The following is a 54754-nucleotide window of genomic DNA, read 5'->3' as shown; positions in this document are numbered from 1 at the left end:
AGGAGATCCGCGCCGTCGCCACCGCCGCGCGCATGCAGTACGTGGTCGACTCCCTGCCCGGGCCGCTGCGTGAGACCATCGCCGTGACGTACTACGACGGCCGCACCTACCAGGAGACGGCCCGGCTGCTCGGCATCAGCGAGCAGGCCGCCAAGCAGCGGATGCGGCTCGGACTGGACCTGCTGGCCACCGAACTGGCCGAGGAGCGCGCCCGCCAGGGCGGCGGCCCGGCAGGCGGCGCGCAGGGGGACGGCACGCCGGGGGAAGGAAGCGGCGGCGACGCGACGACGGGGGCCGGGGGCACGTGACGAGCACCGAAGAGCAGCACGACGCCCTGCGCTCACTGCTCGGCGCCTGGGCCCTGGGCGCCTGCCCTCCGCACGAGGCCGCCGAGTTGGAGCGGCACCTGCGCGGCTGCGCGGAGTGCGCCGCCGACGCGGCCCGGCTGCGGGAGGCGGCCGGCTGGCTCTCCCTGGAGGAGCCGCTGGACCAGCCCGGCTCCCTGCGCCAGCAGGTCCTCGACTGGTGCCTGGCCCGCCGCCCGGCCCAACTGCCCGTCCCCGCCTGGGGCGTGCCGTACACGGCGGAGACCGCCAAGCTGGACGCGCTGCTGCGCGACCTCGGCCCGCAGGAGTGGCAGGAGGTCGCCGAACTGCCCTGGCACGGCGGCGCCGAGCAACTGCGCCCGGCCGAGGTGCTGTGCCACCTGAGCGCGGTGGACGGGTACCTCGCGCTGGCGCTCGGCCTGCCCGACCCCGTGCCCGCCGTGCCGGGCGCCCCCTGCGCACCCGCCGCGCCGCCCCGGGTCCCGCCGCAGGACGGCGCCGCGCCCGCCGCGTTCGCCGCGCCCCGGGTGCCGCCGCAGGGCGGGCCGTACGCCGGGATCGCCGCCCGTACGGCGCGGATGATCGCCGAGCAGGCCGGGCAGCCGCCGCAGGCGGTGCGCGCCCGGTGGCGCCGGCTCACCCACGACCTGGTGCGCAGCGCCGCACTCGCCCCGCGGGGCAACACCCCGGTCGACCTCGGCTTCGCGGTGCTGCCGCTGCGCGACGCCTTCGTGGACCGGGCCCTCGAGTGCTACGTGCACGGCGAGGACGTGGCCCGCGCCGTCGCGTACCCGTACGCCCCGCCGGCGCCGCAGCACCTGCGGCAGATGGTGGACCTGACCGTACGGATGCTGCCCTCGGCGCTGTCCGGCCTGCGGGCGCAGCACCCCGAGCACGCCGGAGCGCCGGCGGCGCCGGACGGTCAGGACGGACAGGGCGCCCCGGACCGGCGGGGTCGGGCCGGTCGGCAGCTGCGGCTGCTGGTCGACGGCCCGGCGGCCGGCGAGTGGCTGGTCCCGCTGGACGGCCCGCAGGCGCGGCCGTCGGCCGGGGAGCCGGTGGCGACGATGGTGCTGGACGCCCTGGAGCTGTGCCAGCTGGCCGCCGCCCACCGCGACCCGGACCGGCTGCCGGTGGGCGCGCACGGGGACCGGGCCGTGATCCGCGAGGTGCTGCACGCCCTCCCGCTGCTGTCCCGCCCGTAGTCCCCGGCTTACGCGAAGACGACGGTGCGCGTCCCGTCGAGCAGCACCCGGTGCTCGCTGTGCCACTTGACGGCCCGGGCGAGCGCCTGGCACTCGACGTCCCGGCCGAGCGCGACGAGCTGGTCGGGGCTGACGTCGTGGGTGACGCGGGCCACCTCCTGCTCGATGATCGGGCCCTCGTCGAGGTCGGCGGTGACGTAGTGCGCGGTGGCGCCGATCAGCTTCACGCCCCGGGCGTGCGCCTGGTGGTAGGGCTTGGCGCCCTTGAAGCTCGGCAGGAAGGAGTGGTGGATGTTGATCACCCGGCCGGACAGCGCGGTGCAGAGCTGGTCGGAGAGGACCTGCATGTAGCGGGCCAGCACGACCAGTTCGACGTCCTCCTTGGCCACCAGGTCGAGGAGGCGCTGCTCCGCCTCGGCCTTGGTGTCCCGGGTGACCGGGATGTGGTGGAAGGGGACGCCGTAGCTCTCGGTCAGGTCGCGCAGGTCGGTGTGGTTGGAGACCACCGCGGCGATCTCCACCGGCAGGGCGCCGATCCGGGTGCGGTAGAGCAGATCGTTCAGGCAGTGCCCGAACTTGCTGACCATGAGGACGATCCGCATCCGCTGCTCGGTCGGGTGGATCTGCCAGTCCATCGCGAAGGAGGCGCCGATGGCCGCGAAGCTGGCGCGCAGCTTGTCGGCGGTGACGGCCTCCTCGGCGGAGAAGTGCACCCGCATGAAGAACAGCCCGCTGTCCCCGTCCCCGAACTGCTGGCTGTCGATGATGTTGCAGCCGGTCATGAAGAGGTAGCTGGAGACAGCGTGGACGATGCCCTGCTTGTCGGGGCAGGACAGCGTGAGGACGTACTGGGCGCTGGCCGGCTGCTGTTCCACTGGGGGTGTCCCGTCCTGAGGTCGTGGCGGATGCGGTCGTGGCGAATGCGGTCGTGGTGCACGGGGTGGTGCGAAGGCGCTCCAGCCTGTCACACCCGGGGCGGCCCGCGGGCGCGCTGCCCGGAGTGCGGGACGAGCCCGGCTGGGCCCCCGAGGGAGAGGCGCCTAGACCGAGGTCAGGATGCGCAGCACGTCCAGGGACTTGGGCGCGGCGTCCGGGTCGTCCCCGTCGCCGAGGGCCAGGGCGACGTGGGCGTCCCGGGCGGCGCGCACCGTCTCGGGCCAGCCGGGGTGGCCGAGGTAGGCGGCGGCCGGGGCGTCCGCGCCGACCTCGTGGAGGGTCTGGACGGCCCGCAGCACGGCGACGTCGACGAGGGCGGCCTCGGTGGAGTCGCGGAAGATCGAGCCGACGTACTTCTCGGCGGACCAGCGGTCGAGCCAGGTGTCCTCGACGAGCCGGTAGACGGCGTCGGTGACGTCCCCGTACCCGTCGCGGCCGGTCAGCCAGGCCTCCTGCTGGAAGCCGGGGTCGGAGAGCATGTGCAGCGCCGAGCGCATTCGGGCTCGCCAGCGCCACCAGGGCAGGTCGTTGAGCGGCATGCCGCCCATCGTGCTGGAGCGGTGGCCCGCGCGAGAAGGGTTTCGGGCAGACCGGTACGAAGATTCTGTGCCGACGGACATGGTGGACGATCGTACGTTCCCGTCCGTTCGTGCTCCACTCGCGATCTACACGCGTACCGACCGGGAGTTCGGCTTCCGTTTCCCAACCGTTCGGACTTCGGCCCTCTCGGCGTGTGACGCCGGGGCTTGGGTGGTTCCGGCGCGCCGAAGGGCGCTCCAGAGAGGGAAACACCGATGACCAGCCGAAGGGACTCCCCCCAGGAACGTCCCCCGATCGCGAGGCGCCAGCGGCGCCGCCCGATCGCCGCCGCCGCGACCGCCGCGGTGCTGTTCCCCACCCTCTTCTCGGCCTCCGCGTGCGGCGGACCGGCCGATGCCTCCACCAGCGGCGACCTGACGGTGATGACCTGGGCACCGTCGGGCACCGGCACCGACCGGCCCGGAATGACGGAACTCGCCGAGGCCATCGGCAAGGACGTCAACCTCAAGGGCGGGCTGAACGGCCACCGCCTGCGGGTGCTCACCTGCAACGAGCACAACAGCGCCGAGGGCGCCAAGGCCTGCGCCCAGCAGGCCGCGGACGCCAAGGCCGTCGCCGTGATCGGCTCCTACAGCCAGTACGGCGACGACTTCATGCCGGTGCTGGAGCGCGCGGGCATCCCGCTGATCGGCGGCTACGGGCTCTCGCAGCCGGAGTTCTCCAGCCCCCTGTCGTACCCGGTGGACGGCGGCATGCCCGCCCTGATCGGCGGCAGCGGGCGCCAGCTGGTCGAGGCCGGCTGCAAGGCGATCTCGCTGGTGCGCCCGGACACCCCGTCCGGCGACAACCTGCTCGGCTACCTGGCCACCGCGCTCAAGCCGGCCGGGATCAAGCTGCTGGACGTCAAGGCGCCCGAGCAGTCCACCGACTACGCGCAGGTCGCCCGCAAGGCGATCGGCAAGGACGAGCCGGGCAACTGCGTCACCAGCGCGCTGGCCGCCCAGCCGACCGGGAACCTGCTGGACTCCTACCGCCGGCTCGCGCCGAAGAACACCCGGATCGCCTCGGTGATCGGCAGCGTGCAGCAGTCGGTGGTCGACGCCACCGGCGGCGACAGCGGCCCGCTGGCCGGCGCCATGGTCACCAGCTGGTACCCGCCGGAGTCCGCGAAGACCTGGGACGGGCTGCGCGCCGTGGTCCGCGCCGACACCACCGGCGGGCGCACCATCGACGTCTCCGACCCGGGCGTGCAGACCACCTGGGTCTCGTACGAGGTGTTCCGGGTCCTCGCCGAGAAGCTGACGGCGGCCGGCAAGGAGATCACCTCCAAGTCGGTGGCCGCGCTGCTGGACAGCGGGGAGAGCATCGACGTCGGGCTCGTCCCGCCGCTGAACTGGGGCCCCACCAACATGCTGCCCAGCACCGAGTCCCCCCGGCTGGTGAACACCTGGATCACCTACCAGGTGGTCAAGGGCGGGCGGATGACCCAGCAGCAGAACGGCTTCGTGGACATCCGCTGGGTGCTCACCAAGGGCCGCCCGCCGGCCTGACGGACGGGCGCAAAAGGACCGGAGGAGCGGGGGTCGGCGAGGGCCCCCGCTCCTTCACCACGTCCGCTACAGGTCGCCGTCGCTGCGGGCCGGCAGGCCGGTCTGGCCGGCGACGGTGCCCCACAGGCCGGACGCCTGCTTCTTCGCGGTGGTCGCCGTGCCGCTGGAGGCCACCGCGTTCTTGTAGTGCTGGTTGTCCGTCTTCTTGCCGTCGCAGCCGCCCTGCATGTCGCCCGCCCAGGCCGCGTACTCGTCGTCGGCGGAGGCCGAGGCCGTCCAGGCCGCGTTCAGCTGGTCGACCAGCTGCTGGCCGCCGGGCAGCTTGTCGGTCTTGAGCGTGCCGAGCTTGGTCTGCAGCTCGCGCCGCTTGCCCGCCGCCGCGGTGAGCGCCTGCTGCGACTCGGGCAGCTTGTCGCACTTCTGCACCGAGGCCACGGCGGAGACCACCGAGCTGCGGCTGTCGCTCGCCGTGCCCAGCAGGTCGGAGAGGGCCTGCGCCTGCGCCTTCACCGCCGGGTCGACGGGGGCGCCCGAGCCGCTGCCGGTCGCGGGGCCGGCCGCGCCGCTGCTGGTGGCGGCGACCGGGGTGGTCTTCTTGCCGCTCGCCGGGTCCTCCCCGCCGCCCATCAGGACGGCGACCAGGATGCCCGCGGCCGCGCAGCCGGCCACCACGCCTCCGGCGATCAGCCTGCCGGACGGGCGGTTGCGGCGGCCCGGCTCCTCGCCCGCGCCGACGCCGGCGCCGTACGTGTCGTAGGAGCCGCCCTGGTGGGCCGGCTCGGGCTGGTACGCGGGCTCGGGCTGGTAGACGGGCTCCGGCTGGTACGGCTGCGCCTGCGGGTACCCGGGCTGCGGGGCATAGCCGCCCTGCTGCAGGTGCGGGTCCCCGGTCGGGTACGGCGGCAGGTGCTGGGTCTCCGGCGCCGGGTCGACCTGCGGCCCGGCCCCGTAGGCGGCCTGCGGCGCCCAGCCGCCCTGCTGGCCCGGGACGGCCTGGATCGCCTGGGTGGGCGGGAGGTACCCGCCCTCGCCGAAGTACTCGGGCTGCCCCGAGGGCTGCCCGTGGGGCTGGACCGGCTGACCCGGCTGGACCTGCGGCTGGCCGGGCTGGACCGGCCCGCCCGGCTGCTGCCCGTACGGGCCCGGCTGGGGCTGCGGCGCGACGCCGTGCGGCGGGGTGGGCTGGGCCTGCGGCTGGCCCGGCTCGGGGCGGAACAGGTCGTCCAGGTTGAAGTCACCCGAGTTGGGGTACGAGCGGCGCTGGCTCAACGCGATTCCTCACCTGGGCCGGACCGCGCGCTGACGGCGGACCACATCTCGTCGGTTCTTGGGAGCATCACAGTTCCTTGGACGTCGCGCCCACGCTACCGGTTCGCCTCACCGGGTGACCACGTGGGCGGGACGTTCCCACACGCTCCCTGCACGGACGGTGTCGAGCCCCACACCGTCCGCACACCGCTCCGGGCCGCCCTCAGGCCGCCTCGGCGTCCGCCCTGGCGTGGAACTCGCGCACCACCCGCTGCTCCCGGTACGGCTCCAGCCGGCGGCGGAACTCGTCCAGGTACTCCACGCCCCGGTTGGAGCGCAGCCCGCTCAGCAGCCGCACCGCCTGGGCGCCGGTCTCGCAGGCGCGCTCCAGGTCGCGCTGCTGGAGCTGGGCGGTGGCGAGCAGCACGAGGTCGACCGCGCGGCGGCGCACCCGGGTCGGCGGGTGCAGGTCGAGCGCCCGGCGGGCGTAGTGCTCGGCCTGGCCGGCCTGCTCCAGGTCCCGGTGGCAGTGGGCGAGTTCGTCGGCGAGGTAGGCGTCGTCGAAGTGGGCGATCCAGTCCGGGTCGTCCTCGGGGCGGCGCTTCTCCATCGCCTCCAGGGCCTTGGCCGAGACCGCCTCGCAGGAGCGGGCGTCGCCGAGCAGGGCGTGGCCGCGGGCCTCGGCGGCGTAGAACATGGCCATCGCGGTGGGGGTGGCGACGCTGCGGGCGCCCTCCTGGGCGGCGCGGGCGAGTTGGGCGATCTCGCGGGGGTTGCCGAGGGTCGCGGCGAGGTGGCTCATGGAGGCGGCGAGGACGTAGCCGCCGTAGCCGCGGTCGTCGGCGGCCTGGGCCAGGCGCAGGGCCTGGATGTAGTAGCGCTGGGCGAGGCCGGGCTGGCCGGTGTCGACCGCCATGTAGCCGGCGAGTTCGGTCAACCGGGCGACGGCGGCGAAGAGTTGGCGGCCGGTCTCCTCGCGGTAGGCGCCGCCGAGCAGGCCGGAGACCACGGAGTTGAGGTAGTGGACGACGACCGGGCGGACGTGGCCGCTGCCGAAGCGGTGGTCGAGGTCGACGAGCATGTCGGTGGTGGCCTTGATCGCGGCCACGTCGGTCGGGCCGACCCGGGGGCCGCCGGCGCGGGCCACCATCGGGTCGGGCGGGGTGATCAGCCAGTCCCGGCTGGGCTCGACGAGGGCGGAGGCGGCGACCGTCGCGCCGGTGAGGAAGTCGCGGCGGCCGACGTCGCTGCGCCACAGTTCGCAGACCTGCTCCAGGGCGGCGCCCAGCGTCGGCGCGAACTGCAGCCCTATGCCCGAGCTGAGGTTCTTGCCGTCGGCCATGCCGATCTCCTCGACCGACACGCTGCGGCCGAGCTTGCGTCCGAGGGCCTCGGCGATGACGGCCGGGGCCTGCCCGCGCGGCTGCTGGCCGCGCAGCCAGCGGGCGACGGAGGTCTTGTCGTAGCGCAGGTCCAGGCCGTGTTCGGCGCCGCAGAGGTTGACCCTCCGGGCGAGACCGGCGTTGGAGCAACTGGCCTCCTGGATCAGTTGCTGCAGACGCTCGTTGGGCTGTCGTGCGACGAGTGGTCTCGCGGCCATCTGGACTTCGCCTCCCCACACCCTCCGGCAGGGCCGGTGGGCGACGATTCTGCTGATCTGTTGCCGACTGTCCGACCGTCAAAGGAATCTGACACCAGGTTAGCGATCAGCAACGCCAGCGGGATACCCACGGTGACGGACCGCACCCCCCACGCGCCCTGGTAAATGCCCCTGTGCGCCCCCACTGCGCCCGCCCTCCGCCCGCGCCGACGCGGAGGGGTAACCGGATCGGGTGACATTGGCGGGATGCGGCCGGCCGGGCGCCGCCGGGCCGTAACCAGCCTCACACACGGTAGTTGAGCAGCGCGTGGACGACACCCCCGACTCCCCCGCCCGACGCGAGAACGCCGGCCCGCCCCCTCTGCTGACCGAAGCCGTCGGCTACGCCGAGAACCGCCACTGGGAGGTCACCCCGGGCTCCTGGCTCGTCGAGGGGGACGGGCCCGCCCGCTGCTCCTGCGGCGACGCCGGCTGCGCGATGCCGGGCGCGCACCCGCTGGACGCGGACTGGGCCCGGAAGGCGAGCGCCGGCCCCGGCGCGGTGCGGCGCTGGTGGACGGAGCGGCCCCGGGCCTCGATCCTGCTGCCCACCGGCCGGTCCTTCGACGTCCTGGACGTGCCGGAGACGGCCGGCTGCCTCGCGCTGGCGCGGATGGAGCGGATGGACCTCCAGCTCGGGCCGGTCGTCGTGCTGCCCGCATCCCCGGGCCGGGCCGGGCGGCGGCTGCACTTCCTGGTGCTGCCCGGGGTGGCCGCGAAGCTGCCGGAGATGCTGCGCAGGCTCGGCTGGCCGTCCGGCCGGCTGGACCTGGTCGCCCGCGGCGAGGGGGACTGGACGGTCGCCCCGCCCTCGCGGATCGGCTCCACCGGGTACGCGCAGTGGGCGCGCTCGCCCTCCGAGTCCAACCGCTGGCTGCCGGACGCCGCCGAGCTGATCAGCCCCCTGGCGTACGCCTGCGGCCGCGAGGCGCCCGCGCAGCGCCCGCAGGCCGCGCAGCCGGCCGGGGTCTGAGCGCTCCCCCGAGCGGACGTCCTGCGCCTATCCGGGTGAGGGCGTGCCCGGTGCGACACCACGCGCCGCGACTGACGGGCCCCGCCTCCCACCGGAGGCGGGGCCCGTCACACGTATGTGCGGATAAGGCCGGGAGATACCCGCTGGTCAGAGGGGTGAAGCCGCCCGTACGAGTGACAGCGCTCAAGGATTGCCATGATCGGCCGAGGGGAGGAATGGCGGTGTGTGGGGACGCCGAAGGGGCGCTCGGACGGGGAAGCCGGGCGCGGCGCTGGAGGGGCTGGGAGGGACTGGGAGGGGCGGAGGGGACGGGAGGGAGAAAAGGGGAGGACGGAAGGGCCCGCCGCACGGAGAGCGGCGGGCCTCTTCGTTGCCCCGGTCAGGCGGTCAGGCAGTCCGGCAGTAGGCGGTCAGGCCTGGGCGACGAACACGTGCTGGGCGATGTCCTTGCCCAGCTCCGCCGCGTCGTCCCCGGTGCCGACCAGCACCCCGCCGACCCCGGCGCTGACCCGCACCGTGGAGCCCGGCCGCACGCCCGCGCGGCGCAGCGTGCTCATCAGCTCGGCGTCCGTCTGGATCGGCTCCCCGATCCGGCGGACCACCACGCTGGCGCCCGCGTCGCCCGGCCGGACGGTGTCCAGCGTGACGAGCGCGGCGTCGAAGCCTTCGCCCTCGGCCTTGGTGTCGCCCAGCTCGTCCAGGCCCGGGATCGGGTTGCCGTACGGGGACTGGGTGGGGTGGCCGAGCATGGCGAGCACCTTGCGCTCGACCGTCTCGCTCATCACGTGCTCCCAGCGGCAGGCCTCCTCGTGGACCTGCTCCCACTCCAGCCCGATCACGTCGACGAGCAGGCACTCGGCGATGCGGTGCTTGCGCATCACCCGCACCGCGAGCCGCCGGCCGTCCTCGGTGAGTTCGAGGTGGCGGTCGCCGGCGACCCGGAGCAGGCCGTCGCGCTCCATGCGGCCCACCGTCTGGCTGACCGTGGGGCCGCTCTGTTCCAGGCGCTCGGCGATCCGGGCGCGCATGGGAACGATGCCCTCCTCCTCCAGCTCCAGGATGGTGCGCAGGTACATCTCAGTGGTGTCGATCAGCCCAGACATCGCCGCTGGCTCCCGTTCCTCGGTGTCCTCACCGCCAATTCTGACGTACCGCGCCGACAACCGGGCCCGCCCGGGTCCGCGGGGGTGCGGTTTTACCGGCTGTTGACAGCGGTGCCGCCGGGGCGCCACGGTGCTCGCCGGACCTTTCTCCACCGGCGCCCGGACCCTCCCGGCGCGCCCCACCCGGCCGGCTCCCCCACCGGCAGAGAGCGAAGGCAACAGATGAACGACCTGGTCGGCCGGTACTTCGACGCCGCGATCGCCCACCTCCAGCGGGTCCGCGAGGAGGAGGCCGACGCCATCGAGGCCGCCGCCGCGCTGCTGGCGGAGGCGGTGGCCGAGGGCCGCCGGGTGTTCACCTTCGGCGCCGGCCACTCCTCGCTGCCGGCCCAGGACGTGGTGTACCGGGCCGGCGGGCTGGTGCCGGTGAACCTGCTGAACGTGCCGGGCATGGCCGGGGTGACGGTGATGCCCGCGCCGCTGTCCAGCGCCCTGGAGCGGGTGTCCGGGCTGGCGACCACCACGCTGGACCTCACCCCGGCCACCGCCGGGGACCTGCTCTTCGTGATCTCGCTCTCCGGCCGCCAGGTCATGCCGGTGGAGCTGGCCCGCTACGCCCGCGACCGGGGGCTGAAGGTCATCGGGCTGACCTCGCTGGCGTACCCGGAGGCGGTGCCCCCGGCGCACCCGTCCGGCACGTACCTCAAGGACAACTGCGACGTGGTGCTGGACAGCAAGATCGCCCCCGGCGACGCCGAGCTGAGCCACCCCGGCGCGGGCACCGGCTTCGGCCCGGTCTCCACGATCGTGACCAGCGCGATCATGCAGGCCGTGGTGGCCTCGGCCGTCGGCCGCCTCGCCGACCGTGCGGAGGCCGGGGAGCGCCCCGCCCCGCCGCTGTTCCGCTCCGGCAACGTGCCCGGCGGTACGGAGTGGAACGCCGAGCAGATGTCCGAGAACTCCGCACGGGTCTTCTACGGCTACTGACCCGCCGCCGGGCGCCCGCACCCGTACCGGACGAACCACCGCGTCTTCCTGGCCATTTGCGGACGGCCCCCGGCCCGCCCAGGCGTACCGGAGGGCCTGCCGGGGCAGGAGATGCGGTGCGACCGGAGCGACGGGTGGGGGCCGAGCATGGCGTCTGGTGCTGGACGGGCCGGGTGGGTGAGCGAACGGGAGCTCCTGCCGGGCTTCTTCTGGGCTGCCGACTCCGCCTCGCTGCGGGGGCAGCGCCGCTCGGTGCTGCTGTCCGCCTGGGAGCTGGTGCTCCTGGTGGTCGCCGCCGCGACGGGCTCGGCGGACGGCGAGCCCTGGGCCTGGCCGGCCGCCGTCGCGTACCTGGGGGCGATCGTCCTGGCGGTGGTGATCAGCCGGCAGAACCCGCAGGGCCTCTGGTACGAGGGCCGGGCGGCCGCCGAGTCGGTGAAGACCCTCGCCTGGAAGTACGCGGTGCGGGCGGACGCGTACCGGCCGCCGCCGCGCGCCCTGCCCGACGCCGAGGACCTGTACCGCTTCCAGCTCGACCGCGTGCTGGGCGCGTTCCGGGGCAGCCGGGTGATGCCCGAACCGGGCTCGGAGCCGGCCGGGATCACCGAGGGCATGCGGGCACTGCGCGGGCAGTCGCTGCTGGTGCGCCGGGAGGTGTACCTGCGCGAGCGGATCCGGGTGCAGCACGACTGGTACCGCTCCAAGTCCCGCTACTGCGCCCGGGCCGGGCACTGGGCGGGGGTGCTGGGCGTGCTGCTGCCCGCGCTCGGCCTGGTGCTGGCCCTCGCCCGGGCGCTCGGCGCGTACACCTACGACGCGCTGGGCACCGTCTCGGCGGTGGCCGCCTCGGTCACCGCCTGGGCGCAGTTGCGCCAGTACCGTCCGCTGGCCGCCGCGTACGGCCTGGCGGCGGACGAACTGGAGCTGATCCGGCGCCAGTTGGAGGCGCTGGACGTCGGATCTCCGGAGGCCGAGGAGCTGTGGGCCCGCCTCGCCCGGGACGCGGAGGACGCCGTCTCCCGGGAGCACACCACCTGGCAGGCCCGCCGGGAGGTCCGCACCACCACCGAACGGGATCACTGAGGAGGCGGGCGCGTGGCGTTACGGATGGTCACTGCGGCGGACGGCCGGGACCTCGCCGTCGAGTGCCTGGGCGACCCTCGCGGCCGCCCGGTGTTCCTGCTGCACGGCATGCCGGGCAGCAGGGTCGGCCCGCACCCGCGCAGCACCGTGCTGTACCGCCTGGGCGTGCGGCTGATCTCGTACGACCGGCCCGGGTACGGCGATTCGACCCGGCTGTTCGGCCGGCGGGTGGCCGCGGCGGCGGAGGACGTGCGCGCCATCGCGGACCACCTCGGCCTGGACGGCTTCGCGGTGCTCGGCCGCTCCGGCGGCGGCCCGCACGCGCTGGCCTGCGCGGCGCTGCTCCAGGAGCGGGTGAGCCGGGTGGCGGTGCTGGTGGGCCTGGCGCCGAGGGACGCGGCCGGGCTGGACTGGTACGCGGGCATGACGCCCTCCAACGTGCGCGCCTACCGGGAGGCGGAGCGCGGGCACGAGCGGATCGCGGACGCGATGGAGTTCCGCTCCCGCCAGATCAAGGACGACCCGGTGCGGCTGCTGAACGGGCTGCGCACCGAACTCTCCCCCGCCGACCGGGAGGTGGTGGCGGACAGCGGGCTGCGGGGGATGCTGCAGAGCAACTACCGGGAGGCGTTCCGGCACGGCGCGGACGGCTGGATCGACGACGTGCTGGCGTTCACGGCCGACTGGGGCTTCGACGTGGGGACGATCCGGGTGCCGACCTGGCTCTGGCACGGCGCGGACGACCAGTTCTCGCCGGTGGACCACTCCCGCTGGCTGGCCGACCGCATCCCGGGGGCGGAGCTGTTCCTGGAGCCGGGCGCGGCGCACTTCGGCGCGTTCCGGGTGATGACCACCGCCCTGGCCTGGGCTGCCGGTTGAGCCCGGGGCCCTAGCGCCGTACGGGGGTGAGCGGCCGCCCGCCGCCGAGCACGGCGAGGACGTTGTCCACGGCCAGCCCGCCCATGGCCTGCCGGGTGCGCACGGTGGCGCTGCCCAGGTGCGGGGCGAGCACGGCCCGCTCCTGGGCGAGCAGGGCGGCCGGGACGGCGGGCTCGTGCTCGAAGTTGTCGACGGCGGCCGCGAACAGCGCCCCGGACTCCAGGGCGGCGGCGAGGGCCTCCTCGTCCACCACGCCGGCCGTCATGCTGACCACCACCGCGCCGTGCGGCAGCAGGGCGAGGCGGCGGGCGTCGAGCAGGTGGCGGGTCTCGGCGGTGAACGGGGCGGTGACCACCAGCACGGTGGAGGTGGCGAGCAGTTCCTCCAGCGGCTTCCAGTCGGCGCCCTCGGCCTCCTCGGTGGGCAGCGGGCGGCGGTTGTGGTAGCTGACGGGCATGTCGAAGGCGCGGGCCCGGCGGGCGACGGCCTGCCCGATCCGGCCCATGCCGAGCACGCCCAGCGGGGTGCCGGCCAGTTCCAGGCCGAGCAGGAAGTTCGGGCCCCAGGTCCAGGGGGTGCCGGAGCGCAGCAGCCGCTCCCCCTCGCCGAGGCGGCGGGTGGCGGCGAGCAGCAGCGCCCAGGCCATGTCGGCGGTGGCGGTGGTGAGCACGCCGGGGGTGTGGGTGACGTGCACGCCCCGGGCGGCGCAGGCGGCGAGGTCGATGTTGTGGTAGCCGACGGCGTGGTTGGCGACGATCTGCAGCTGCGGCCCGGCGGCGTCGAGGAACTCGGCGTCGACGCGGTCGTCGAGGGTGGTGAGCACGGCCCGGCGCCCGGGCGCGGCGGCCAGCAGCGCGGCGCGGTCCATGGCCCGGTCGCCGTCGTGGCTGGTCGCCGCGTACTGGGCGGTGAGGCGTTCGAGCACCCCGGGCGCGAGCCGGCGGGTGACCAGGACGGGGGGCTGCGGAGCGCTCATGGTTCCGCAGCGTACCCCGCCCCCACCGCCCGAACCGGTCACACGGGCTGCGGCTCCAGGTCGCGGTTGATGCGCTTCCAGCCGCGCGCCGAGACGGTGTTGGGGTGCTCCTCGCCGAACTGGCGGATCAGTTCGCCGATGGCCCGGGTGCGCAGTTCGGCGGCCTGGGTGTGCCGACCGGCGGTGCGCAGGGTGATGGCGAGGTTGGCCTCGCAGGCGACGGCGTCGGGGTGCTGGGCCGAGTAGCGCTCGCAGAGGCCCTCGTAGGCGGTGAGCCCGAGTTCCTCGGCGAGGCGGGTCTGCCCGTCGTCGCCGTACGCGTTGGCGAGGTTGATGATCGCGTTGAGGGTGTACGGGTGGTCGCGTCCGACGGAGGCGGTGAGGCCCTCGACGGTGAGCCGGCCGCGTTCGATGGCCCCGGCGACGTCCCCGCTGCCGCGCAGGTAGATGCCGAGGTTGTTGGCGCAGGCGAGGGTGAAGGGGTGCTCGTCGCCGAAGAGGCGGCGGTGGCCCTCGAAGACGGTGGAGCAGAGGTCGCGGGCGGCCTCCTTGTCGCCGGAGGCGCTGTGGTCGGCGGCGAGGTTGAGCGCGCAGGCGAGTGCGTCGGGGGCGTCCGCGCCGTAGCGCTCCAGGTAGCGCTCGTACGTCTCCTTGGTGATCCGGCGGGCCTCGGCGAGCTGGCCGATGCGGCGCAGGGAGACGGCGAGGGACTTGGCGTTGCGCAGGTTCTCCGGCAGGTCGGGGTCGAGGACGTCGCCGAGGTCGGCGGTGACCTCCTGGAGGAGGTCCACCGAGCCGCGGTAGTCGCCGAGTTCGCGCAGGTCGCGGGCGAGGTTGGACTTGGTGGAGAGGGTGTAGGGGTGCTTGGGGCCGAGGACGGCGGTGCGCCGGTCGAGGGTCTCCTGGTCGAGTTCGCGGGCGGCCTCGCTGTTGCCGACGAGCCGGTAGTCGATGGCCAGGTTGTTGGCCATGGAGAGGGTGCGCGGGTTGTCGTCGCCGAACAACTCGCGGAACTGGTCGAGGATTTCGCGGTCGAGGTCGAGGGCGGCCTGGAAGCGGCCGAGCGCCCGGCGGTCGGCGCCGAGGGAGCCGGCCGTCATCAGGGTGTACGGGTGGTGCTCGCCGAGCAGGGCGCGCTGGCGCTCCAGGGTGGACTCGTCCAGGGACAGGGCCTCGGCGTAGTTGCCCTGGGAGCGCAGGACGTTGGCGAGCTGGAAGCGCAGCAGCAGGGTCTGGCGGTCGTCGTCGCCGAGCTTGCCGGTCCACTCGGCGTCGAGGGCGTGGCCGAGGTCGCGGGCGCGGTCGAGTTCGCCGCGCTTCCACAGGTAGCGGACGCGGTCGATGAGCAGCTGGCGGGTGTCGGCCTCGTCGCAGTTGTGCGCCTTGGACGGGGACAGGTGGGGCCAGATCTCGTCGAAGGCGGGCCAGTTGGCCGGGTCGTCGGTGTCGCCGAGGACGGGCCGGGCGCCGGTGAGGATGCGGTGCACCTCGTGGACGGCGACCTCCTGCTCGTCCTCGCTCATGCCGGCCCGGATGACGGCCTGGACGAGCCGGTGGACCTGGAAGCTGTTGCTGCCGGCGTCGACCTTGGCGAGGGCGTAGCGGCCGATCGCCTGGATGACCTTGCCGAGCATGAACTTGTCGCTGAGGTCGGCGTCGTACTTCACCAGCGCCCGGATCATCTGGTCGCTGTAGAAGAGGTTCATGGAGATCGGCTCGGGCGCGAAGAACGCGCAGAGCTGGAGCAGCCGCACGGCGGCCGGGGACTGCTGGCGCAGCCGTCCGATGGAGACGTTCCAGGTCGCGGCGACGGGGGTCGGGTAGTCGGCGGGGCTGCCGACGGCGAGGGCGCGGGCGGCCTCGGCGTGCAGCTGGTTGACGTACGTCTCGACGGGCGTGCCGGTGGTGTCCAGCCAGGCGGCGGCGACCTCGACGGCCAGCGGCAGGTCGCCGACGGCCTCGGCGACGCGGTCGGCGTCGGCGCGGGAGAGGCTGCGGGCGCGGCGGGAGAGGTGCTCGACGCTCTCGCCGCGGGTGAAGACGTCGACCTCCAGCGCCTCGGCGTGGCCGGTCCAGGCCTGGTTGCGGGAGGTGACGAGGATGTGGCCGGAGCCGCCGGGGAAGAAGCGGCGGATCTCGGCGGGCTCGTCGGCGTTGTCGAAGATCAGCAGCCAGCGGGAGGTGGGGGTGCCCCGGCGCAGCGCCTCGCGGGCGGCCTCGGCGGCCTCGGTGACGGAGTCGCCGACGCGCAGGCCGGGCAGGCGGCGGGCGAGGTCGGCGAGGGCGGGGGCGACGAGTTCGGTCTGCTCGGCGTCGATCCACCAGACGAGGTCGTAGTCGGACATGAAGCGGTGGGCGTACTCCAGCGCCACCTGGGTCTTGCCGACGCCGCCGAGCCCGTACAGGGTCTGCGGGGTGGGCAGGACGGCCGCCATGCCGCCGCGCAGCTGGTTGCGCAGCTGCTCCAGGACGGCGGAGCGGCCGGTGAAGGAGGGGTTGCGCGGCGGGACGTCCCAGATGGAGGGCTTGCTGCCGGGGAAGCGGGGGCCGCCGGCGGGGGCCTCGGTGAGCGGGGCGTCGCCGCGGCCGAGGGCGCGCAGCAGGCTCTGGACGGACTGGTTCTCGTCGCGGCCGACGAGGTCGACGGGGTTGCGGTTGCTGAACGGCGCGGTCAGGCGGACGTCTCCGACGCGCACGGGCAGCAGCTGGCGCCGGGTGCCGGAGGGGTCGGAGCTGACCACGGACTCCCACAGCGCCCGGGCCTGCGGGGAGCGCTGGTAGGCGGGCGAGAGGACGGCGACGGTGCGGTAGGCGGAGTCGATGCCGCGCTCGGTCTCCTCGCGCGGGTCGGTGCCGGCGGACAGGTCGCGGGGCAGGACGCGGAATCCGGCCCGGGTGAGCACGGACTCGATCCAGTCCGCCCACATCCGGTCCTCGGGGACGTACGAGAGGTAGAGGTCGGCGGGCACGGAGGGGCGGCGGCGGGTGAAGGCGTCGACGAAGCGCAGCCGCACCTCCTCGTCCATGGGCGGCAGTCCGGCGGCCCGGCCCTCGGTGATGACGGAGGAGAGGCGCTCGCAGGCGGCGAGCATGGAGGTGGGGGTGCCGGGCTGGTCGCCGAAGGTGGCGAGGATCTCCTCGTAGGCGTAGAACGGCCGGTACGGGATCTCCACCGAGCCCCAGTAGGAGGCCAGTTCCTCGCCGCCTAGGCCGGCCGGCAGGCCGTCGAAGCGGACCCTGGCGAGGGCGCGGCCGGCGTCGGCCTTCTCCTTCTCGCCCTCGTCGATGCGCATCGGGACGGGCAGGATGCGGATGCCCCGGTCGCGGTAGCGGTCGTGGATGTGCTGGGCGATGCGGGAGGCGCCGTCGATGGACTGGTCACTGAGGGTGAAGCAGACGACGAGGTCGTCGGGCATCTGGACGGTGCAGATCTCGGCGATGTCGGACAGGCCGGTGCGGGAGTCGATCAGCACGTAGTCGTAGCGCTTGGCCATGTCGGCCTTCAGCGCGTCGAAGAACTGCCCGCCGTCGAAGCGGTCGTAGAAGATGTCCCAGTCGAGGTGGGTGACGGCCTCGGAGTAGTCGCGGTTGAACTGGCCGGCGGAGAGGAAGTCGAGGCTGCCGCCCCGGGGGAAGTACGGCCAGGCCAGGGAGAGGGCGTGCGGGTGCACCCGGGCGAAGTCCAGGTGCCAGCCCTCGGCGTGCTCGACGGGGCGCAGCGCCTCCTCGCGGTACTCGGCGATGAGGTCCATCATGCCGGTGGTCCCGGCGAGGGAGGCCGGGTCGAGGAAGGGGTGGAAGAACTTGGCGAGGCCGGGCGCCTCCAGGTCCCAGTCGACGGTGAGGACGCGGAAGCCGTTGGCGGCGAGGATCCAGGCGGTGTTGGCGAGCGCCATGGTGCGGCCGGTGCCGCCCTTGTACGAGTAGAAGGTGATGATCCGGCCGTTGCGGTCGCGTTCGGCGGCCTGCCGTTCGGCCTCGCGCTGGGCGAGGAGTTCGGCGGCGCCGATGCGGAAGTTCCTGGTGCGGTTCTCGCTCATCGGGGTCCTCGTCCTCCCAGGGGCGCCGTCCCGTCGTCGGGGTCTTCGCCGTCTTCACGGTACGGGTCGTCGTCTGTTGCGTCCCGGCCTTGCCCGGCCGTCCGGTCCGGTTGGCCGAAGGGGTCTCCTCCGGGTGGCCGGAAGGCTCCGCGCAGGTCGGGGCGGCGGGTGGGGGGTTCCTCGGGTTCGGCCCGGGCGCGGACCTCGAAGGCGTACTTGGCCTTCATCGCGGCCCGGGGCAGCGCCTCGTCGAAGTCGTCCAGGGTGTCGAGCCCGTTGGAGGCGGCCGGGCCGTTGGCGGGGCCGGTCACGCCGAGGAAGCTGGGCCGGCCGGCGCGGCGGGTGATGCGCAGGGTCTGGTCGCTCAACTCGCCGAGTTCGCGGTGGTTCTGGGCGCATTCGGGGTCGTCGGCGTTCCAGGGTTCGAGGACGCCGACCCAGGTGGCGTCGGAGCGGTCGAAGCGGCGGACGAGGTCGCGCCGGCCCGGGTCGCGCAGGGCCCAGCGGTCGAGGAGCAGCAGGCCGGGGGCCTCGGCGGTGCCCTCGATGATGGACTCGACCTCGTCGTCGAACTCGTGCACGGTCGGCTGGAAGCCCAACTGCCGTGCCAGGCGCACCGCGTGCTGGGCGATCGGCGATCCGGCCGGGCGGTACGGGTGCCAGTCGGTGCGCCGGGCGCCGTAGAAGTCGGGGTTGCGGTCGGCGGGCAACTCGCCCTGGTGGTAGGAGAGTACGGAGATCCGCAGCTGCTTGGTCGGGGCGGTGACGTTGAAGGCGGAGGGCAGCGCGTTGAAGTCGAGCTGCCGCCCGACGGGGATCACCGTCTCCTCGGCCACCTGCACGATGCGGCGGGCGAGGCGGTGCACGGCCAGTTCGTAGGCGGAGCGGAAGTAGGTGAGCTTCATCAGCGCGTACAGGCCCTCGGTGGCGTAGTCCGGCCCGAACCCCGCGTGGTTGAACTGGAGTTCGCTGGCGACCTTCGGCAGCTTGTAGCGGGACATCGGCGCCCACAGCACCGGGACGATGCCGCTGGTGCGCTCCACGTCCATGGTCGCCGGGTAGACGGGCCGGCGGGTGAAGGCGTGCCACTCCTGGCCGCACGGAACGCTGTTGAAGTACCTGGGCGAGTACAGCGGCACGAACACCCGGCAGGTCGCCAGTTCGGCGGAGAGCCGCTCGGCCCACAACTCGCCCTGGTGCATGGACTCGTCCATGAACCCGACGGGCGCCCCCGAGGGCACCGTGGTGAGCTGGAGCACCGCCTCGCACAGGTCCCGGTAGAGCTGCCGCACCCAGTGGTTGGGATCACCCGCGCCTCGCGCACCGGCCTTCGGGGTGTGCGCGTACGAGAGGAAGAAGTACGGCCGGGCGTCCTCCTCGTCCCAGCCACGGTCGTTCACACGCGCCTCCCCCGGGCCCGTAGGCACCCTGGTCCCCGCAGCCCCCGTGCGGCGGGGCTCCAGTGTAGGAACGACTGATACCCCAATGGAATAGCACATCGCCTCGTACGAATTGACATGACCGAAACGACCTGCTGGTCACGGCCCGTCGTTCTCGCCCGTCGCCCCCCGTACCTGCCCCGCTGGTTCGGATGCACTCCTCCCCCCTGTCGACAACCGCGTCACAACCGGCCCGGGTCATCGACCATCATGGAACCCCGACACCCGATCCGGAGGACCTTCCATGAACCCCGACGAACTCGAATGGCAGCGCCCGGCCCTCAGCGAGGGGCAGGAGCTGTACCTGGAGATCGCCTCGGACGAGAACAACGTCTACATCCGGCAGTCCGACGACCCGAACCACATCGTCACCACCACCCGGCGGAAGTTCGACGCCTGGATCAAGGGCGCCAAGGCCGGGGAGTTCGACCACTTCATCGCGTGACGCCCCAGCGCTGCTTGAGGACCTCCTCGGCGGGCTTGCCATGGGGCGTGTACGCGAGGTTCCCCGGCGTCTCGCCGGTGTCGGGCCAGTCGTCCCACATCCACCAGCAGACACCGGCCCACCAGGGCTTCCCGTCGAGGGCGGTCAGCAACGCGTCGTAGGCGGCGGCCTGTTCGGCGGCGTCCTCGGTGGTGCTGACCGTCCAGGAGTACGGGGCGGTGGTGGAGCCGCGCTGGCTGACGTAGCCGGCCTCGGCGAACAGGACCTTCCGCTGCTGGGCATCGGAGAAGGCGGCCAGTTGGTCGGTGATCGGCTGCCATGCCTCGCGCAGGCGGGCCCGGTCGGTGGTCGGCTGCTCGGAGAGCGGGAAGTAGGCGTCGACGCCGATGAGGTCGAGGTCCTTCCAGAAGGGGACCTTGCGGTACTCGTCGTAGTTCGCGGCGTAGGTGAGCGGGCCCTTGTAGGCGGTGCGGACGGCGGCGATCACCGCGCCCCAGTGGCTGCCGTCCTGCGAGGTGCCCGCGAGTTCGGTGCCCACCGAGAGCTGCTCGACGCCGGTGTCGGCGGCGAGTCGGGCGTAGTGGGTGATGAAGCGCTCGTACGCCGCGAACCAGGCGGCCGGGTCGGCGGGCCTGATCCCGGCGCGGTCGCCGCCCTTCGCGAGGTCGACGTGGGGCTTGAGCATCACCTTGAGCCCGGCGGCGTGGGCCTGCTGGACGATGTGGCGGAGGCTGTCGTCGGTGGCGCTCTCGTTGGTGGGGCGCATGGAGGAGTCCGTGACGGCGTCCTGGTACCAGGTGGGCGTGAACACCACCCAGCGCGCGCCCGTGGCGGCGATCTGCTGGAGGTACGAGGCGGCCTGCGGGCTGTCGTAGTCCCGCGCGTTCCAGGCGGGAAGCGTCACGCCCCGCAGCTCAGCCGTCGTCGCCGTCTCCCCCTCGGCGCTCCCGATTGAGGAGCAGCCCACCAACCCGAAAACCAGCGCTGCCGCGACGACGGTCCCCTTCTTCAGCATGGTTCGGAGCGTAGGCGCACGATCCGGTTCCAAGGCGGCGAACTGGCGAAACCGCCGCTTCGAGGGTCTCGCGCAGGAAGTCGGCGGGTCCGACTTCCTGCGCGCGAGGTGGTCAGAACTCCCGGAGGACTGCGAGGAGGTTGACCACGGTGCTGACCGGAACGTTGCCGAGGTTGACGAGCACCCGGCCGTTGAGGGTCCGCTCGCCGGGCTTGGCGGACGGCCAGAGGAGGCCGAACTCCCGGCTGGCGGATCGGAGTTCCACGATCAGCTGGAAGATCTCCGCACGGCTGAGGCGTTCGAAGGCCGGATCGCCGGGCCGGATGGGGCGATGGGCGTTCACGCGGCACCGTCCAGCTCGAACCACACGCGCTTGCCCAGCTTTTGAGGTTCCGCACCCCAGCGGTGGGTGAGCCCAGCGACGAGCTGGAGACCCCGGCCCGACTCGGAGAAGGAGTCGGGCCGGGCCTGTTCGGGGAGCACGGAGCTGCGGTCGGCGACGGTGACGCGGAGGGTGTTGTCGACGAAGACGACCACGACGACGGGCGAGGAGGTGAGGCCGTGCCTCCAGGCGTTCACCACCAGTTCGCAGAGGGCGAGTTCGGCATCCCCGATGGAGGTGAGGCCGTACCCGGCGCGCGACATCGCGTCGCGCAACGCCTCGCGGGAGATGGTGAGGGAGGGGGAGTTGAGGTTGGGGTCACACATGGGGAAGCTCCCAGCGGTGTAGTGGAAGCGCACCGGAACTGCCCACGGCGCGCGGCGTATTAAGACTTTAAGCGAATCCACTGGAAGTCTGCAACACGCTCCGCACATGCACCTATACTTTCCGTAGGTGACCGTCTGTGGAGAGGGCATGCCTCATGGGCTTCAGGAACGGGATCAACGAGCGACAGCGCCGCCTCGGCGAGGAACTTCGTCGTGTTCGGGATGGTGCTGGCCTTTCAGCGTCCGAGGTCGGAGAGGCTCTTGGAGTGAAGGGCCCGAACATCAGCCACATCGAGGCCGGAAGGATCGGTCTCACACTTGAGCGATTGGAGACCTGGCTCGACCTCTGCAACGTGACGGACCTCAAGTACCGGGCCGGCCTCACGTCCATGAGCGAGAGCAACGGCAAGGGGTGGTGGACCGAGTTCAGGCACGACACCACCCGCAGCGCTCTCGACCTGGCCGAAGCGGAGGCGCACGCAACCGCCCTCGACAACTACGAATCCCTGCTGATCCCAGGGCTCCTGCAGACCAAGGCATATAGCGAGGTCATCCAGGGATTCAATGAGAAGAAGGTCGAGTTCCGCTACGAGCGCCACAAAATCCTCATGGGCAACAACGCGCCTCCGTACAGGGCTGTGATCCATGAGGCCGCCCTGCACATGATGTACGGAGGTCCAACCGTCATTCGTGACCAGCTGAATCACCTGATCGAGATGAGCAGGCTGCCGAACGTGACGATTCAGATCCTCCCGTTCGACTGCACCACGTACGCTTCGAATGACACGCCGTTCCTCCTCATCCGTGGAGCGCACACCCGCCTTGACACAGTTCTCCTCGAACACCCGCATGGGTCCGACTTCATTGGCGACTCCGAGGTCGTGACAACATTTGACCGGAAGTTCGACCGGCTCAGGGGCTTGGCGCTACCTCCTCTGTCAGCGGCAACATCCGAGTCATCGCCAGTCCAACGTGATTCGCTGGGCGTGCTCCAGCACATTCGCTACAAGGTCCAAGGAAGATAGCCATGCACCAGCTCAACTGGCAGAAGTCCAGCTTCAGTAGCGACCAGGCCAACTGCGTCGAGATCGCTTCTGCCGACGAGCTGGTCTACATCCGCGAGTCCGACGACCCCACCCTCATCGTCACCACCACCCGCGCCAAGCTCAACGCCTGGATCAACGCCGCCAAGACCGGCGCGTACGACCACCTCACCACCTAAGGTCGCTCGCTCCGACACAGGACACAGGTCATCAGGGACGGTAGTCATGCACCAGCTCAACTGGCAGAAGTCCAGCTACAGCAACGACCAGGCCAACTGCGTCGAAATCGCCTCTGCCGACGAGCTGGTCTACATCCGCGAGTCCGACGACCCCACCCTCATCGTCACCACCACCCGCGCCAAGCTCAACGCCTGGATCAACGCCGCCAAGGCCGGCGACCTCGACCACCTCACGACCTGAGCACGCCCCTCCCCGTGCCCCGGCGGCAACCGCCGGGGCACCACCCCGGACTCCGTGAGGGCCCGCACAGAGAACCGTCGCCGCTTCGGCGAGGCCGAAGCGGCGACGGGGAACGAGAGCCCCCTCAAGCGGTCGGACCCGCCGGCCTCAGCGCGTGCTGTTCCGGCGCTGATGGAAAACGTCCACGGCGGCACCGGCGAGACCGCCCAGGGCGAGTGCCGGGACGACGGAACCACCCGCGTTGCCCTGCGCGATGCCCAGGCCGACGATGCCCGCCGCAACCGCCGCACCTGCGACCCTTCCGACGACGGACCGTGGAACGAGGTGCAGCTGACGGCCGTGCCGCCGACGGTTGTTGATCCGGACGACCAGGACCACGAAGGCCACTCCCAGCAACCCAGGGACCAGGATGTACATGGCGGTGGTGTTCACTGCAGTCTCCCGTTGAATCCCGGCACTACTGGCAGTATCCGCCGCTGTACTGGTCGGCCGTCAGCGGAGGCGCCGACCGGAGGGCTTCAGCACCGACAGGACGACGCAGGTGACGTAGACCGTCAGGGCGATGCTCGGGATGATCACCACGTTGTAGCGGGTGAACCCGAGGTCCATGTCCGCGATGGTCCCGGTGGGGTGCCGGGCCGCGAGACGGGCCGCCTCGTGCAACCGGGTCGTCAGGGCGAAGATCGAGGCCGTGGCGGCGGCCAGGGTGAGCCAGAACTTCACCGCCACCCACCGGTACCTGAACAACCCCCACGGCGTGCCCAGCGAAAGCACCAGCCCGGTGAGCAGGGCGAGCAGGCTCAGCGGCAGCACCAGCACGTCACCGAGCAGCGGCATCGCCCGGTAGGCGCTGCGGAGGGTGTCCGCGCTGTCCGTGAGCAGGCCGGTCGCGCCGAGTGTGAGCAGACAGAGCATCAGGCCCAGCCAGCCCACCGAGCTGACGATGTGCGCGATCACCGCGTACTTGCGGGCAGCGGGCGAGAGCCGGAAGGCGGGAGCGGTCATGCCGCCGATGCTCGCCGCCGCACCGGCACCCCGTCGTCCCACGGGAGGAGTACGCACGGAGCCTCCCGCCGGAGGACGACCTCCCCCGCCCCGCCACGGTGGACTGGGGCCCATGTCATCCACCCCCCGCCCCACCGGAGCGCTCGGCGGCGTCCTGTACCCCGTCCTCTTCGTCGCGAGCCTCGCCGCCGGCGCCGCCACCGCCCCCTCCGGGGCGCCGCTCGCCACCCCGTACTCGGACGAGGACACGGCCCGCCGCTTCCTCTCCGCCGACCCCGAGGCCCTGCACCGCTCCCTCCAGCTCTCCTCCCTCCTCCAACTCCTCTCCGCCATCGCCCTGCTGGCCTTCGTCCCCCGCCTCGCCGACTTCGCGGGCGGCCGGCGCGCGGGCCTCGTCCGGGTGGCCGGGACGGCCTCCGCCGTCCTCCTCGCCCTGTCCGCGAGCACGGGCTGGGTCCTGTCCATGGTCAACCGGACCGCCGACCTCCCCCTCGCCCGCACGCTCCTGGACCTCACCTTCATCACCGGCGCCGCCCCCGCCGTCGGCACCCTGGGCCTGGTCCTGTGGCAGGTCTCCCGCACCGCGCGCGAGAGCCGCGCCCTGCCCTCCTGGGTGGCCTGGTCGGGGCTGGTCCTGGCCGTCGCGAGCCTGCTGTCCCTGCTCTCTCTGGTCGCCGAGCCCGCCACCCTCCTCATCCCCGTGGGCCGCTACCTCGGCTTCGTCTGGTTCGCCGCCGTGGGCATCACCCTGTGGCGCCGGGACGCCCTACCCTTCCGGCATGAGTGATCCACGCCGGCCGGTCCTCTCCTCCCTGGCCGTCGCCGCCGTCCAGGTGGTCGGTACGGTCGCGGCGGGTCAGCGCCAGCCCGACCGCGTCCACCTGGACGCCCTCGGCTACGCGCTGCTCCTCCTCGGCCCCGCCCTGCTCCTGTTCCGCCACCGGCACCCGGCGGCCGTCATGGCGGGCGCCACGGCCGTCACCGTCGGCTACCTCGCGGCCGGCTACCCGTACGGCCCGGCCTTCGCCTCCCTGGCCGTCGCCTTCTTCACCGCCGTCCAGCACGGCCGCCGCCGCACCGCCTGGGCCTGCGGCGGTGCCTTCTACCTCGCCCAGCTCCTCCTCCCGTACGCCCTCCCGAACACTCTCCCGAACGGCGTCCAACGCCCGAACGGCTGGCAGGAGTTGGGCATCGCGGGCATCCTGCTCCTGATCGCGACGGGCGCCGAGCTGGCCCGCGTCAGCCGCGAGCGCGTCGCCGCCACGAGGGCCGCCGCCGAGGAGGCGCGGCGCCGGCGCGCCGACGAGGAGCGGCTGCGGATGGCCCGCGAGCTGCACGACATCCTGGCGCACAGCCTCTCGCTGATCCACGTCCAGGCGGGGGTGGCGCTGGAGCTCGTCGACTCCCGCCCGGAGCAGGCGCGGACGGCCCTGGCGACGATCAAGGCCGCCAGCAAGGAGGCGCTGGGCGAGGTCCGCCAGGTCCTGGGCACCCTGCGCGGGCCGGAGGCCACCGCCGCCCCGCGCACGCCCGCCCCGGGCCTGGACCGGCTGGACGAGCTGGTCGAGCAGGCCGGACGGGCGGGCCTGGCCGTCACCCTCCTCCCGGAAGGCGCGCCGCAGGAGGCCCCGGCCGCCGTCCAGCGGGCCGCCTTCCGGATCGTCCAGGAGGCGCTGACCAACGTGATCCGCCACTCCGCCGCCCGGACGGCCACCGTCGCCCTCGCCCGGGAGGGCGAGGCCCTCACTGTCCGGGTCGAGGACCCGGGCCCCGCCGGCAGCTCCGAGGTAGGCGGTTCGGGGGCCGGGCTGATCGGCATGCGCGAGCGCGCCGCCGCCTTCGGGGGCACCCTGGAGGCGGGCCCGCACGGGACGGGCTTCCGCGTCCGCGCCCACCTGCCGACACGAGGTGACGAATGATCACGGTCCTGCTGGCCGACGACCAGGCCCTGGTCCGGGCGGGCTTCCGCGCCCTGCTCGACGCCCAGCCCGACATCGAGGTGGTCGCCGAGGCCGAGGACGGCGAGCCGGCCCTACGCCTGATCGCCCGACTGCGGCCGGACGTCGTGCTGATGGACATCCGGATGCCCCGCCTGGACGGCCTGGAGGCCACCCGCCGGATCGCCGCCGACCCGGCGCTGAACGACGTCCGGGTGGTCGTCCTGACCACCTTCGAGCTGGACGAGTACGTCTTCGAGGCGCTGCGCTCCGGCGCCGTCGGCTTCCTGGTCAAGGACGCGGAGCCCGCCGAACTGCTGCGCGCCGTCCGGGTCGCGGCGGCGGGCGACGCGCTGCTCTCCCCGGGCGTGACCCGCCGCCTGATCGGCGAGTTCGCCGCCCGCTCGAAGGAGCCCGCCGCCGTGAGCCTGGAGGCGCTGACCGACCGCGAGCGCGAGGTGCTGGCCCTGGTCGGGCTGGGCCTGTCCAACGAGGACATCGCCCGCCGCCTCGTCGTCAGCCCGCTCACCGCGAAGACGCACGTGAGCCGCGCCATGGTGAAGCTGGGCGTCCGCGACCGGGCCCAACTGGTCGTCCTGGCCTACGAGTCGGGCCTGGTCCGCCCGGGCTGGCTCAACTGACCCACGAGGCGGCTCATGCAGCCAGCAGCTGCGAGGCCAGGTCCACCGCCGGGCGGACGGGGACCAGCCGCGCCGTCGTCCCGCCCAGCGGCGCGGTCGCGGCCAGCGCGGGCTCGGTGCGGAACAGCCGCTCGCCGAGCGCCCCGAAGTGCAGGTCGTCGAGGTCGGGCGCCTTGAAGGCCACCCACCCCTGCGCTCCCACGCACCGGTACTCCCGCAGCTCGACCCCGCCCTGGCGCAGGTCGGCGAGGTGGAAGGCGGTGAAGTGGTCCATCTCCACGCCCAGCATCAGCACCCGCGCGTCGAGGTCGTAGAGCCGCCCGAGCGGCGAGTCGGGCCCGAGGTGGGAGGTGAGCGGGTGCGCGGCGGTGATCTCCCGGGCGTGCCGGCCGAGCGCCGCCCAGGAGGTCTGCGGGTGGCCGCTGCGCAGGGCGCCGGGCCGGGTGCGGATGGCCTCGGAGAGGGCGCCCATGGTCGGCGAGGCCGGGGTGGTGGCCGGGTCGAAGCGCGGCATGTTCGCCCGGTGGAGGTCGGCCTCCTCCGGGGTGAGCCCGGCGATGGCGGCCTGGTAGATCCGGGAGGTGGAGGAGTTCTCGGGGGTGGCGGTGTAGGCCACCAACGTCCCCTCGGGGCCGAGGACTTCGAGCAGGGCGTCGACGACGCCGCCCGCCCCGCCCTCCACCGGTCCGAGCGCTCGTAGCGAGGCCTGGACGTGCAGCACGCCGCCGGGGCGGACGCCGAGGCCGGTGAGCCCGGAGACGAGGTCGGGGACGGTCAGCAACGGGACTCCTCCATGGCTCAGGACAACGCGGGCGCCTCAGGCCTCGCGAGCCGCTCCGCACGCGCCCGCTCGGCCTCCTGCTCGGCCGTCGCGGGCAGCGCCACGGCGAGCCAGGGCACCAGGCTCTCACGCATCCCGTCCGCGAAACGAACCCCGAGCGCCGTCAACGCCCTTGACTCGGCGAGTCGTTCGACCGCCTCGGCCGTCCAGCGGCGCCAGAGCGCGAACTGGGCGCGCGCACGTTCGGCCGCGTCCCCCGCCAGCCCGTCGTAGGCGAGCGCCCGGGTGCCCCAGTACTCGGTGACGGCCAGGTGCGCGTACGTGCCCTGGAACAGCCCCTCCAGGGGGCGCGGGTCGGGCCTCCAGGGCGCGAAGTACAGCCTGTCGTCCGCCCGTTCGTACAGGTCGTACAGGTCGAGGACGGCCCCCAGCTTCACGTGCTGGAACTCGTGGGCGAGCAGCAGCGCGAGCGTCGGCGCCGTCGCGGGCCGGGCGACGGCCACCGCCCCGTACGCCTGCCGCGCCGCCGAACTGACGTCCCGCCCGGCGGGGCCGGAGCGCAGCGGCGTGACGGCGCCCAGCCCGGCCCGCAGCCCGGCCGCGTACGCGGGCAGGTCCCGCCCGAGCAGCTCCCAGGCCTCGCGCAACGCGCCCGTCCAGTCCGCCAGTTCGCCGTCCGACAGCCGTCCGGCCACCGGGTGGTCGTGGCTGTCCCGCAGCGGGTCGACGTCCTCCAGCGCGAGCGTCCACCCCCCGGCCAGCCGGACGCGCCGCAGCGGCTCGTCCAGGCCCCGCCGGACCGTCCCGTCCGCGGCCCGCACCTCGAACCCGTCGGCCAGCCCGGTGACCACGGCCTCCCCGTCGGGCACCGCGACCCTCCCGAGCGTCGGCAGGTGCAGCCACCCGCCGCGCACCGGCACCGTCACCGAGTCCCCCCGCCCGGCCCGTACGGCGGCCGCCGCCGCGAGGGCGGCGAGCGGGCCGAGGCCGGTGGCGAGGTCCCCGCCGAGGCGGCGGGCGGCCCAGGTGCGGGCGTAGGGGTGGGCGAGGACGGTGTCCACGGCGGCGGGCGCCACCACGTCCAGGGCGGCGAGCAGCGCCCAGGCGTCGCCGCGCCCGCGCCCGGAGGAGTCCCAGGCGGCGGCCAGCATCTCGCGGGTGAGGGCGAGTTGGGCCGCGCCGAGCGCCGTGACGGCCTCGGCGCCGCCGTAGCCGCGCGCGAACTCGTCGAGGTGCGCGGCGGTGAGCGGCTGCGGTCGCGCGGACGCGCCGCCCCGGGCGGGCACGGGCAGCGAACCGCCGCCCTCCGCGATGCCGTTGATGAGCGTCATGAGGTCCCCGCAGTAGACGGAGGGGTGGTCGAAGCCGGCCCCGTCGTCGCCCCGGTAGCGGTGGGCGTACAGCCCTCCGCCGCAGGAGCGCACCACGGGGCAGGCGCGGCAGGCCGCGCTGAGCCCGGCCAGGCCGGACTGGCGGGCGGCGATGCCCGGGTGCCGGGCGAGGTCGTCGATGCTGTGCCGGAAGACGTCCATACCGGTGACGGGCGCCCCGTCGTACGCGGTCTTGAGGCTGTCGGCCTGCTCGAAGGTGCCGTCCGTCTCGACGACGGCGAGGTCGGAGGGTTCGAGGCCGAGGGACTCGGTGAGGCTGGAGAGCCCGCGCAGCGTCCGGTGGACGGATTCGAAGGTGCGGACGGAGAAGGGGCGCCCGTCCGTTTCCCACAGCCTGTGGACGGTGAGCAGCCAGTCGGCGTACGGCGTGGGGCCCTGCGCGGAGGGACGTTTCGGCGGCTCGTCCCAGGTGGCGTGCGGGAGGAGGAAGTCGACGGCGGGGGGATGGAGTTCGGCGAGCGCCCGGTAGACGGCCACCGGGTCGTTCTCCACGTCGACGGTGCACAGCAGCCCCGCGTAGAGGTGCCGGAACTCGGGCTCGCGCAGCAGGGCGACGGCCCGCAGGACCTGTGGATGGCTGGTGCGCCCGTCGGCGAAGCGCCGGTGCCGGTCGTTGGCGGCGCGGTCCCCGTCCAGCGAGACGCCGACCTTGACGCCGAGCTCCGCGAACAGCTCGCAGAACGCCCGGCCGAGCAGTACCCCGTTGGTGTGGATGCGCAGGTCGAGGGCGCAGCCGGCCGGGAGCGCCCCCCGCAGCTCCTCGGCGGCGCGGCGCAACCGGTCCGGGCCGGCGAGCAGGGGCTCTCCCCCGTGCAGGACGACCCGGACGGCGGACAGCCGGTGCGCGGCCGCGTGCTCGCCGATGCGCTCGGCGGCCTTGGCCAGGATCCCGTCGGCGACGACCTTCGGCCGGGCCCGCCAACTGGTGTCGGCGTGCTCGTACACGTAGCAGTGGTCGCAGGCGAGGTCGCAGCGGCTGTGCATCTTGACCACGAATTGCGTCAGTGGCAGCGGAATTCGCGTCGGCATGGACCTGGTGGTGATCCGGTCTGGATTCGGCCCGGGTTCCTTCGGGGGCCGGGTCAGATCGACGAGTTGAAGGCCGCCACGGGCACGAGCCCCGAATCCGCCCCGGGCAGCGCGCGCTGCAGCCGGTTGGCGAGCTCCTCCGCGCCGAGCGCGGCGAGGTCGGCGAGGGACGGGCGCTCCGGCGTCTCCTGAGTGTCAGTGAGGTTGCCGGCCGGCCTGGTGCTGGTTACCGGAGTCATAGTTCGTTTCCTTAGGCGCGGTTAGGACCTGCCGAGTGCGGGTAGACCACCCGGTTGCGACCAAATGTAGTGCCCGCGAGGACTCCGCGCGGCACCTTGCCGCCCCAAGTTCGTCCGCTCGGCCGGTCGACACGGTACGGCAGGGCGCAAAAGCCCCGGAATTCACCCGTTCAGCGGTCGCGCACTCCGCCGTTACGCGCGCCGAAGGCCGTTGACCGGGCCAGGGGTTCGATTCCGCCCCACGGCCCGCCCGGACGGACGAACCGTTCCCGGGCCGCCGCCCGGGCAATCACCGGTTCGCGGCCGAATCACCCAGGCGCCCGAGGGAACACAGCAGCTCCTCGGTGAATTCCCGGCCCTGCTCGGTGAGTTCGCCGGATTCCAGCAGGGTCCGCCCGGCCGCCGAGGTGTGCCCCCGCCAGAGGGAGCACTCGCGGGCCGCCCGGTCCGGCTCGCTCTGCCCGGCGGCGGATTCCGCGGCCCAGAAGTCCGCGACCCCGAGGTGCGCGTACGTCCCCTGGAGCAGCGCCCCGACCGGCCGCAGGTCGGGCCGCCAGGGCGCGTGGTAGACGGCGTCCCCGTTGGGCCGGTGCAGCGGCACCAGGTCGAGCAGGGCGCCGAGTTGGACGTGCAGGAACTCGTGCACCAGCGCCAGCGCCAGCAGGACGGGCTCCGTCGGCAGCGAGGCCGCCACGGCCCCGTACGCCCGCCGGGCGGCGGCACTGACCGCCTCCCCACCGGGCGCGGGCCGCAGGGGCACGAGCACCCCGACGCAGGCCGCCACGGCGGGCGCGTGCCAGGGGTGCCGGCGCACCAGGATGCTCCAGGCCTCGGCCAACGCCGAGTGCCACTCGGCGAGTTCGCCCTCGTCCAGCGGCCCGGTCGGCCGCCCGTAGTGGACCAGGCGCGGCCCGGCGTGGTCGAGGACGGGCCGCCAGCGCAGCCCGTCGCACTCCAGGTCGAACGCCTCCCCCGGCCGGCTCGCCGCGAACTCGGCCAGCCCGCCCAGCGATACGTCCTCCCCGGCCTTCAGGGCGCGCAGGCGGTCGGCCGCCCAGGCGTCCAACTCCGGCCTCAGCAGCACCTCCTCCCACCGCGCCCGGTCGGCGCCCCGCAGCTCGCACACCCGGGCGTAGGCCTCGGCGTAGCCCTCGTCCTCCGGCGCCTCCCGCCGCAGCGCCAGCAGCAGCAGCGCCCGCTTGCTCAACTGCCCGGCCCGCAGCAGCCGTACGGCCCCCGGCCCGCCGCGCGCGCCCGCGATCGCCCGGAACACCTCCCGGCTCACACCGTGCCGGGGCAGTCCGTCCGCCCCGCGCGCGCCCGGCACCCCGGCCACCGCCACCGCCTCGCCCGTACCCGTCACCGGTCGTCCTCTCTCGTGTCCGGCCCGCACCGGCCGGCCCGCCGCCTCGCCCGAAGTCTGCCTCCCGGCGGCCCGCGGCCGTCGATCCTGCGGCGGGCGCTACCCCGAACGGGTGAGCGGGGCGCCGGCACGGCGCCGTCGTTCGAGTGCGCCCGGGCAACCCTCGATCCTACACCGCGAGATGACGGGCCATCAGATCGAGCGGAGCCGCCGCCCCCGTGCCCACCAGGTCCGCGACCCCCGCCCGCAGCCGCCCGGCGATGTGCCGGATCAGCCGGTCGAGGTCCGCGCAGTACACCGACGGGTGCCCGAAGCCCCCCGCCCCCGCGTACCGGTGCGCGTACAGCCCCCCGCCGCAGACCCGCACCAGCGGGCACCCGCCGCAGACCTCCCCCAGGCCCGCCAGGCCGTGCTGGCGCGCCCGGAACGCCGGGTGCGCGGCCGCCGCGTCGAAGCCGTGCCGCCACACGTCCAGCCCCGTAGCGGGCGCCCCTTCGTAGGCGACCTTCAGGCTGTCCGCCTGCTCGATCGCCCCGTCCGTCTCCACCACCACCAGGTCCACCGGCGCCAGCCCGACCGCCTCGCTGGCCCCCCGGCCGCCGAGCAGCAGCACCGACAGCTCCTCGAACAGCCGCACCCCTGTCTCCCGCCGGGGCGCGTCGTACCAGCGGTCGAAGGCCGCGATCAGCCAGTCCCCGTACGGCGCCGGCCCGTCCCCGCACCCGCAGGGCGGCGCGCCCGGCGGCTCCCGGCGCCCCGTCCCCGGCGGCGGCTCCTCCCAGGTGGCGTGCGGCAGCAGCAGGTCCAGCCGGGGCGGGCGGAAGTCGACGAGCGCCTCGTACGTGGCCACCGGATCGGCGGCGAGGTCCACGACGCACAGCAGCCCGGCGAACAGCTCCCGGTGCCGCTCCGAGCCCAGCAGCCGCACCGCCGCGGCCGTCCGGGCCCAGCTGCCGCCGCCGGAGGGCAGCAGCCGGTGCCGGTCGTGGTCGGCGGGCGTTCCGTCCATCGAGACGCCGACGGCCACCCGGTGCCGGTGCAGCACGTCGAGCAGCGCCGGATCGTCCAGCAGCCGCAGCCCGTTGGTCTGCAGGCTGAACCGCACCCGGGGCCCGGCCACCGCCAACTCCCGTAGCAGCGCGTCCAGATGGGCGGCGCCGACGAGCAACGGCTCGCCGCCGTGCAGCACCACGGTGACCTCGTCGAGCCCGTGCCGCCGCGCGTGCTCGCCGATCCGGCGCGCGGTGCGGCGCACGGTGGGCAGTTCCATCCGGCGCGGCCGGTCGCGCCAGCTCTGGTCGGCCGCCTGGTAGACGTAGCAGTAGTCGCAGGCCAGGTTGCACCGACTGTGGATCTTCAGCAGGAACTGCCGGAACGGCACCATGGCCGCGACCCTATCCGGCTCCGGCAGCCCCTGCCGACCATCCGTCACCACCCGTCACACGTGCGGGGGCTCGACGTCGGAGTCGAGCCTCGCCCCGGCCTTGACGGCCTTCGTGGTCGGGTGCTCGTCCCCCAGCGTGGCCTTCGCCCGCCGGATGCAGTCCCCGCGCAGCTCCGCCGCCCGTGCGGCGTCGCCGAGGGAGGCCAGCGACAGCGACAGGTTGGACTTGATGCCGATCGAGTCGTAGTGGTCCGGGCCGAGCGCCTCCTCCATCATCGGCGCCGCCTCCAGCTCCAGGGCCAGCGCGCCCCGCGGATCGCCGGTGAGGGCCAGGTCGTTGGCGTGGTTCATCATCGCGATCGGGATGTACAGGTGGTGCGCCCCGAGCACGGCGCGGAACTGGGTGAGCGTGCGCCGGGAGAGGTCCCGGGCCTCCTCGACCCGGCCCGCCAGCCGCAGGTAGACGGAGAGGTTGTTGGCCCCGGCCAGCGTCACCGGGTGGTCCTCGCCGAGGTAGTCGCGGTAGCGGGCGAGGGCCCGCTCGGCGAGCGGAATGGCCCGCTCGGTCTCGCCGAGCGCGTTGAAGTCGCTGGCCAGGTTGGTGGCGGCGGCCAGGGTGTCCGGGTGCTCCGGGCCGTTGATGTCCAGGTAGCGCCGGTAGATGTCCTCGTCGATCTCCAGCGCCTCGTGGTACCGGCCGTCGCGGCGCAGCGCGACGGCGAGGTTCTTGCGGGCGCGCAGGGTGTCGGTGTGGTTGTCGCCGATGGTCTGCTGGTAGATGCGCACCGTCTCCTCCAGCAGGTCCAGCGCCTCGCGCAGCCTCCCGGTCTCGCGCAGGTCGCGGGCGTAGTTGGAGGCGGAGGAGAGGGCGTAGAGGCTCTGCGCGCCGAGGGCGTCGCGCTGCTGGAAGTAGTTGCTGCGGTGGCGCTTCAGGGCGGCCTGCCGGTCCCCGGCCAGGTAGTCGGAGACGGCGAGGTTGTTGGTGATCATCAGGGTGCGCGGGTGGTCGGGCCCGAGGGTGCGCCGGGCGGCGTCGAGGGTGCGCCGGTCGAGGGCGCGGGCCTCGGCGTAGCGGCCGAGGAAGCGCAGGTCGGCGCCGAGGCTGTTGGCGACGGCGAGGGTGTGCGAGTGCTCGGGGCCGAGGGTCGCGGTGAAGCGCTCCAGGATGTCCCGGTCCATCTCGTACGCCTCCTGCAGGGCGCCCTGGGAGCGGCGGATGTTGCTGAGCTGGGTGCGCAGCATCAGGGTCTGGGCGTCGTTGTCGACGTCGAAGCCCGGCCCGCCGTACCCCTCCTGGCGCCAGTGGCGCAGGGTGCGCTCGGCGAGTTCCCGCCCGGCCTCGTGGAGGCTGCGCTTCCACTGGTAGCGCACGGAGTCGATGACCCACTGACGGACGTCCTCGTCGGCGCTGTCCACGGCGCCGGACGGCCAGAGGTGGGGCAGGAGTTCGGAGTAGTCGGCCCAGTCGGTCGGCACGTCCGGGTCGCCCGGGTTGGCGCCGGCCAGCGCGGCGTGGACGACCTCGCGCAGCTCGGCCCCCCGCGCCTCGCCGACCTGGTCGCGCAGGACGGCCTGGACGAGCCGGTGCACGGTGATCGTCTCGCTGCCCTGGTCGGCGCGGGCGAGCCCGAACCGGTTGATGGCGCGCAGGAACTCGCCGATCGCGAGCTTGTCGCGCGGGGCCCTGGGCGGCAGCTTCAGGGCGCGTACGACGGCCCGGCTGTAGAGCAGCCGCATGGGGATGGCGTCGGGGCCGAGGAAGGCGCAGATCTCCAGGATCTGGGCGGCCGGGGCGTTCATCCGGCGCAGTTCCTCGACGGAGATGCGCAGCGTCGCGGCGGCGGAGTGCGGGTAGTCGGCGGAGTGCAGGGCGGTGCGCTCCAGCATCTCGGTGAGCGCCCGGTCGAGTTCGCCGAGGTAGTCGGCGATCCGCATCGGCGTCTCCTGGAGCCAGACGGCGGCCTGGCCGACGGCCAGCGGCAGGTCGCCGAGCCGGGAGGCGATCTGCTCGGCGTCCTCGGCGCTGAGGCCGTGGTTGAAGCGGCGCAGCAGCCGCACGCTCTCCTCGCGCATGAAGACGTCGACCTCGACGAGCCCGGCGTGCTTGGACCAGCCCTGGTTGCGGGAGGTGATCAGCACGTGCCCTCCGCTGGCCCCGGCGGGCAGCCAGGGGGCGAGTTCCTCGGGCGTGCTGGCGTTGTCGAACACGATCAGCCAGCGCGCGGAGGGCTGGCCGCGCCGCAGCGCGTCGAGCACGGCGGCGGCGGTGTGGGCGACGTCGTCGCCGCCGGGCACGCCCAACCTCGTGGCGAGCTTGGCGAGTTCGGCGGGGATGTTCGCCGGGTCCTCGGCCGGCACCCACCAGACCACGTCGTAGGCGGCCCTGAAACGGTGCGCGTACTCGCCGGCGATCTCGGACTTGCCGGCGCCGCCGAGGCCGTACAGGACCTGGCTGCGGACGGCGGCGGGGCCGCCGGTGAACCGGTTCCGCAGCAGTTCGAGCACCCGCCCGCGCCCGATGAACGAGGCGTTGCGGGACCGGACTTCGAGCACCTGCGGCGCGTTGCCGGGGAAGCGGGCGGGGGCGAGGAACTCCCCGCTGTCGTTGTCCGAGCCCCGGTTGGCCCCGGGGGCCTGGCCGAACTCGTGGTACAGCTGCGCCTCGGCGTTCACGGCGGCGGAGCGGTTGAGGTCCGGTACGGCGTGACCGGCGAAGGGCCGGGGCACCGGGTCGTCCGAGTCCTGGAGCCGCAGCGCGACCAACGTCGGTGCGCCGGTGGGAAGTTCGCCGCCGTACAGGTACTGCCAGACCTCGGCGGCGCGGGGCAGCGCGGTGTACTCGGGCGAGAGCAGCGCGAGCAGACGCCCCTGCCCGCCGGCCGGCCCGGTGACCTCGGGCGGCCGGGGCCCGACGTACGGGTCGGCGGCGTTGTGCAGCGAGGTCTGGTAGCCGAAGCGGGTGAGGGTGGCGGCCGCCCACTCGGCCCACATCCGGTTCTCGGGCGCGTAGCTGACGTACACCTGCCGGGGAACGGCCCGGGCCGAGCGCAGGTAGGCCCCGTAGAGCCTGCGCCTTGTCTCCCCGCCGAGCGGGCGCAGGCTGCGCACCCGCCCGTCGGTGATCCACCCCGACAGCCGCTCGAAGGCGTTGAGCAGGCTGCGGGCCTCCTGCGGCCGGTCGGCGACGGTGGCGGGCACCTCCTCGTAGGCGTAGAACGGCTTGTACGGCACCTCGACGTCGGCCCAGTAGCCGGCCCGGCGCTCGACGCCGAGCCATTGGAGGTAGGGCGCGAAGGCCTCGCGGGCGAAGTCCCGTCCGGCCTCCAGGCGTTCCTGCTCGGCGTCCTCGACGCGCATCGGCACGGGCATGACCCGGATCGGGCGCTCGTCGGCCTCCGCGATGGTGTGGGCCGCGGCGACGCCGCCCCGGATGTTCTGGGCGCTGAAGGTGAAGCAGTCGACGACGGTGTCGGGCATCAGGACGGTACAGATGCCCGAGGTGTCGCTGACCCCGGTGCGGCTGTCGATGAGCACGTAGTCGTAGTTGCGGGCCCAGCGTTCGCGCAGCTCGCGCAGGAACTCCCCGCCCCGGATGTCGCGGCCGTGGTAGAAGCTGCGCCAGTTGAAGCTGGTGACGGCCGCGGCGTAGGCGGCGTTCTGCCGGCCGGCGGGCAGGAAGTCGAGCCGGCCGCCGGGCGGCAGGTCGAGGGCGAGCCCGCAGACGTAGCCGTCGAGGCGTCCGGGCTCGTCCAGCCACTCGGCCGGGGAGAGGCCGGTCGGCCCGGAGGCGGAGGGCAGTGCCTGCTTGACGTAGGAGCGCAGCAGGTCGATCAGCCCGTCCGTGGAGTGGAGTTCGGGATCGACGAGCAGCGGGTGGTAGTAGCGGTGGAGGCCGGGCGCTTCCAGGTCCCAGTCGACGACGAGGACGCGCAGGCCGCGGCTGGCGAGGATCCAGCCGACGTTGGCGAGCGCCATGGTGCGGCCCGTCCCGCCCTTGAACGAGTAGAACGTGACGACCGATCCCGGTCCGCCGCGCTCCGGCCGTGCGTCGGGCTCAGTGGTCATCGCCGTGGTCTCCGTTCAGCGGGACGCCGTCGTCCTGTCGGCCCGGGCGCTGGCCCGGCAGTGGGGGTGGGGGTGGGAACGCCGGGCCCTGGTCCGGGTCCGGGAGGAGTCCTGCGAACGGGCGCGGGCCGGGCGGGCCCGGCCTGGGCCCGGAGGGGATGGTCAGCCCGGGCATGTCGGGGCCGCCGGTGTCGAATCCGAAGGGGTCGCCGCCCTCCCAGTCGAAGTTGTCGTCCATGAGCTTGTTCTGGGCGACGGTCACCATGATGTCGAGGTCGCGGTCGAAGCTCTCCCGCTTCACCTTCACCCGGAAGAGGTGCTCCGGATCACTGCGGCGCAGCCAGTTGCGGCGGAACACGCCGCGCACGCCGGTCCACAGCGCCTCGCGTGTCGGCCCGTCGGCGGGGTCGTGGTCGCCGCTGGGCACCAGGACGCCGGTGACGGGGTGGTTCTGGTCGTCGTACTCGCGCAGCGCGGCCCGGTAGCGCTCGCCGGCGGCCACCCACGGGTCGACCAGCAGCACGCTGACCTGGCTGTCCTCGCGGGCCTGGTCGAGCTTGGCGCCGAGGCCGACGCCGATCTCCTCCAGCGTGGTGGTGTGCCCGGCCGCGGTGATCACCTGCTGGGCGCGGGCGGCCAGCGAGGGGCGGGTCGGCGGGTGGTAGGGCGCCCAGTCCCAGGGCCGGGGGCCGTGGTGGGCGCCGTTCTCCGGGGCGGCCTCGGTGGCCCGCCCGGCGGCGATGAACAGCCGCACCATGCCGGGGCTGTCGGAGGGCACCAGGGCGGGCGCGGTGGGCGCGGTGGGCGGCGGGAAGTAGCCGCGCACGGCGCCGAGGTCGAACTCGGGGAGTTCGCCGAGCCGCCGCTCGGCCGCTCCCTTGATCCGCCCGGCGACGACCCGTACGACGGTGCGGTACGCCTCGCCGCCCGGGTCGGTGCGCAGCAGGGCGCGCAGCCCGTGGCGGGCGTAGGCCTCCCCCATGTCCGGCTGGGCCCACTGGATCTTGTTGACCTCCTCGTGCAGGTCGGCGGGCGCGACGGGCTCCCACAGCACGGGGATCAGCGCGGGCACGGGCTCGCCGTGCTGCTCGTGGTGGCGGCGCACCCGGCCGCGGAAGGCCGTCCACTCCTTGCCGCAGTAGAGACTGGCGAAGTAGGCGGGCGAGTAGAGCGCGACCATGGTGCGACAGCGCCCGAGCATCCGGGCCAACTCCTGGGCCCAGTCGTCGCCGACGAACAGCCGTTCGGTGTCCCGATAGGCGAGCTCCTCGGCCCGGGCGGCCCGCAGCGCGCGGCCGAGTTCGTCCCGCAGGTCGTTGAAGAACTGGTCGACGAAGGCGTCCTCCGCCTCGTAGTCCCGACGCGCGTAGCTGAAGAAGAAGTACGGCCGTTGGTCCCTCTGGTCCGCCGGTTCCGCGCCCTGCCGTTGATCCCGCTCCATCACCTGTTCCCCCGAGTCCGACGGTGCCGCGACGGCGCTGGCTTCATACCCAGCATGTCGTGAACTCCACCGGTTCTACAGGGAAGTTGGCGAATTCTCCTGCCTCGGGTGGTTTAACCGGGGGTCAGGCGCGCGCCCGCGCGCCGGAGCGCCCACGGCGCACGGGAGCGCGCCCCGGCGCGTCGAGCCGCCCGGGGGCGGGGGTCAGAGGTCGAGCGCCGACTGGAACGCGGCCAGCGGCTCGGCGCCCGGGGTGAGGGCGTCCGCGACGACCCGGCGCAGCAACTCGCCGAGGACGGTATCGGGCAGGGCGTCGAGATCGTCGAGAGGCAGGGCGGCTACGTCGACCAGGTCGGAGCAGAGTCCAACGGTATCGGCACCGGTGACGCCCATCAGTCCCTCACTCGATCGTGTCAGCACGCGGGTCACCGGTCGGTGAAAACACAACGACCGGGGTCCGCAGGCGGATACTACACCCGGACGGTGACGGGCAGTCAGCAATCGTGACCGCCGCGCCAGAAGCCTACGGGCAGAGCCGCTCCACCCGCCAGCCGGTGGGCCCCGACGGGTCGGCGACGTAGCGGAGGCGGTCGTGGAGCCGGTTCTCCCGCCCCTGCCAGAACTCGACGCTGGCCGGGACGACCCGGTACCCGCCCCAGAACGGCGGGACGGGCACGCCCTCGCCCTCGGGGTAGCGGCGCTCCAGGTCGGCGTAGCGCCGCTCCAGCTCCTCCCGGCTCCCGACGGGGCTGGACTGCTCGCTGGCCCAGGCGCCGAGCTGGGAGCCGTGCGGGCGGGTGCGGAAGTAGGCGGCGGTCTCGTCGCGGCCGACCTTCTCGACGCGGCCCTGGACGATGACCTGGCGGCCGAGCGCGATCCAGGGGAAGAGCAGCGCCGCGTGCGGGTTGGCGGCGAGCTCGGAGCCCTTGCGGGAGCCGTAGTTGGTGAAGAACACGAAGCCGCGCGCGTCGTAGCCCTTGAGCAGGACGGTGCGCGAGCTGGGCCGGCCCTCGGCGTCGGCGGTGGAGAGCACCATCGCGTTGGGCTCCTCGACGCCGGCGTCGGCCGCCTCGTGGAACCAGTGGGTGAACTGGGCGATCGGCTCGGGCGCGAGCCGCTCCTCGACCAGGCCCTCGTACGCGTAGTGCTTGCGCATCACGGTGAGGTCCGGCCCGGGGCGGGCCTCCTCGGCCGTGGTCCGGGGGGCGTGGCTCGGGGGCGTCGACTGGGCGCGTTCCGGGGTCTGCACGGCAACATCATCCCGTACGACAAGCGGCCGACGCCGCTACCTACGGACAAACCCCGGTGGGAGATAAGGTGTCCCGCCATCGCTTCGCCGTCCGTTGTGCGGGGAATCGTCCGGGAACAGGTGTTTGGTTCCGGCTCGCCCCCGGTCTCCTGCGGCCCTCTCACCGAAAAGTCAACCGGGCCGAAGGGGAACATCACCACCGTGGTGTATGGCGCAATGCACCCCGTGCCTGCCACTCTGGCACCGAGTGCCAAATACCATTCGGTCACTGGCGGACCGCCCCACCACGGCGGAGCGCCGATCGCAGAACTGAAGGAGCCGTCGCATGTCCGATTTCGTACCCGGGCTTGAGGGAGTCGTCGCGTTCGAGAGCGAGATCGCCGAGCCCGACAGGGAAGGCGGCGCCCTGCGGTACCGCGGTGTCGACATCGACGACCTGGTCGGCAACGTCTCCTTCGGCCACGTCTGGGGCCTGCTGGTGGACGGCAAGTTCAACCCCGGCCTGCCGGCCGCCGAGCCCTTCCCGATCCCCGTGCACTCCGGCGACATCCGGGTCGACGTGCAGTCCGCCCTCGCCATGCTCGCCCCGGTCTGGGGCCTCAAGCCGCTGCTCGACATCGACGCCGACGAGGCCCGCGACGACCTCGCCCGCGCCGCCGTCATGGCGCTGTCCTACGTCGCCCAGTCGGCCCGTGGCCAGGGCCTGCCGATGGTCCCGCAGAGCGAGATCGACAAGGCCGAGACCGTCGTCGAGCGCTTCATGATCCGCTGGCGCGGCGAGCCGGACCCGAAGCACGTCAAGGCCATCGACGCCTACTGGACCTCCGCCGCCGAGCACGGCATGAACGCCTCCACCTTCACCGCCCGCGTCATCGCCTCCACCGGCGCCGACGTCGCGGCCGCCCTCTCCGGCGCCGTCGGCGCGATGTCGGGCCCGCTGCACGGCGGCGCCCCCTCCCGCGTCCTCGGCATGATCGAGGAGATCGAGCGCACGGGCGACGCCTCCGCCTGGGTGAAGAACGCCCTCGACAAGGGCGAGCGCCTGATGGGCTTCGGCCACCGCGTCTACCGCGCCGAGGACCCGCGCGCCCGCGTGCTGCGCCGCACCGCCAAGGAGCTCGGCGCGCCGCGCTTCGAGGTCGCCGAGGCGCTGGAGAAGGCCGCGCTGGAGGAGCTGCACAACCGCCGCCCCGACCGCGTCCTCGCGACCAACGTCGAGTTCTGGGCCGCGATCATGCTGGACTTCGCCGAGGTCCCCGCGCACATGTTCACCTCGATGTTCACCTGTGCCCGTACGGCGGGCTGGTCGGCGCACATCCTGGAGCAGAAGCGCACGGGCCGGCTCGTGCGCCCCGCCGCGCGCTACATCGGCCCCGGCCCGCGCCGCCCCGAGGAGATCGAGGGCTGGGACGCGATCTCCCGCTGAGCCCCTCCGGGCGAGCACGCCCGCACGGCTCCGCACCACCCCTGACCAGCGGGTCCGGCTCCTGCCGGGCCCGCTCGTCGCAGGCGGCTGAGCAGGGAGGATCACAGTCTCAGCGGGCGGACGACCGTACCCGAACCCGGAACCCGGCCGGTAGGCTGCGCCCGTGGCTCAGATCCAGATCCCCGCTGACATCAAGCCCGCAGACGGCCGTTTCGGCTGCGGACCGTCCAAGGTGCGCCCCGAGGCACTGAGTGCCCTCGCCGCCACCCAGACCTCCCTGCTCGGCACCTCCCACCGCCAGGCCCCGGTCAAGAACCTGGTCAAGCGCGTGCGTGAGGGCGTGAGCAGCCTCTTCTCCCTGCCGGACGGCTACGAGGTCGTCCTCGGCAACGGCGGCTCCACCGCCTTCTGGGACATCGCCGCCTTCGGCCTGGTGCGGGAGAAGTCCCAGCACCTGGACTTCGGCGAGTTCTCGTCCAAGTTCGCCTCCTCGGTCAAGGCCGCCCCCTGGCTGGGCGAGCCGACCGTCATCAAGACCGCCCCGGGCACCCACCCGCTGCCGGTCGCCGAGGCCGGCGTGGACGTCTACGGCCTCACCCACAACGAGACCTCGACCGGCGTCGCGATGCCGATCAAGCGCCCGGTCGGCGCCGACGAGGGCTCGCTCGTCCTGGTGGACGCCACCTCGGGCGCCGGCGGCCTGCCGGTGGACATCACCGAGACGGACGTCTACTACTTCGCACCGCAGAAGTCCTTCGCCTCCGAGGGCGGCCTCTGGCTGGCCAGCTTCTCCCCGGCCGCCCTGGAGCGCGCCGCCGAGATCGCCGCCTCCGGCCGGTACATCCCGCCGTTCTTCTCGCTGCCGACGGCCATCGACAACTCGTCGAAGGACCAGACGTACAACACCCCGTCGATCGCCACCCTCTTCCTGCTGGCCGACCAGCTGGAGTGGATCAACGGCAACGGCGGCCTGGACTGGGCCGTCGCCCGGACGGCCGACTCCTCCTCCCGGCTGTACTCCTGGGCCGAGAAGTCCTCCTTCGCCACCCCGTTCGTGGCCGAGCCGGCCGAGCGCTCCCAGGTGGTCGGCACCATCGACTTCGACGAGTCGGTGGACGCCGCCGCGGTCGCCAAGGCGCTGCGCGCCAACGGCATCGTGGACACCGAGCCGTACCGCAAGCTGGGCCGCAACCAGCTGCGCATCGCGATGTTCCCGGCCGTCGACCCGGCGGACGTCGAGGCGCTCACCCACTGCATCGACTACGTGGTCGAGCAGCTCTGAGCGACGCCCGCGAGGCATGCGTGAGGGCCGCCACCCACCCGGGTGGCGGCCCTCACGCCGTTCGCGTCAGCGGTTGACCAGTGAGCTGATCAGCACGACGACCAGCAGCAGCACCAGGGTGCCGGAGACGATGCGCATTCGAGTCTTGGGGTCCACGGTCAACGAGCGTACCTCCGGCTCACGCGCCCGGCGCCTCCCGCCCCCACTCCCCCAGCGGCCAGGAGCGCAGCGACGCGTAGTGCGCGAACCCGCCGTCCAGGTCGCTGCGCATCAGATGCAGCTCGGCCGCCTCCCACTCCGGCCCCCGGTACGGCGCCAGCGCCACCGCCAGGCCCTCCAGCTCGGCCACCGCGACCCGCTGGACGGCCCGCCGGTGCCCGCGCGAGGAGCCGGCCCTGGCGAGGGTGAGGTGCGGGTGGAAGGCGAACCCGTCCGCCTCCCCGGCCAGGCCGGCCGTGGCCGCCGTGACGGCCTCCGCGAGCCGGCGCAGCGCCCAGGCCTGCCCCTCGACCCCGGTCCACAGCACCTTGTCCCCGAACCGCCCGGAGCCCGCGAGGCGCAGCCGGTGCACCGGGTTGGTCTCCGCGACGGCCGCCAGCGCCGTCTCCAGCTCCGGCACCCGCTCGGGCGCGACCTCGCCGAGGAAGGCCAGCGTCAGGTGCCAGCCCTCCACCGCCGTCCAGCGCAGCCGCTCCGCCCCGGGCAGCTCCCGCACCGGCGCGACGGCGTCGGCGAGCCCCTGAAGTGCGCGGACGGGCGGCAGGACGGCGACGAAGAGCCTCATGTCCTGATCTTCCCTCGTTCGGCCGTTCGGTGTAGAACGGATTTCCATGAACATCCGCAACGGGGGTCCAGCGGACGTCCCCGACATCCTGTCCCTGCTCGACGGCGCCATCTCCTGGCTGAGCGCCCAGGAGCGCACCGGCCAATGGGGCGACCAGCCCTTCAGCGCCAACCCGGCCCGGGTCGACCAGATCGCCTCGTACGCCGGTGAGGAGTTCCTCATCCGCCTCGTGGAGGACGAGGACGGCCGTACGGTCGGCTGCTGCGTGCTGGCCGAGGACCGCGGCCGGCTCGTCCCGGCTTCGAAGGAGCCCGAGCTCTACGTCCGCCTCCTGGTCACCGACCGCGCCCGCAAGGGCTCCGGCATCGGCGCGGCGCTGATCGCCGACGCGGTCGAGGAGACCCGCCGACGCGGCCTCGACCTGCTGCGCGTGGACTGCTACGCGGGCAACGACCGCAAGCTGGTCGGCCAGTACCGGGCGCTCGGCTTCACCGAGTTGGAGGGCTTCGAGGTCGTGCAGCCGGCCGGCATGTGGCCCGGCCAGCTGCTGGAGATCCGACTCTGACGACCGATCAGGAATCCCCGAGACGCCTCGGGGATTCCTGACGTCACGTCAGCAGGCCGCCGCGAGACCGGACTTCGTCGCGGGAGCGGTGCGCGGCACGAAGGCCACCACCCGCCCTCCGCGCCCCGGGTGCAGGTCGAAGCGCACCCGCAGGTCCGCGCTCCGGGCCAGCACCAGGCCCACCACGCCGGCCGCCAGCGCGGACACCAGCCCGCAGGCGAGCAGGCCCAGCCGGGGCCCGTACGAGGCCGTCACCCAGCCGACGACCGGGGCGCCGATCGGCGTGCCGCCGGTGAAGACCAGCACCAGCAGGCCCATCACCCGGCCGCGCATCTCGGGGTCGGTGGCCAGCTGCAGCGCGGAGTTGACCGAGGTGTTGAAGCTCAGCCCGAACACCCCGATCAGCATCAGCAGCAGCGCGAAGGTCCAGTAGTCGGGCGCGAAGGCCGCGACCACCTCCAGCACGCCGAAGCCCAGCGCCGCACCGACCAGCCACCGCAGCCTCGGCGCGCCCCTGCGGGCGGCGAGCAGCGCGCCGGCGAGCGAACCGACGGCCATCGCGGTGTTCAGCAGGCCGTACTGCCCGGCGCCCACCTTGAAGGTGTCGTACGCGAAACCGGACAGCAGCGTCGGGAAGTTGAACCCGAAGGTGCCGATGAACCCGGCGAGCACCATCGGCCAGAGCAGCTCGGGCCGCTCCTTCACGTACCGCAGCCCCTCCCTCAACTGCCCCTTCTCTCGGGCGATCGGCTCGATCGGGCGCAGTTCGGAGGTGCGCATCGCCAGCAGCCCGCCGATCACGGCGGCGAAGGACACCGCGTTGACGGCGAAGGCCCAGCCGCTGCCGACCGCCGCGATCAGCAGGCCCGCAACGGCGGGGCCGACCAGGCGCGCGGTCTGGAAGTTGGCGGCGTTGAGGCTGACGGCGTTGGCGAGGTCCTTGGGCCCGACCATCTCGGAGACGAACGCCTGGCGGGTCGGGTTGTCGACCACGGTGACCAGGCCGAGCAGCAGCGCGAAGCCGTACACGTAGTACGGGGTCACGATCCCGCCGATGGTCAGCACCGCGAGGCCGGCGGCCAGCAGGCCCATCGCGCCCTGGGTGTAGATCAGCAGCCGGCGCTTGGGCATCCGGTCGGCGAGCACGCCGCCGAAGAGGCCGAGCAGCAGCATCGGCAGGAACTGCATGGCGGTGGTGATGCCGACGGCGAGCGGGCTGCCGGTGAGGCTCAGGACGAGCCAGTCCTGGGCGATGCGCTGCATCCAGGTGCCGGTGTTGGACACCACCTGGCCGGCGAAGTAGTAGCGGTAGTTGCGAACGCGCAGGGAGGAGAACATCCCCCCGGGCCTGGTGAAGCGGGCGCCTGTCGGGGATGAGGCCACAAGGGTGCGGCCCTGAGCGGCGGGGTCCGCCGCGGTGCGTTCGTCGGGGTCGTCGTCGCCGTTGCCGGGCAGCCCGCTGGGGGCGGGTGCCTGGGCGTCGGCTTCCGCGGCGCTCGCCGCGGTGCTCTCGGTGGTGGTGTCGTCGAATCGGGTACGGGCGGCGGCGCTGGCTGCGGCCGGCGGTGTCACGGTGGTCTCCCCTCGCGGCGGGGGGGGGGCGGGGGGGGGGGGGGGGGGCCCGGGGGGGGGGGGGGGGGGGGGGGGGGTGGGGGGGGCCCCCCGCGGGGCGCGCGGGCGGGGGGGGGGGCCGCCCCGCTCCTGGTGCTGGTGGTCGGTCCTGCGGTGATGCGGACTCCTTCATCTCCCGGCGGCTTGCCGGACTAGGTCTGCCTACAGATGTGCGAGCTTGTAGAGCACGGGCGCGGCCTGCTTCAGGACGGCCCACTCCTCCTCGTCGAGCCCTTCGGCGAGCTCGGCGAGCCAGACGTTGCGGCGCCGACGGCTCTCGTCGAGGATCGTCTGCGCCTGTTCGGTGCTGCTGACGACCACCTGTCGGCGGTCCTCGGGGTGCGGCTCCCGCCGCACCAGCCCCTTCTCCTCCAGCATCGCGACGATCCTGGTCATCGAAGGGGGCTGCACGTGCTCCTTCCGGGCGAGCTCACCCGGTGTCGCCTTCCCGCACCGGGCGAGGGTGCCCAGCACCCCCATCTCGGTAGGACTCAACGACTCCTCCACCCGCTGGTGTTTGAGCCGTCGGGACAGGCGCATCGTGGACGACCGCAGCTGTGAGATCGCTGCGAGGTCCTGCTCGGACATCTCGGGCATGTCTTTAGCCTACGTCATTACTCTCGCTAAATAAAATCGGATTCCGCCGCGCCCGCCCCGCGCCCCGGTGCCATATTGGGGTCAGGGGCCGCAGGCCCCCACTCCCAGAAGGGCCGACCAGCCATGTCCGACCTCGCCGCCGAACAGCCCGCCCCCAACGGCGCCGGCTTCGCCCGCCTCGCCATGGTCACCGTCGACTGCGCCGACCCGCTCGCCCTCGCGGCGTTCTACGGCGAACTCCTGGGCTGGGAGACCAGGCACGCGGACGACCACTTCGCCATCCTCGACAACCCCGAGGGCGGCAGCCCCCTCGCCTTCGGCAGAGTGGCCGGATATCGCCCCGAGCCGTGGACGGAGCCGGACGGCGGCAAGCACTTCCACCTCGACTTCTACGTCGACGACCTGGAGGACGCCACCGCCCGGGCCCTCGCCCTGGGCGCGACCGAGCCGACGTACCAGCACGGCCGCACCCTCAGGGTCCTCATCGACCCGGCGGGGCACCCCTTCGGGCTCGCGCCCCTCGACTAGGAGCTAACGCGGGAACGCCCGCCGGGCCCGCCAGGTGGTGTGCTCGCGCGAGACGGCGTCCTCCGCCTCCGCCGCCAGCCGCGCCCAGCGCGCCTCCGCGTCCGGCGCCTTCACGTCCAGGTCGTTCAGCTGGTTGCCGACGTTGACCAGCTCGCGCGCGGCCAGCTGGTACGCGGTGGCCAGCGGGCGCAGCTGCTTGAGCTGCGTCCACGCGATGATCGAGGCGGCCGCGGCCGAGCTGGCCCCGAACACGTGCACCTGCAGCGCGCCGGTGGCCTGGGCGACGGCCGCCGCCGCACCGAGGATGATCAGCGTCGCGATGCCGAGCCCCCAGGAGACGGCCTGCGAGTCGCAGGCCTCCGCCCGCGAGCGGTACCAGGTGCGCTGGCTCTCCACCCGGGTGCGCAGGTAGAGGGTGCGCCGGGAGGTCAGGCTGCCGGCGCGCTGGCGGCGCATCTCCTCGGTGATCTCCGCGGCGGTGCCGGGCGGCACGATCTCCGGGTCCTCGAAGGCCCGCAGCACGTCCTCGACCTGGAGCAGGTAGCCGCGGTCCACGTCCGCGGACTCCGCCGGGCCGTCGAAGGGCCCGGCGCGGACGGTGTACTTCCAGGCGAGCGTCTTCACCGACTCGGCCGCCGCCCGCGCCTCGTACCAGCGGCCCTGCGGGTTGCTCGTCCGCAGCCGGGACCAGAAGTAGCCCGCGACCAGGAACGCGGCGACCGAGAACAGCGGCCACACGTTGAACGCGTCGCTGTCGTCCGGGTCGGGGAACGACCCGATCACGGCGGCGAGCACCAGCATCGCGATGAGTCCGCGGTACCAGCGCAGCGTCTCGCGCTGCCCGTCCAGCGAAGCCCGGTCCGCCGTCCAGAACAGGTCCGGCAGCAGCTGCGCCTCGACACCGGCGGGCGGATCTTGTCGCACCATCGATCGAGTCCCCTCCCCGTCTCCCGTCCAGCCAGTATGCCCACCGCCAACTGACCTACACGAGCACCTTTTTGACACCTTTCGGCGCGGCCGCGGAGGCCGTTGTCAGACCCTTCCGCTAGGAACGGGTCCATGCCGTTGCACTGGAAGCTCGTCGTCGACTGCCTCGACCCGCACCGCCAGGCCGCCTTCTGGGCCACCGCCCTGGAGTACACCGTCGAGGACCACAGCACCCTGATCACCCGTCTCCTCGCCGCCGGCGCCACCACCGAGGAGGCCCTCGTCGAGGTCGACGGCCACCACGCCTGGCGCACCCTCGCCGCCGTCCGCCACCCGGAGGACCCGTCCGACCCGGTCTCCGACACGGGCCTCGGCCGCCGCATCCTCTTCCAGGCCGTCCCCGAACCCAAGCCCGACAAGAACCGCCTCCACCTCGACCTCCACCCCGCCCCCGCCGACCGCCCCGCCACCCTCGCCCGCCTCCTCACCGCCGGCGCCACCACCCTCCGCGATGTGAAGGAGCCCGGCGGCTCCTGGACCGTCATGCAAGATCCAGAGGGCAACGAGTTCTGCCTCCACTGACCCAATCCCGCGCACAACGCCGAAGCCCCGCCCTCCGCGACGCTCGCGGAGGGCGGGGCTTCACTGCCGTGCGGCCTCAGAGGAGGTCGAACTCCCCACTCACGATCGCGTCGGCCAGCTCCGCCCGCAGAGCCTGCCTCTCGCCCTCCGTCGGCGTCGCGCGGTCGGGGGCCGCGTCCTCAGGGCGGTCGGCAGCAGGGTTCGCCATGGTCGCTCCTCGACGTCGGGGTGTCCCGGCCCATTGTTCCGCCCCACCACGCCGAAGGGCCCTCCCCGCGCGGTGCGGGGAGGGCCCTTCGGCGTGGTGCCGGGCGGACTCAGAGGAGGCCGAGGGCGGGCATCAGGTAGTAGAAGGCGAAGACGCCCGCGACGGCGTACATCGGGACGGGGACCTCGCGGCCGCGGCCGGCGGCGAGGCGCAGGACGCAGAAGGCGATGAAGCCGAAGCCGATGCCGTTGGTGATCGAGTAGGTGAAGGGCATCATCGCGATCGTCAGGAACGCCGGGATCGAGATGGTGAAGTCGGCCCAGTCGATGTCCTTGATCGAGTTGGCCAGGATCAGGAAGCCGACGGTGACCAGGGCCGGGGTGGCGGCCTGGGCGGGGACCATGGTGGCGAGCGGGGTGAGGAAGAGGGCCACCACGAAGAGCAGGCCGGTGACGATGGAGGCGAAGCCCGTGCGGGCGCCCTCGCCGACGCCGGCGGTGGACTCGACGAAGCAGGTGTTCGCGGAGGCGGAGGTCGCGCCGCCCGCGGCGGTGGCGATGCCGTCGACCATGAGGATCTTGTTGATGCCCGGCAGGTCGCCCTTCTCGTCCAGCAGGTGCGCCTCGTCGGCGACGCCGAGGATGGTGCCCATCGCGTCGAAGAAGCAGGACATCAGCACGGTGAAGACGAACAGCACGCCCGTCAGCACGCCGACCTTCTCGAAGCCGCCGAACAGGCTCACCTTGCCGACCAGCCCGAAGTCCGGCGCGGCCACGGGGTTCCCGGGCCAGGCCGGGACGGTCAGGCCCCACTTGGCGGCCGGGAGGTCGGCCACCTGGTCGATGACCACGGCGAGCGCGGTGGAGACGGCGATGCTGATGAGGATCGCGCCCGGCACCTTGCGGATGAGCAGGATCAGGGTGAGCAGCAGGCCCACGACGAAGATCAGCACGGGCCAGCCGAGCAGGTGCCCGTTGCCGCCGAGCTGCAGCGGGACGGTGGTGTGCGCGGCGTCCGGGATGCGGCTGACGAAGCCGGAGTCGACGAGGCCGACGAGGCTGATGAACAGGCCGATGCCGATGGCGATGGCCTTGCGCAGGCCCAGCGGTACGGCGTTCATGACGCGCTCGCGCAGGCCGGTGGCGACCAGCAGCATGATCGCGAAGCCGGCGAGGACGACCATGCCCATGGCGTCGGGCCAGGTCATCTTGGGTGCGAGCTGCAGCGCCACGATGGTGTTGACGCCGAGGCCGGCGGCCAGGCCGATCGGCACGTTGCCGATGACGCCCATGAGCAGGGTGGTGAGACCCGCGGTGAGGGCGGTGGCGGTGACGAGCTGGGCGCTGTCGAGGTGGGCCCCGGTGACGTCCGTGGCGCTGGCCAGGATGATCGGGTTCAGCACCAGGATGTACGCCATGGTGAAGAAGGTGGCGACGCCGCCGCGGATCTCGCGCGGCAGGGTGGAGCCGCGTTCGCTGATCCTGAAGAAGCGGTCCAGCGAGCCCGACGGGGGCTGGGGGGCGCTGGAGGCGGGTTCGGGCGACTCGGTGGTCGACTGGACCACAGGCATGCGTGCGTCCTCTGTGGGGGGCTGAGGAGGGGGACCGCCCGGGGCGACGATGGCCGGGGCGTGGACCTTTAAGTATGGTTTCCCGATCGCACACGCGCTATCTTCGCGCGTAGAGCCCACAGGGGCTCGGAAGCCCCCGAGCCTCCCCGCGAGGGCCTCCCCCGAGACCGTACGCTAGGCCCCATGCCCAAGAAGCCGCTGCACCCCTCGCCCCCTCCCCTGGAGGCCAACGACGTCGCCATCGTCGGCGGCGGCACGGTGCTGTGGTTCGTCGCCTTCCTGGCGCTGGTCCCCTTCCAGGGCACGCTCTCCGACCACGGCCACGGCAGCTGGCCCTGGGTCTGCCTCTCCGGCGGCCTGCTGGGCCTGATCGGCCTCTGGTACTGCCGCGCCCGCCGCGCCGCGATCAACCGTGACCGGGAGGCGGCGGCCGCCGCGGAGACGACCGAGAACGGTCAGGACCCGGCCACCCGGTCGGACTGAATAGTCCTTTAGTAGCACGCACCGGACATAAGGCGCCCGTAGAGTCGGTGCCATGACGCAGCCTGCCCACCCGGCGGAAGAGCAGCCGGACGACGCGAACCGCCCGGACGGCGCCCACCCACTCGGACTGCTGCCCGGCCGGCGCGGCGGCCTCACCGCCGCCGAGGTCGCCGAACGCGTCGCGAAGGGCCAGGTCAACGACGTCCCCGTCCGCTCCAGCCGCTCCACCAAGGAGATCGTGCGGGCGAACGTCTTCACCCGCTTCAACGCGATCATCGGCATCATGTTCGGGATCATCCTGGTCGTCGGACCGATCCAGGACGGCCTGTTCGGCCTGGTCATCGTCGCCAACACGGCGATCGGCATCATCCAGGAGCTCCGCGCCAAGAAGACCCTCGACAGCCTGGCCCTGATCGGCGAGGCCCGCCCCCAGGTCCGCCGCGACGGCGCCCCCCAGCAGGTCGCCGTCTCCGAGATCGTCCTCGACGACACCGTCCTCCTCGGCATCGGCGACAAGGTGATCGTCGACGGCCTGGTCACCGAGGCGGACGGCCTGGAGATCGACGAGTCGCTGCTCACCGGCGAACCCGACCCCGTCCTCAAGCACCCCGGCGACCAGGTGATGTCCGGCAGCTTCGTCGTCGCCGGCGCGGGCGCGTTCACCGCCACCAAGGTCGGCCGCGAGGCGTACGCCGCCCAGCTGGCCGAGGAGGCCAGCAAGTTCACCCTGGTGAAGTCGGAGCTGCGCAGCGGCATCGACAGCATCCTGCGCTTCATCACCTACCTGCTGATCCCCACCGCCCTCGGCCTGATCATCAGCCAGCTGGCCGTGGAGGGCCGCGACTGGCGCGAGGCGGTGCGGCGCATGGTCGCGGGCATCGTCCCGATGGTCCCCGAGGGCCTGGTGCTGCTGACCTCCGTCGCCTTCGCCATCGGCGTCGTCCGGCTGGGCCGCAAGCAGTGCCTGGTGCAGGAGCTGCCGGCGATCGAGGGCCTGGCCCGGGTGGACACCGTCTGCCTGGACAAGACCGGCACCCTCACCGAGGGCGGCATGGACGTGATCGATCTGAAGATCGTCTCGAACGACGAGCCCGCCCCCGTCGACAAGGACACCGTCGAGCACGCGCTCGCCGTGATGGCCGGCGCCGACGCCCGCCCCAACCCGTCCATGCAGGCCGTGATCGACCGGTACGGGCGCGGCGACGGCCCGGACGGTACCGGAACCGGAACCGGCAACGGCAACGGCTGGCGCGTCATCGAGGCCATGCCCTTCTCCTCCGCCCGCAAGTGGAGCGGCGTGCAGCTGCTGGAGCCGCAGGGCGCCGAGGCCAGCTGGCTGTTCGGCGCCCCGGACGTGCTGCTGCCCGCCGGGCACCCGGCCCTCGCCGAGGTCGACGAGCTGGGCGCCCAGGGCCTGCGCGTGCTGCTGCTGGGCCGCACCCCCGTACCGCTGGACTCCCCCGACCCGGCGGCCGGCCTCGTGCCGCTCGCCCTGGTCGTGCTCCAGCAGCGGCTGCGCTCGGACGCCGCCGAGACCCTGCGCTACTTCGAGGGCCAGCACGTCCGGGCGAAGGTGATCTCCGGCGACGCTGCCGTCTCCGTCGGCGCCGTCGCCTCCCACCTGGGCCTGCCCGGCGCCGACCACCCGCTGGACGCCCGCACCCTGCCCGACGACCCCGCCGCGCTGGCCGACACCGCCGAGCGCACCAGCGTCTTCGGCCGCGTCACCCCGCAGCAGAAGCGCCGGCTCGTCGGGGCGCTGCAGTCGCGCGGCCACACCGTGGCGATGACCGGCGACGGCGTCAACGACGTGCTCGCCCTCAAGGACGCCGACATCGGCGTGGCCATGGGCACCGGCTCGGACGCCACCAAGGCCGTCGCCCAGATCGTCCTGCTCAACGACTCCTTCGCCACCCTGCCCTCCGTGGTCGCCGAGGGCCGCCGGGTCATCGGCAACATCGAGCGGGTCGCCTCGCTGTTCCTGGTGAAGACGGTCTACTCGGTGCTGCTGGCGCTGCTGGTGATCTTCACGCACTCGCCGTACCCGTTCCTGCCCCGGCACTCCACGGTGCTCTCCACCCTCACCATCGGCGTGCCGGCCTTCTTCCTCGCCCTCGCCCCGAACAACGAGCGGGCCCGCACCGGCTTCGTGAAGCGGGTCCTGCGCCTGGCGATCCCCGGCGGCGCGATCGCCGGGACGGGCACCTTCGTCGCCTACGCGCTGGCCCGCGCCGACCACGCGACCGACCTCAAGGCCGACACCAGCGTGGCCACCCTGACGCTCTTCCTGATCGCCATCTGGGTGCTCGCCATCATCGCCCGCCCGTACACCTGGTGGCGGCTGCTGCTGATCGGTGCCATGGGCGGCGCCTTCGCCCTGGTGCTGATCGTCCCGGCCTTCGCCGACTTCTTCCAGCTGCGCCTGGTCGGCTGGCGCGACCCGTGGATCGGCGTCGCGATCGCCGGGATCTGCGGCGTGGTCCTGGAGTTCACCTGGGGCTGGATGAAGCGCCGCGGCGCGGAATGACCGCCTAGCATGGCCGCATGGCGCGCAAAGGTGGGGATCTGGAGGCGTTCACCGCCTTCCTCGGCGGACTGCTCGCGGCCGGAGTCACGGCCCTGACGATGGTGGGGCTCGGCCTGACGCACCGGCCGAGCCCCGACGTGAAGGCCGCGGTGGTGGTGACGCTCCTGGCCGTCTGGCTGACCGTCACCGCCACCGTCTACCTGCGGCTGCGCTCTCAGCCCTCGAAGTCCCGGGCGGCGGACAACTCGTAGGCCCGGTCCGGCTCGCTGAGCGCCGCCAGCACCTCGAAACGGCGGTGCCACTGGCCCACCGACCAGGCCAGGCCCGCCGCCAGACCCTCCGGGGTGGCGGCGTGCAGCAGGCCCGGCACCGGCGGGACGTCGAACTCGTCGTCCTCGTCGCCCTCTTCGGCCCGCTCGGGGTCGTACGGCGGCTCGGGCGTCTGCGCGCCCGGGTCCCAGCGCCAGCCGACGGCCGCCTCGCCACCGTCCGGGGCGACGACCAGCAGCTCCTCGTGCTCCTCGTACGCGACGGGGCAGCCGGGCAGCAGCTCCCGCACCACGGCCGGGACGCGGTGCAGCACGCCCTCGGAGAGCACCCGCCCGCCGGCCACCTCGCTGGCCAGGGACACGTGCAGCCGCTCCGCGAGGTCCGCCGCGAACGCCGGGGCGACGGGCAGCACCGGGTGGTCGTGCAGCAGCTCGACGAGGTCCGGCGCGTCCGCGACCACGGCCTCGGCGGCGTCGACCACGACCGTGCCGGCCGGGCGGCGCCCCGTCGCCGGGTCGAGCGGCGCCAACGCCCGCACCACGTCCAGCGGTTCGAGCCGCTCGGGCTCCACCCGGGCCAACGCGGTGTGCAGGCCGTGCAGTTGGCGGTGCCCGACCTCGACGTCCGGGTCCGTCATCCGGTCCAGCACCTCGTCCGGCCCGTGCGGCTCGGCGAGCAGCGCGGCCAGCGTGGTGCGCACCCCGAGGGCGTGCAGGAACTGCTCGTCCAGGCCGGTGCGCGCCTCCTCGTACAGCCCGCGCAGCAGCGGGTCCGCCCCGGCGGCGCGCAGCCCGGCGGGCTCGCGGCCGTCGAGCACGGGGTGGTCGCGCAGCCACCAGGCGGTGTACGGCGGCAGGTCGGCGTAGGTGCCGTCCGGCAGCAGGGTGCGCACGGGGACGACGACGGCGTCCCGGTACGGCGGGCGGGCGAGGGCGGCCAGCGCCTCGGGCCAGGCGTCGTCGTCCACCAGGTCGAGGTCGCGCACGGCGAGCAGCTCGGCGGCGACGGGCGGCACGCCGAGCACCTCGTCCGCGTTCAGCGCCTCCAGGGCGTCCTCGGCCCATTCGGCGAGCCCGTCCGGGGCCTCGTCGATCAGGCCGGTGGCGTGGCCTCCGGCGGCGCGGTCGGCGGGGGCGGTGGGGTCGAGGCGCTCCAGGTCGTCCGGGTCGAGCACCACGTCCTCGGCGCGCACCAGCACGAAGTCGGTGGGCACGCCGGCCGCCGCGAGCACCTCGGGGCCCCAGCGCTCCAGCAGGTCCTCGTCCACCCAGCCGGCGTCCTCCTCGCGGGCGACGGCCGCCAACGGGCTTCCGGGCAGCAGGAGTTCGCCCGCGCGGGCGGGCTCGCCCTCGTCGTCCAGCAGGGCGAGCCGGGCCAGCCAGGGGTGCGCGCCGGGCTCCGGGGCGGCGGCCTTGACCAGCGCCAGGACGGCGTCGGCGAGTTCGAGCGCCGCGTCGAGGTCGTCCTCGGCGAGCTCGTAGGAGCGGGCGACGGCGGCGCGCACCTCGGGGGTGTCCAGCACCCCGGCGGGGGTGGCGGTGCCGGCGCCGAGCTTGGCCAGCAGCGGGTGCGCGGCCTCCGGGTGGGCCAGGCGCAGATCGAGGGCGGCCAGCGCCCCGGCCAGGGACTCGGGGTAGCCCGGGAAGGCCGCCCAGTCGGCGTCCTCGGAGGGCAGCAGGACGCGGCGCGGGCCGGTGATCGTCCGGCCGTCGGCGAGCGGCACGGGCAGCGCGCCGAGCGCCTCCGGATCGGCCCCGCCGAGGGCCGCGTACAGGTTGCGCCACCAGGCGGGCTCGCGGTCCAGGCCGCCGAGCTGGTCGACCACCTCGGCCAGCGGCACCCGGCGCACGTTCAGCACCCGCAGCTCCGTACGGCGCTCCAGGCCGGCCGGCAGCAGCCCGGGGAAGATCGGCGCCAGCGCCTCGACCACCGAGCCGTCCGCGCCCTCCAGCAGCGTCGCGTCCTGCGGCCGCAGCGCGGGCGTGCCCTGCTCGACGAGCGGCGGGTGCGGCAGGAACGGCGTGCCGGGCAGGCGGCCCAGGATGGCGGCGCGCAGGGCGTTGTCCAGCGTCCCCTGCCCCAGCGGGCCGGGCACCAGGCCCAGCGAGCCGAGGTCGGCGCCCCGGGCGCGCAGCAGGTCGGCGTAGCCGTCGGCGGCACGCTCGGTGAGGAAGTCCGTCAGCGGCCCGGGGGCGACGTGCCGGCGGGTGGGGTCCAGCGGGTACGAGGCGATGAGCAGCGCCGGCAGGCCGATCGGCTCGTCGCTGGGCGTGGGCGCGTGCAGCACGGCCGCGATGCCGGGCTCCATCGGGCT

At 73.6% G+C, this 54754-nt stretch carries 51 protein-coding genes (2 of these 51 only partly in view); 22 read left to right on the top strand and 29 right to left on the bottom strand.

The genetic code is table 11. The features are described 5' to 3' along the window. Positions 1-308: the final stretch of a sigma-70 family RNA polymerase sigma factor gene (locus tag ACIRRS_RS11520; RefSeq protein WP_402968264.1), read on the top strand. The gene continues 358 nt to the left of window position 1, outside the view; the window shows 308 of its 666 coding nt (coding positions 359-666); its start codon lies beyond the left edge, outside the window; it ends in the stop codon at positions 306-308. Then, the gene (locus tag ACIRRS_RS11515) at positions 305-1531 is read left to right on the top strand and encodes a zf-HC2 domain-containing protein (protein ID WP_402968261.1); all 1227 of its coding nucleotides are present in this window, start codon (positions 305-307) and stop codon (positions 1529-1531) included. Before ACIRRS_RS11520 ends, ACIRRS_RS11515 begins: the two co-directional genes overlap by 4 nt. An 8-nt stretch (positions 1532-1539) precedes the next feature. Here ACIRRS_RS11515 and purU read toward each other — a convergent pair whose 3' ends face one another. Next, complete coding sequence (gene purU, locus ACIRRS_RS11510) at positions 1540-2406, bottom strand: formyltetrahydrofolate deformylase (protein WP_402968258.1); 867 nt, start codon at positions 2404-2406, stop codon at positions 1540-1542. 165 nt (positions 2407-2571) lie between these two features. After that, positions 2572-3087: a hypothetical protein gene (locus ACIRRS_RS11505; protein WP_402968255.1), complete on the bottom strand. Its 516-nt coding sequence runs from the start codon at positions 3085-3087 to the stop codon at positions 2572-2574. Positions 3088-3261: 174 nt separating this feature from the next. On the opposite strand from ACIRRS_RS11505, the gene ACIRRS_RS11500 reads away from it, so the two are divergent. Continuing rightward, entirely contained in the window at positions 3262-4557 is a 1296-nt protein-coding gene (locus ACIRRS_RS11500; RefSeq protein ID WP_402968252.1) for an ABC transporter substrate-binding protein, read from the top strand. A 66-nt stretch (positions 4558-4623) separates the two neighbouring features. Here ACIRRS_RS11500 and ACIRRS_RS11495 read toward each other — a convergent pair whose 3' ends face one another. Both ACIRRS_RS11495 and ACIRRS_RS11490 read right to left on the bottom strand, forming a co-directional pair. After that, positions 4624-5826 carry a hypothetical protein gene (locus tag ACIRRS_RS11495; RefSeq protein WP_402968249.1) on the bottom strand — a complete coding sequence of 401 codons (1203 nt, stop codon included), beginning with the start codon at positions 5824-5826 and terminating at the stop codon, positions 4624-4626. A 202-nt stretch (positions 5827-6028) separates the two neighbouring features. Then, on the bottom strand, positions 6029-7405 hold the full coding sequence (locus tag ACIRRS_RS11490) for a transcriptional regulator (protein ID WP_402968246.1): 1377 nt from the start codon (positions 7403-7405) through the stop codon (positions 6029-6031). A 307-nt stretch (positions 7406-7712) separates the two neighbouring features. On the opposite strand from ACIRRS_RS11490, the gene ACIRRS_RS11485 reads away from it, so the two are divergent. Beyond that, entirely contained in the window at positions 7713-8417 is a 705-nt protein-coding gene (locus ACIRRS_RS11485; protein ID WP_402968243.1) for a bifunctional DNA primase/polymerase, read from the top strand. A gap of 410 nt (positions 8418-8827) precedes the next feature. Here ACIRRS_RS11485 and ACIRRS_RS11480 read toward each other — a convergent pair whose 3' ends face one another. Next, on the bottom strand, positions 8828-9520 hold the full coding sequence (locus ACIRRS_RS11480; protein ID WP_402968240.1) for a metal-dependent transcriptional regulator: 693 nt from the start codon (positions 9518-9520) through the stop codon (positions 8828-8830). Positions 9521-9742: 222 nt separating this feature from the next. Between ACIRRS_RS11480 and ACIRRS_RS11475 the strand changes: the two genes are divergently transcribed. The 3 genes from ACIRRS_RS11475 to ACIRRS_RS11465 all read left to right on the top strand — a co-directional run bounded on the left by ACIRRS_RS11475 (position 9743) and on the right by ACIRRS_RS11465 (position 12469). Continuing rightward, positions 9743-10507: a sugar isomerase domain-containing protein gene (locus ACIRRS_RS11475; protein ID WP_402968238.1), complete on the top strand. Its 765-nt coding sequence runs from the start codon at positions 9743-9745 to the stop codon at positions 10505-10507. A gap of 177 nt (positions 10508-10684) precedes the next feature. Next, positions 10685-11590: a DUF4231 domain-containing protein gene (locus ACIRRS_RS11470; RefSeq protein ID WP_402968236.1), complete on the top strand. Its 906-nt coding sequence runs from the start codon at positions 10685-10687 to the stop codon at positions 11588-11590. 24 nt (positions 11591-11614) lie between these two features. Then, entirely contained in the window at positions 11615-12469 is an 855-nt protein-coding gene (locus ACIRRS_RS11465) for an alpha/beta fold hydrolase (RefSeq protein ID WP_402968794.1), read from the top strand. A gap of 10 nt (positions 12470-12479) precedes the next feature. Here ACIRRS_RS11465 and ACIRRS_RS11460 read toward each other — a convergent pair whose 3' ends face one another. Genes ACIRRS_RS11460 through ACIRRS_RS11450 form a run of 3 tightly spaced genes read right to left on the bottom strand, consistent with a single transcriptional unit; the run spans position 12480 to position 18885 of the window. Next, positions 12480-13445, bottom strand: a complete 966-nt coding sequence (locus tag ACIRRS_RS11460; RefSeq protein ID WP_402968233.1) for a 2-hydroxyacid dehydrogenase — start codon at positions 13443-13445, stop codon at positions 12480-12482. Between the two features lie 38 nt (positions 13446-13483). After that, positions 13484-17485 (bottom strand): FxSxx-COOH system tetratricopeptide repeat protein, encoded by a 4002-nt coding sequence (fxsT, locus tag ACIRRS_RS11455; RefSeq protein ID WP_402968230.1) that lies wholly within the window; start codon positions 17483-17485, stop codon positions 13484-13486. Then, complete coding sequence (locus ACIRRS_RS11450; protein ID WP_402968227.1) at positions 17482-18885, bottom strand: TIR-like protein FxsC; 1404 nt, start codon at positions 18883-18885, stop codon at positions 17482-17484. The genes fxsT (ACIRRS_RS11455) and ACIRRS_RS11450 overlap by 4 nt, the downstream gene beginning before the upstream one ends. 283 nt (positions 18886-19168) lie before the next feature. On the opposite strand from ACIRRS_RS11450, the gene ACIRRS_RS11445 reads away from it, so the two are divergent. Next, the gene (locus tag ACIRRS_RS11445) at positions 19169-19369 is read left to right on the top strand and encodes a DUF397 domain-containing protein (protein ID WP_402968224.1); all 201 of its coding nucleotides are present in this window, start codon (positions 19169-19171) and stop codon (positions 19367-19369) included. Here ACIRRS_RS11445 and ACIRRS_RS11440 read toward each other — a convergent pair. The 3 genes from ACIRRS_RS11440 to ACIRRS_RS11430 form a co-directional block, all read right to left on the bottom strand. Further along, positions 19359-20384 (bottom strand): glycoside hydrolase family 113, encoded by a 1026-nt coding sequence (locus ACIRRS_RS11440; protein ID WP_402968221.1) that lies wholly within the window; start codon positions 20382-20384, stop codon positions 19359-19361. The genes ACIRRS_RS11445 and ACIRRS_RS11440 overlap by 11 nt on opposite strands. 112 nt (positions 20385-20496) lie before the next feature. Beyond that, positions 20497-20727: a hypothetical protein gene (locus ACIRRS_RS11435; protein WP_402968218.1), complete on the bottom strand. Its 231-nt coding sequence runs from the start codon at positions 20725-20727 to the stop codon at positions 20497-20499. Beyond that, complete coding sequence (locus ACIRRS_RS11430) at positions 20724-21092, bottom strand: ATP-binding protein (protein ID WP_402968215.1); 369 nt, start codon at positions 21090-21092, stop codon at positions 20724-20726. The genes ACIRRS_RS11435 and ACIRRS_RS11430 overlap by 4 nt, the downstream gene beginning before the upstream one ends. Before the next feature lie 155 nt (positions 21093-21247). On the opposite strand from ACIRRS_RS11430, the gene ACIRRS_RS11425 reads away from it, so the two are divergent. From ACIRRS_RS11425 to ACIRRS_RS11415, 3 genes are read left to right on the top strand one after another with little or no spacing between them, the layout of a single operon-like run. Further along, positions 21248-22117: a helix-turn-helix domain-containing protein gene (locus ACIRRS_RS11425; protein ID WP_402968212.1), complete on the top strand. Its 870-nt coding sequence runs from the start codon at positions 21248-21250 to the stop codon at positions 22115-22117. 2 nt (positions 22118-22119) lie between these two features. Further along, complete coding sequence (locus ACIRRS_RS11420; RefSeq protein ID WP_402968209.1) at positions 22120-22314, top strand: DUF397 domain-containing protein; 195 nt, start codon at positions 22120-22122, stop codon at positions 22312-22314. Positions 22315-22360: 46 nt separating this feature from the next. Further along, positions 22361-22555: a DUF397 domain-containing protein gene (locus tag ACIRRS_RS11415; RefSeq protein WP_402968206.1), complete on the top strand. Its 195-nt coding sequence runs from the start codon at positions 22361-22363 to the stop codon at positions 22553-22555. Positions 22556-22702: 147 nt separating this feature from the next. Here the strand turns inward: ACIRRS_RS11415 and ACIRRS_RS11410 are convergent, their stop codons facing one another. Both ACIRRS_RS11410 and ACIRRS_RS11405 read right to left on the bottom strand, forming a co-directional pair. Continuing rightward, positions 22703-22987, bottom strand: a complete 285-nt coding sequence (locus ACIRRS_RS11410; protein ID WP_402968204.1) for a hypothetical protein — start codon at positions 22985-22987, stop codon at positions 22703-22705. Positions 22988-23047: 60 nt separating this feature from the next. Next, entirely contained in the window at positions 23048-23560 is a 513-nt protein-coding gene (locus ACIRRS_RS11405; RefSeq protein ID WP_402968201.1) for a DUF2269 domain-containing protein, read from the bottom strand. A 112-nt stretch (positions 23561-23672) separates the two neighbouring features. Between ACIRRS_RS11405 and ACIRRS_RS11400 the strand changes: the two genes are divergently transcribed. The 3 genes from ACIRRS_RS11400 to ACIRRS_RS11390 are packed head-to-tail and all read left to right on the top strand — an operon-like array spanning position 23673 to position 26138. Continuing rightward, positions 23673-24347 (top strand): hypothetical protein, encoded by a 675-nt coding sequence (locus ACIRRS_RS11400; protein ID WP_402968198.1) that lies wholly within the window; start codon positions 23673-23675, stop codon positions 24345-24347. Further along, positions 24340-25479, top strand: a complete 1140-nt coding sequence (locus ACIRRS_RS11395) for a sensor histidine kinase (RefSeq protein WP_402968195.1) — start codon at positions 24340-24342, stop codon at positions 25477-25479. The genes ACIRRS_RS11400 and ACIRRS_RS11395 overlap by 8 nt, the downstream gene beginning before the upstream one ends. Further along, positions 25476-26138: a response regulator gene (locus ACIRRS_RS11390; RefSeq protein ID WP_402968192.1), complete on the top strand. Its 663-nt coding sequence runs from the start codon at positions 25476-25478 to the stop codon at positions 26136-26138. The genes ACIRRS_RS11395 and ACIRRS_RS11390 overlap by 4 nt, the downstream gene beginning before the upstream one ends. A 13-nt stretch (positions 26139-26151) precedes the next feature. Here ACIRRS_RS11390 and ACIRRS_RS11385 read toward each other — a convergent pair whose 3' ends face one another. The 9 genes from ACIRRS_RS11385 to pdxH form a co-directional block, all read right to left on the bottom strand. After that, complete coding sequence (locus tag ACIRRS_RS11385) at positions 26152-26919, bottom strand: aminoglycoside N(3)-acetyltransferase (protein ID WP_402968189.1); 768 nt, start codon at positions 26917-26919, stop codon at positions 26152-26154. Between the two features lie 17 nt (positions 26920-26936). Beyond that, positions 26937-29339 carry an FxsB family cyclophane-forming radical SAM/SPASM peptide maturase gene (locus ACIRRS_RS11380; RefSeq protein ID WP_402968186.1) on the bottom strand — a complete coding sequence of 801 codons (2403 nt, stop codon included), beginning with the start codon at positions 29337-29339 and terminating at the stop codon, positions 26937-26939. A 53-nt stretch (positions 29340-29392) separates the two neighbouring features. Next, a complete protein-coding gene (locus ACIRRS_RS11375) occupies positions 29393-29578 on the bottom strand; it encodes a hypothetical protein (protein ID WP_396285389.1) in 186 nt (61 codons plus the stop codon). A gap of 289 nt (positions 29579-29867) precedes the next feature. Further along, positions 29868-30941 carry an aKG-HExxH-type peptide beta-hydroxylase gene (locus tag ACIRRS_RS11370; RefSeq protein ID WP_402968183.1) on the bottom strand — a complete coding sequence of 358 codons (1074 nt, stop codon included), beginning with the start codon at positions 30939-30941 and terminating at the stop codon, positions 29868-29870. Positions 30942-31110: 169 nt separating this feature from the next. Beyond that, positions 31111-32325: an FxsB family cyclophane-forming radical SAM/SPASM peptide maturase gene (locus tag ACIRRS_RS11365; RefSeq protein ID WP_402968180.1), complete on the bottom strand. Its 1215-nt coding sequence runs from the start codon at positions 32323-32325 to the stop codon at positions 31111-31113. A gap of 54 nt (positions 32326-32379) precedes the next feature. Next, positions 32380-36390, bottom strand: a complete 4011-nt coding sequence (fxsT, locus tag ACIRRS_RS11360; protein WP_402968177.1) for an FxSxx-COOH system tetratricopeptide repeat protein — start codon at positions 36388-36390, stop codon at positions 32380-32382. Further along, a complete protein-coding gene (locus ACIRRS_RS11355) occupies positions 36380-37831 on the bottom strand; it encodes a TIR-like protein FxsC (protein ID WP_402968174.1) in 1452 nt (483 codons plus the stop codon). Before ACIRRS_RS11355 ends, fxsT (ACIRRS_RS11360) begins: the two co-directional genes overlap by 11 nt. Positions 37832-38035: 204 nt before the next feature. Next, entirely contained in the window at positions 38036-38224 is a 189-nt protein-coding gene (gene fxsA / locus ACIRRS_RS11350) for an FxSxx-COOH cyclophane-containing RiPP peptide (protein WP_402968171.1), read from the bottom strand. 130 nt (positions 38225-38354) lie between these two features. Continuing rightward, a complete protein-coding gene (gene pdxH, locus ACIRRS_RS11345; protein ID WP_402968791.1) occupies positions 38355-38987 on the bottom strand; it encodes a pyridoxamine 5'-phosphate oxidase in 633 nt (210 codons plus the stop codon). Positions 38988-39405: 418 nt separating this feature from the next. Between pdxH and ACIRRS_RS11340 the strand changes: the two genes are divergently transcribed. Then, positions 39406-40506, top strand: coding sequence for a citrate synthase 2 (locus tag ACIRRS_RS11340; RefSeq protein WP_402968168.1), 1101 nt, complete (start codon positions 39406-39408; stop codon positions 40504-40506). 163 nt (positions 40507-40669) lie between these two features. Next, positions 40670-41788, top strand: coding sequence for a phosphoserine transaminase (gene serC / locus ACIRRS_RS11335; RefSeq protein ID WP_402968165.1), 1119 nt, complete (start codon positions 40670-40672; stop codon positions 41786-41788). A gap of 178 nt (positions 41789-41966) precedes the next feature. Here the strand turns inward: serC and thpR are convergent, their stop codons facing one another. Further along, positions 41967-42572 (bottom strand): RNA 2',3'-cyclic phosphodiesterase, encoded by a 606-nt coding sequence (gene thpR, locus ACIRRS_RS11330; RefSeq protein ID WP_402968162.1) that lies wholly within the window; start codon positions 42570-42572, stop codon positions 41967-41969. 46 nt (positions 42573-42618) lie between these two features. On the opposite strand from thpR, the gene ACIRRS_RS11325 reads away from it, so the two are divergent. Beyond that, a complete protein-coding gene (locus ACIRRS_RS11325; protein ID WP_402968159.1) occupies positions 42619-43137 on the top strand; it encodes a GNAT family N-acetyltransferase in 519 nt (172 codons plus the stop codon). Between the two features lie 48 nt (positions 43138-43185). Here ACIRRS_RS11325 and ACIRRS_RS11320 read toward each other — a convergent pair whose 3' ends face one another. Further along, positions 43186-44709 (bottom strand): MFS transporter, encoded by a 1524-nt coding sequence (locus ACIRRS_RS11320; protein WP_402968156.1) that lies wholly within the window; start codon positions 44707-44709, stop codon positions 43186-43188. Between the two features lie 201 nt (positions 44710-44910). Beyond that, entirely contained in the window at positions 44911-45345 is a 435-nt protein-coding gene (locus ACIRRS_RS11315) for a MarR family winged helix-turn-helix transcriptional regulator (protein ID WP_402968153.1), read from the bottom strand. A gap of 123 nt (positions 45346-45468) precedes the next feature. Here ACIRRS_RS11315 and ACIRRS_RS11310 point away from each other — a divergent pair, with 123 nt between their 5' ends. Continuing rightward, positions 45469-45873, top strand: coding sequence for a VOC family protein (locus tag ACIRRS_RS11310; protein WP_402968150.1), 405 nt, complete (start codon positions 45469-45471; stop codon positions 45871-45873). Positions 45874-45876: 3 nt separating this feature from the next. On the opposite strand, the gene ACIRRS_RS11305 is transcribed toward ACIRRS_RS11310, so the two are convergent. Further along, a complete protein-coding gene (locus ACIRRS_RS11305; protein WP_402968147.1) occupies positions 45877-46800 on the bottom strand; it encodes a DUF4231 domain-containing protein in 924 nt (307 codons plus the stop codon). A gap of 132 nt (positions 46801-46932) precedes the next feature. On the opposite strand from ACIRRS_RS11305, the gene ACIRRS_RS11300 reads away from it, so the two are divergent. After that, a complete protein-coding gene (locus tag ACIRRS_RS11300) occupies positions 46933-47382 on the top strand; it encodes a VOC family protein (RefSeq protein WP_402968144.1) in 450 nt (149 codons plus the stop codon). 76 nt (positions 47383-47458) lie between these two features. On the opposite strand, the gene ACIRRS_RS11295 is transcribed toward ACIRRS_RS11300, so the two are convergent. Together ACIRRS_RS11295 and ACIRRS_RS11290 are read right to left on the bottom strand one after the other, a co-directional pair. After that, positions 47459-47590, bottom strand: a complete 132-nt coding sequence (locus ACIRRS_RS11295) for a hypothetical protein (RefSeq protein ID WP_402968142.1) — start codon at positions 47588-47590, stop codon at positions 47459-47461. Between the two features lie 109 nt (positions 47591-47699). Then, complete coding sequence (locus ACIRRS_RS11290) at positions 47700-49160, bottom strand: NCS2 family permease (protein WP_402968140.1); 1461 nt, start codon at positions 49158-49160, stop codon at positions 47700-47702. 183 nt (positions 49161-49343) lie between these two features. Between ACIRRS_RS11290 and ACIRRS_RS11285 the strand changes: the two genes are divergently transcribed. Genes ACIRRS_RS11285 through ACIRRS_RS11275 form a run of 3 tightly spaced genes read left to right on the top strand, consistent with a single transcriptional unit; the run spans position 49344 to position 52421 of the window. Then, positions 49344-49643: a DUF2530 domain-containing protein gene (locus ACIRRS_RS11285; protein WP_402968137.1), complete on the top strand. Its 300-nt coding sequence runs from the start codon at positions 49344-49346 to the stop codon at positions 49641-49643. 52 nt (positions 49644-49695) lie between these two features. After that, complete coding sequence (locus ACIRRS_RS11280) at positions 49696-52170, top strand: HAD-IC family P-type ATPase (RefSeq protein WP_402968134.1); 2475 nt, start codon at positions 49696-49698, stop codon at positions 52168-52170. A gap of 17 nt (positions 52171-52187) precedes the next feature. Next, positions 52188-52421 carry a hypothetical protein gene (locus tag ACIRRS_RS11275; RefSeq protein WP_402968132.1) on the top strand — a complete coding sequence of 78 codons (234 nt, stop codon included), beginning with the start codon at positions 52188-52190 and terminating at the stop codon, positions 52419-52421. On the opposite strand, the gene ACIRRS_RS11270 is transcribed toward ACIRRS_RS11275, so the two are convergent. After that, on the bottom strand, positions 52385-54754 hold the 3' portion of the coding sequence (locus ACIRRS_RS11270) for a sacsin N-terminal ATP-binding-like domain-containing protein (protein WP_402968129.1). 933 nt of this gene lie beyond the right edge of the window; only the last 2370 of its 3303 coding nucleotides appear in the window; the start codon falls outside the window, past its right edge; the stop codon is at positions 52385-52387. The genes ACIRRS_RS11275 and ACIRRS_RS11270 overlap by 37 nt on opposite strands.

The organism is Kitasatospora sp. NPDC101183, assembly GCF_044767945.1.
GTDB lineage: Bacteria > Actinomycetota > Actinomycetes > Streptomycetales > Streptomycetaceae > Kitasatospora.
This window is presented reverse-complemented; position numbering and strand designations above follow the sequence as displayed.

Excerpts from the sequence above, each read along its gene's own strand:
- ACIRRS_RS11400 (WP_402968198.1), top strand. The coding sequence starts at position 23,673 with ATGTCATCCACCCCCCGCCCCACCGGAGCGCTCGGCGGCGTCCTGTAC.
- ACIRRS_RS11275 (WP_402968132.1), top strand. The coding sequence starts at position 52,188 with ATGGCGCGCAAAGGTGGGGATCTGGAGGCGTTCACCGCCTTCCTCGGC.
- ACIRRS_RS11460 (WP_402968233.1), bottom strand. The coding sequence starts at position 13,445 with ATGAGCGCTCCGCAGCCCCCCGTCCTGGTCACCCGCCGGCTCGCGCCC.
- ACIRRS_RS11340 (WP_402968168.1), top strand. The coding sequence starts at position 39,406 with ATGTCCGATTTCGTACCCGGGCTTGAGGGAGTCGTCGCGTTCGAGAGC.
- ACIRRS_RS11505 (WP_402968255.1), bottom strand. The coding sequence starts at position 3,087 with ATGTCCGTCGGCACAGAATCTTCGTACCGGTCTGCCCGAAACCCTTCT.
- ACIRRS_RS11290 (WP_402968140.1), bottom strand. The coding sequence starts at position 49,160 with ATGCCTGTGGTCCAGTCGACCACCGAGTCGCCCGAACCCGCCTCCAGC.
- ACIRRS_RS11375 (WP_396285389.1), bottom strand. The coding sequence starts at position 29,578 with ATGACTCCGGTAACCAGCACCAGGCCGGCCGGCAACCTCACTGACACT.
- fxsA (WP_402968171.1), bottom strand. The coding sequence starts at position 38,224 with ATGGGCGTCACCGGTGCCGATACCGTTGGACTCTGCTCCGACCTGGTC.
- ACIRRS_RS11440 (WP_402968221.1), bottom strand. The coding sequence starts at position 20,384 with ATGCTGAAGAAGGGGACCGTCGTCGCGGCAGCGCTGGTTTTCGGGTTG.
- ACIRRS_RS11355 (WP_402968174.1), bottom strand. The coding sequence starts at position 37,831 with ATGGAGCGGGATCAACGGCAGGGCGCGGAACCGGCGGACCAGAGGGAC.
- thpR (WP_402968162.1), bottom strand. The coding sequence starts at position 42,572 with ATGAGGCTCTTCGTCGCCGTCCTGCCGCCCGTCCGCGCACTTCAGGGG.
- ACIRRS_RS11420 (WP_402968209.1), top strand. The coding sequence starts at position 22,120 with ATGCACCAGCTCAACTGGCAGAAGTCCAGCTTCAGTAGCGACCAGGCC.
- ACIRRS_RS11365 (WP_402968180.1), bottom strand. The coding sequence starts at position 32,325 with ATGGTGCCGTTCCGGCAGTTCCTGCTGAAGATCCACAGTCGGTGCAAC.
- ACIRRS_RS11295 (WP_402968142.1), bottom strand. The coding sequence starts at position 47,590 with ATGGCGAACCCTGCTGCCGACCGCCCTGAGGACGCGGCCCCCGACCGC.
- ACIRRS_RS11305 (WP_402968147.1), bottom strand. The coding sequence starts at position 46,800 with ATGGTGCGACAAGATCCGCCCGCCGGTGTCGAGGCGCAGCTGCTGCCG.
- ACIRRS_RS11480 (WP_402968240.1), bottom strand. The coding sequence starts at position 9,520 with ATGTCTGGGCTGATCGACACCACTGAGATGTACCTGCGCACCATCCTG.
- ACIRRS_RS11475 (WP_402968238.1), top strand. The coding sequence starts at position 9,743 with ATGAACGACCTGGTCGGCCGGTACTTCGACGCCGCGATCGCCCACCTC.
- ACIRRS_RS11390 (WP_402968192.1), top strand. The coding sequence starts at position 25,476 with ATGATCACGGTCCTGCTGGCCGACGACCAGGCCCTGGTCCGGGCGGGC.
- ACIRRS_RS11415 (WP_402968206.1), top strand. The coding sequence starts at position 22,361 with ATGCACCAGCTCAACTGGCAGAAGTCCAGCTACAGCAACGACCAGGCC.
- ACIRRS_RS11405 (WP_402968201.1), bottom strand. The coding sequence starts at position 23,560 with ATGACCGCTCCCGCCTTCCGGCTCTCGCCCGCTGCCCGCAAGTACGCG.
- ACIRRS_RS11490 (WP_402968246.1), bottom strand. The coding sequence starts at position 7,405 with ATGGCCGCGAGACCACTCGTCGCACGACAGCCCAACGAGCGTCTGCAG.
- ACIRRS_RS11285 (WP_402968137.1), top strand. The coding sequence starts at position 49,344 with ATGCCCAAGAAGCCGCTGCACCCCTCGCCCCCTCCCCTGGAGGCCAAC.
- ACIRRS_RS11465 (WP_402968794.1), top strand. The coding sequence starts at position 11,615 with ATGGTCACTGCGGCGGACGGCCGGGACCTCGCCGTCGAGTGCCTGGGC.
- ACIRRS_RS11380 (WP_402968186.1), bottom strand. The coding sequence starts at position 29,339 with ATGCCGACGCGAATTCCGCTGCCACTGACGCAATTCGTGGTCAAGATG.
- ACIRRS_RS11425 (WP_402968212.1), top strand. The coding sequence starts at position 21,248 with ATGGGCTTCAGGAACGGGATCAACGAGCGACAGCGCCGCCTCGGCGAG.
- ACIRRS_RS11500 (WP_402968252.1), top strand. The coding sequence starts at position 3,262 with ATGACCAGCCGAAGGGACTCCCCCCAGGAACGTCCCCCGATCGCGAGG.
- fxsT (WP_402968230.1), bottom strand. The coding sequence starts at position 17,485 with ATGAGCGAGAACCGCACCAGGAACTTCCGCATCGGCGCCGCCGAACTC.
- pdxH (WP_402968791.1), bottom strand. The coding sequence starts at position 38,987 with ATGCGCAAGCACTACGCGTACGAGGGCCTGGTCGAGGAGCGGCTCGCG.
- ACIRRS_RS11445 (WP_402968224.1), top strand. The coding sequence starts at position 19,169 with ATGAACCCCGACGAACTCGAATGGCAGCGCCCGGCCCTCAGCGAGGGG.
- ACIRRS_RS11430 (WP_402968215.1), bottom strand. The coding sequence starts at position 21,092 with ATGTGTGACCCCAACCTCAACTCCCCCTCCCTCACCATCTCCCGCGAG.
- ACIRRS_RS11395 (WP_402968195.1), top strand. The coding sequence starts at position 24,340 with ATGAGTGATCCACGCCGGCCGGTCCTCTCCTCCCTGGCCGTCGCCGCC.
- ACIRRS_RS11325 (WP_402968159.1), top strand. The coding sequence starts at position 42,619 with ATGAACATCCGCAACGGGGGTCCAGCGGACGTCCCCGACATCCTGTCC.
- fxsT (WP_402968177.1), bottom strand. The coding sequence starts at position 36,390 with ATGACCACTGAGCCCGACGCACGGCCGGAGCGCGGCGGACCGGGATCG.
- ACIRRS_RS11280 (WP_402968134.1), top strand. The coding sequence starts at position 49,696 with ATGACGCAGCCTGCCCACCCGGCGGAAGAGCAGCCGGACGACGCGAAC.
- ACIRRS_RS11310 (WP_402968150.1), top strand. The coding sequence starts at position 45,469 with ATGTCCGACCTCGCCGCCGAACAGCCCGCCCCCAACGGCGCCGGCTTC.
- ACIRRS_RS11300 (WP_402968144.1), top strand. The coding sequence starts at position 46,933 with ATGCCGTTGCACTGGAAGCTCGTCGTCGACTGCCTCGACCCGCACCGC.
- ACIRRS_RS11315 (WP_402968153.1), bottom strand. The coding sequence starts at position 45,345 with ATGCCCGAGATGTCCGAGCAGGACCTCGCAGCGATCTCACAGCTGCGG.